Genomic DNA, 56,552 nt, shown 5'->3' on the forward strand with positions numbered 1-56,552 from the left:
TTGAACTCGCCGAAGTACTTCGTGATCGCTGCCGTCAGCGACGTCTTGCCATGGTCAACGTGGCCAATCGTGCCAATGTTAACGTGCGGCTTGTTGCGCTCAAATTTGCTCTTTGCCATGGGTACGTTTCCTGTGGTCAAGTATGATTGATCAGCCGGCGGGGCCGGTTTGTGGAGCCGTTTAAGGGTTTCAAGGGATTTGCGCAAGACTTAATTGCGTACGCCCGGACCAGCCACGGCGGCCTCTTCCTACCATCATGTAAGAACGGCGCATCAGAGATGCAAGTTGGACGGATTCCCGAATCATTTCGTCGAGCGACGAAAGAACAAACAACGGCTTACGAAGAGCAATTGAAGCGTAACGTTAAATAGCAGAAGAGGGTCGGCGCTGCTGGAGCGGGTAGCGGGAATCGAACCCGCGTATTCAGCTTGGAAGGCTGCTGCTCTACCATTGAGCTATACCCGCGGGCCTTCGATCCAGAAGCAGAATGGTGGAGGGAGTTGGATTTGAACCAACGTAGGCGAAGCCAACGGATTTACAGTCCGTCCCCTTTAACCACTCGGGCATCCCTCCATTATTCTGTCGGGATCAAGTCGACCAAGCATTTGAGATCGTGAGACATCCAGCGATTTGTCGTTGCCGCCTCTCGATCTGCGCCGGGTATATGACCGCCCGCCCTGCTCCTGTCAACACGCCAAAACCGAATTTTTGTGAAATTCTCCACAGGCCCGCTTTGTCCACTGCCATCGAATTCCGTTCCCAGGCCAAGCGAAGCGCTCTATAAGGCGGGCATGAGCAAAGATAACGCGGGCGACAAGAGCGCCAAGAACACCCATTACGCCACTCTCAGACGCGCGCATCGCGACGCCAAGCGCGAACGCGGGGAAATCCCGACGCCAAAGCAGGAGCGTTGGCGCAAACAGCCAGGCGACTGGAAGCCGCCGGCGCTCGCGCCCGAGCAGGTGCTTCTCTACGGCCTGCACACCGTGCGGGCCGCCCTCGACAATCCGACGCGCCAGATCGTTCGCCTGTGCGTGACGCAGAACGCTGCGGCGCGGCTCGAACTCGGCGAACTCTCGGAACTCCCCTTCCCGGTCGAGACCGTTGCGCCGCAGGATCTCGACAAGATTCTCGGTCCAGACGCGATCCACCAGGGCGTGATGCTCGAAACAAAGCCGCTGCCACTGCGCAAACTTGAAGCGCTCAGCGAATGCCGGCTGATCCTCGTGCTCGATCAGGTCACTGACCCGCATAATGTCGGCGCGATCATGCGATCGGCCGTGGCATTCGATGCGGGGGCGTTGATCACCACGATCCGCCATAGTCCGACCGAATCGGGCGTTCTTGCAAAATCGGCCTCCGGCGCTCTGGAAATGATCCCCTATATCCAGATCACCAACCTCGCCGACACGATCGAGGAGTTGCATCGGCTTGGCTTCCACACGATCGGGCTCGATTCGGAGGGACCGGCCCCGCTTGAAGGCAGCTTCGCGGGCGACAAGGTCGCGCTGGTGCTCGGATCCGAGGGCAAGGGCCTCCGGCAGAAAACACGATCGACCGTCAAGGCGCTCGCCCGCCTCGACATGCCCGGCGCGATCAAATCGCTCAATGTTTCGAATGCGGCTGCGATCGCCATGTATGCGGCGCGCCAGTTCCTGAACAAGTAAGTCCCGGTCGTTACAGCGCCGCGCGTCTATTTAGACGCGCAAAGGTCGCTGTAACACTTTGAGTTGATGCATAATTTTGTCCTTAAATCGATTCCGATTTAAGGAATTATGCAGTAAGGCCGCCGAACACCTGCAAATCTCTCCGGCTGCGCGCAACCGGAGAGATTGGGGCATCTGTCGTAACGGTTGATTGGGTGTGTTCGACCGATTTACGGGTCTCTGCACCGATGCAGCACGACGCAATCCTCGCCTCGCAGCCGATTGTCGTGCAAGCCGTCGCTGTCGTCAGAAACGCATCGCTATATCTTTATCCACGCGAAGCCATAGGGTCTGGCTGTTCGCCGTGGGGCAGCCGTCGCGAAGTTTCTTCCATGTGGTGACGTTGAGGTTCATCTCGCAGCGGGCGAGATAAGAGATGCCGCCGACGCGAAGGCAGGCGATCTGGCCGAGCTCGTATTTGGCGCCGTCCCGGTTGCGGCAGGTGCAACGCGTGTCAGGTGGCGACGCATAACCGACGTCGGCAGCCACCAGTGCGACCACCGCAGCGATGACAGCCAAGGGCCTTCTCCGCCGGTCTCTCATGAGCGCATCATAATACAAATCAGCCCATGCGAAAACGGACAATGCCGGCTGCATGTGCAACCGGCACCGTCCGCAATGGGGGCCAACGCCCCTTCACCGGACCACTGACGTGATCCGCTGAACCCTTGTTTTAGCTTGCCAGGCGAAGGACGGTGCCTTCGGCAATGGTCTTTTCGGCTTCGGCGATCGCGAACTGCTTGGAGTCGGCGCTGAGGTTCAGGCCTTCGGCGCGGACGAATTCAACATCGGTGATACCGAAGAAGCCGAAGACCGTCTTCAGGTAGGCTTCCTGGTGATCCATTGCAGAGGCGGGGCCGGCGGAATAGTGGCCGCCACGCGTCGAAGCGACGATTACCTTCTTGCCCTTGGCGAGGCCTTCCGGGCCGGATTCGGTATAACGGAAGGTCTTGCCGGAGACAGCCAGGCGATCGATCCAGGCCTTGAGCTGGCTCGGAATGGAGAAATTGTACATCGGTGCACCGACGACGACCGTATCGGCAGCAAGGAATTCTTCGAGCATCTCGCGGCCGATCTTGACTTCGGCAGCCAGGCCGGCGTCAACACCTGCGAGATCGGCAGGCGCCATGATCTGGGCGCCAGTCAGATGCGGGATCTGGCTGGTGGCGAGATCGCGATAGGTGACGTTGGCATCCGGGCGGTCTGCCTTGATCTGGGCGGTGATCGCCGCGGTCAGGCGACGGGAAACGGAGTGATCACCCAGGATACCGGAGTCGATGTGAAGGACGTTCATGTGGAGCACCTTTGTGTTGGCGTTGCGGTGCATCACATATGATTGGAAAACAATCGCGCGATAAGTCAGCGGTTGTTTGACATACTGTTTCCAAATGGAAACAGTGAGACCGGCGATCCGGCGATGGGAGACGAAAAACAGATGCAGGACCTGAACGACCTCGCCCTCTTCGCGGCTGTGGTGCGCAACAACGGCTTCAGTGCCGCCGCGCGCGATCTGAATATCCCTAAATCCAAGCTCAGCAAACACGTAGCACGCCTCGAAGAGCAGCTCGGCGTCCGGCTGCTGGAGCGCTCGACCCGCAAACTGCGCGTTACCGAGATCGGGCAGGTGTTCTACGAACATTGCCAGGGCCTGCTCGATGGCATCGCCATGGCGGAAGCCGAGATCGCCGCCGTCAAGGCCGAGCCGACCGGCACGGTCAGGCTCGCCTGCCCGCTCGGCTTCACGCCGATGCTTGCCGACATCCTGCCCGCCTTCCATCGCCGCTATCCCGGCGTCCGTCTGCTGATCACCGCCACCAACCGGCGGATTGATCTGATCGAGGAGCGGATCGACGTGGCGCTGCGCGCCCGCGATCAACTGGACACCGACAATCAGCTGATCATCCGCAGATTCGGAGAGGTGCGTCAGAGGCTGGCGGCAAGCCCCACCCTGCTCGCGCGCTTCGACGACGTCACGATCGACAATCTGAGCGAGATGCCGACGCTGTCGATGAACGAGCAGCACGCCGCCGATGTCTGGCGCCTGGTCGATGGCGAAGGAAATGCCACCGAAATTTCGCACCGGCCGATCATCGGCTGCAGTGATTTCCTCATCCTCGAACGCGCAGCGATCGAGGGCATGGGCGTGGCGTTGCTGCCCGACCACATCTGCGAGCGCGCCTTCCGCGCCGGCGTGCTTGCGCCCGTGCTGCCGGAATGGAGTTCCGGCGACGTCGTCGTCCATCTCGTCTTTCCGTCGCGTCACGGCATGCTGCCGGCGACGCGTGCCCTGATCGACTATCTCGCCGACAATCTTCTGAACGCTCTGCAAAAATGCCGGGAGATTACGCCGAGGAGCGCCGGATCGTTCGAGATCTGAGCAGGCACGTGGCGCCGCAGGCAGGCGCCGCGAAGCGCGTCGCCCAAGGTCAGAGCATCTTTGGTCAAGGCGCGGTCAAGATACGGCAAACGTTCGGCCAACTTCGCCCTGCCGGCGTCCGCCAAACACCACCTATGCGCCGGATCGAGGCGGCGCAAAGACAAATACTATCTTGGAAAAAAGTGGTGCCCCCAGAGAGACTCGAACTCCCGACCCTCTGATTACAAATCAGATGCTCTACCAACTGAGCTATAAGGGCACTTTCAGCGGTGGGAGTTATCACAATCTCACGGCGTGTAAAGCAAAATTGCGAATTCTCCCAATTTTTCAGATGCGTTTAGGGCCATGTCGTGCCAGAAACGAAGCCTAGGCTCGGCCACCGCGGCGATGCTCAACATGTTGAACGGACTGAAAATTCATGGCCCGCACGTTCACTTCTCTCGCGTTCCTGGCTTCGCCCGCCGAAGAGGCGCAAAAGGCGGCGGCCGATCTGAAGGCGATCTACGGCGATCATGATGTCGACAAGGCCGACGTCATCGTCGCGCTCGGCGGCGACGGCTTCATGTTGCAGACGCTGCACCAGACGATGAACTCGGGCAAACTAGTCTACGGCATGAACCGGGGATCGGTCGGGTTCCTGATGAACCGCTACAGCAGCGAAAACCTGACGACGCGCATCTGCAATGCCGTCGAGAACGCCTTTCACCCGCTGGAGATGCAGACCACCGACAGTGAAGGCTCGACATTCATGGCGCTTGCGATCAATGAAGTTTATCTTTTCCGGCAATCCTACCAGGCGGCCAAGCTGCGCGTCGTCATCGACGGCAAGACCCGGCTCGAAGAACTGACCTGCGACGGTCTGCTGCTCGCCACGCCCGCGGGCTCCACCGCCTACAACCTCTCCGCCCATGGGCCGATCCTGCCGCTGGAAGCGCCCCTTCTCGCGCTGACGCCCGTCAGCCCGTTCCGTCCGCGGCGGTGGCGCGGCGCCCTGCTGCCGAACCATGTCACCGTCGAGATCGAGATCCTCGAGGCCGACAAACGGCCGGTCAACGCCGTGGCCGACCACCAAGAGGTCAAGTCGGTGGCGAAGGTGCGCATCGCCGAATCGGAAAACATGACCGCCCGCATCCTCTCGGATCCCGATCATTCCTGGTCCGACCGCATCCTGGCCGAGCAATTTTCCAATTGAGCCGACGGTCTCAACGCGCGATATGGTATAATTTCTGCGATCGCCGGGCACTCGGCGAAGGATCAATCTTGGAACAAGCACCGCGTCGCGGTTCGAACAGGAAATCAAAGCGATGCACAAGCCTCTCCTCCTTGCGCTTCTTCTCGCCCTGGTCGGCGTGAACGCCAATTCGGAGGATGCGAATGTGGTTTCGCCCGAAGTGACCTTCGTCACCAGCACCGGCTATTGGGAAGAAAGCGGCGATCCACTTTCGGCACTGGACCCGAACGGCACGCAGGCGGAAACACCTGCCGAACCGGGGAGTGCCGAAGGTGCGCGGCGCGGCTACTACAAGCTGATCGCTGTTAGGCAACAGGACGGCACCGCACAGATCCATCTGCAGCAGATCGAGGCGACGCCCGCCGGACCGAAGGTCGTCTCCTCTGCGGAACTCGAGGAGTTCTCGTCGCTGAAGGCTTATGTCACGGACATACGGCCGGAAACGTCAACAGGTGTGACCGCACAACCCGGCATGTTCGCAACCGTCTATCTGAAGACCGACCCTGCCGCACGCGAGCCGGAGAGCTGGACCGTGCTGATCGACGATCTCGGCGACATCAAGGTCGAGCGGGCATCGAACTGATGTCACAAAAAAGGGCCGAATGAAAACACCCGGCCCTCTTCGTCTCGTACTCACTACGTCATGCCGGCGCGAACGCCGCCGCAGTGAGGTTAGTTTAGGTCATCCACGGCGGCGTCAGCACCGCCGCTGACGCGGTGAGCAAGTGCGGCTTCCATGAACTCGTTCAACTCGCCGTCCAGCACATCGCCCGGCGCCGTGCTTTCGACACCGGTCCGCAGGTCCTTGACCAGCTGGTAGGGCTGCAGCACGTAGGAGCGAATCTGATGGCCCCAGCCGATATCGGTCTTCGATGCCGCCTCGGCGTTGGCCGCGTCTTCGCGCTTCTTCAGTTCGGACTCGTAAAGACGGGCGCGCAGCATGTCCCAGGCCTTGGCCCGGTTCTTGTGCTGCGAACGTTCCTGCTGGCACTGCACGACAATACCGGACGGCATGTGGGTGATGCGCACGGCGGAGTCGGTGGTGTTGACGTGCTGGCCACCGGCGCCCGACGAGCGATAAGTGTCGATACGGCAGTCGCTCTCGTTGATGTCGATCTGGATCGAGTCATCGACGACCGGGTAGACCCAGATCGAAGAGAACGACGTATGGCGACGCGCGTTGCTGTCATAGGGCGAGATGCGCACCAGGCGGTGAACACCGGATTCCGTCTTCAGCCAGCCATAGGCATTGTGGCCCTTGACCAGCAGGGTGGCCGATTTGATGCCCGCCTCTTCGCCGTCCTGAATTTCCATCAGCTCGACCTTGTATCCCTGGCGCTCGGACCAACGGGTATACATGCGCAACAGCATGTTTGCCCAGTCCTGGCTCTCGGTGCCCCCGGCACCGGAATGCACTTCGAGATAGGTGTCGTTCTGATCGGCTTCGCCGGACAGCATCGCCTCGACCTGCTTCTTGGCCGCTTCGTTGCACAGTTCGCGCAGCGCCTGTTCGGCGTCGGCAACGATGGCTGCGTCGCCCTCTTCTTCGCCGAGCTCGATCAGTTCGATGTTGTCGCTCAGCTGCTGCTCGAAACGGCGCAGGCCGTTGATGCCATCGTCGAGCTGCTGGCGCTCGCGCATCAGCTTCTGCGCCTCGGCAGCATCATTCCACAGCGACGGATCTTCCGCCTTGTTGTTCAACCAGTCCAGTCGTCTTACCGCCTGATCCCAGTCAAAGATGCCTCCTCAGCAGGCTTATGGCCTGCTTGATCTCGTCGACAATATTCTCGATTTCGCTGCGCATGATCCTGCTTCTTGTGAACCCGATTTAACGTGAGCGTCAAATAGCGATGCCCGCCGCTGATGTAAAGGCGGCGGGCATCGCAAGACGGAGGATAGGTCTAGAACAGGCCGTTGGAACCGGAGGTAACGGCCTGGTTAGCCTGCGGGGAATTCTTCAAGATTTCCTCCGGCGGCACATACTGGTCGAGGCCGCCGATGACCGAGAAGGTGTCGGCCGGTCCGGTGCCGGGCTTGAAGGCCTCGATGATCGTGTCCGGCTCGCCTTCGTAGGCGGCCATGCCTGTCTTGCGGTTGACGGCGATCATGTTCATGCCTTCCGGAACCACGAACTTGCCTGGGCGCGTGCCCTTGACGGCTTCCTGCATGAAATTGTTGAAGATCGGCACCGCAAGGCTGCCGCCGGTCGCGCCGCGGCCGAGCGGAGCGGGGTTGTCGAAGCCGAGGTAGAGGCCGGCAACGAGATCGGGCGTGTAACCCACGAACCAGGCGTCCTTCTCGTCATTGGTGGTACCGGTCTTGCCTGCAACCGGACGATCGAGCGTGATCTTGCCGGCCGCCGTGCCCCTGAGAACCACGCCCTCCATCATCGAAGTGATCTGATAGGAGGTCATCGGATCGAGAACCTGCTCGCGGTTGTCGGTGAGCACAGGCTCTTCCTGGTTACCCCAGTCAGCCGCGTTACAGTTGTCGCAGGTCCGGTCTTCATGACGGAAGATCGTCTTGCCGTAGCGGTCCTGGATCCGGTCGATCAGCGACGGCTTGATCTGCTTGCCGCCATTGGCAAGAACCGAATAGGCCGACACCATGCGCAGAACGGTCGTTTCGCCCGAGCCCAGCGACATCGCCAGCAACGGCGGCATCTTGTCGTAGATGCCGAAGCGCTCGGCATATTCGGCAACGATGTTCATGCCCATGTCGTTGGCGAGGCGAACCGTCATCAAGTTACGCGATTTTTCGATGCCGAGGCGCAGCGTCGACGGGCCGGCCGAGCCGCCGCCATAGTTCTCCGGCCGCCAGACCTGGCCACCGGCGACGATTTCGATCGGCGCATCGAGAATAACGGATGCCGGCGTGTAGCCGTTGTCGAGCGCCGCGGCGTAGACGAACGGCTTGAACGAGGAACCCGGCTGGCGCATCGCCTGGGTCGCGCGGTTGAATTCCGACTGACCATAGGAGAAGCCGCCGACCATGGCCAGCACGCGGCCGGTCTGAGGGTCCATCGCGACGAGGCCACCCTGAACCTTCGGCGGCTGACGCAGGCGATATTCGCCCTTGTCCGCCAACGGCTCGACATACACGACGTCGCCCGGACCCAAGACACCTTCTGGCGACTTCGCCGATTTGCGTTCGCCGTTGGCCGAACGATAGGCCCACTGCATATTCTTTGCGGAGATATGGCCGGTCACGCGCTCGGCGATGATCTTGCCGGACGCTTCCTTGTCCGGCTGGATGCCGATCTCGACACCCCGGCCATCGGCCGAGAGGACGACGGCCAGCTTCCATTCCGGCACGTCGGCCAGGGCCACGACCTTGCCGAGCGGCTCGCCCCAGTCGCCGCCGATCTCGATCGACTTGACCGGACCGTGGAAACCGCGGCGCTCGTCATAGCTCAGCAGCCCTTCCTGCAGTGCCTTGCGCGCCGCGATCTGCATGCGCGGATCGAGCGAAGTGCGGACCGAAAGACCGCCCTCATAAAGGGCGTTGTCGCCGTATTTCTGGATGATCTGCCGACGCACTTCCTCTGCGAAGAAATCGGAAGCGAAGAGGTGCGCGCCACCGCGGCGCGGATTGACCCCGAGCGGCTGCTTCTTCGCGTCTTCGCCGTCCGTCTTCGTGACGTAGCCGTTTTCGACCATGCGGTCGATGACCCAGTTGCGCCGCTCGATCGCAGCATCGGCCTTGCGGAACGGATGGTAGTTGGCCGGGCCCTTTGGCAGAGCCGCCAGATAGGCGGTTTCGGCGATGGTCAGTTCGGTGACCGATTTGTCGAAATAGGTCAGCGCTGCGCCGGCGATGCCGTAGGAATTCAGGCCGAAGAAGATCTCGTTGAGGTAGAGCTCGAGAATACGGTCCTTGCTATAGGCCTGCTCAATGCGGAAGGAGAGGATCGCTTCCTTCACCTTACGATCAATCGTCTGGTCCGACGAGAGCAGGAAGTTCTTGGCGACCTGCTGGGTGATCGTCGATGCGCCGACGGGGCGGCGACCCGATCCGAAATTCTGAAGGTTGACGGTGATGGCGCGCGCGAGACCGGTGATGTCGACGCCCGGGTGCTGATAGAAGTTCTTGTCTTCAGCCGAAATGAACGCCGCCTTGACGCGGTCGGGGATCGCCTGGATCGGCAGATAGAGGCGCCGCTCGCGCGCGTACTCCGCCATCAGCGCGCCGTTACCGGCGTGGAAGCGCGTGGTGACCGGCGGTGAATACTTCGCCAATACCTCATAATCCGGCAAATCTTTGGTGACGCTGCCGAGATAGATGGCAACGGCCGCGGCGACACCGAGCAGCAAGAACGCACCAATGCCGAAGAAATATCCAATCAGTCTGATCATCAGTCAGATACCGGTACCTTATTATCGTCCAATCGCCAGGCCACATAAACCGATCGAGACGCTTCCCGTCCCAACGGTCCGCATTTCGTCGGCCTGGCCAAACGCTTCTATCAGAAATCGTCTGGCATTGCGGCTACACGCGCCCACCCAGTTCCTCATATGGCGAGGGGCACCGGGCATCAACACTGTTTCCCAACAAATCCGGGCGCAATTCGGGTTAGGTCCCGGATTGTGCGTAAAATAGGGCTTGTTTCCGATTATCGAGTGCGCATCCTGTTGAAAAGCATATCGCTGTTACCGGAGCGACACAAATCACTTCCTTCGCCGCGCCGTCAAGCAGATCGTCGCGATCAGACGTCAGCCGCCATTTGCGACCGCTTGTTCACGGTAGCGCTTGATGGCAACGGCAAGCAGACCGGACACTTTCTTGCGCCACTCCGGATCGAGCAACAGCTTCTCGTCGTCCTTGTTCGACATGAATCCGAGCTCGAGCAGGATCGACGGAACATCCGGCGCTTGTAGCACGCGGAAGCCCGCGTGACGGTGCGGATTGTTGATGAGATTGATCTGTCCCTCGAAAGACGACACCACGGTACGCGCCATGTTGACCGAGAAAGCCTGGGTCTCGCGACGCGTCAGATCGATCAGGATATCGGCGACTTCTGCCGGCTCGCTCTGGAGCGGTACACCGGCTATCTCGTCGGAGAGGTTTTCACGCTGCGCCAGGTCGGCGGCCAGATGGTCGGACGCCTTGTCGGAGATCGTATAGACCGTCGCGCCGCGGATGTCCTTCTGCCTGAGCGTGTCGGCATGGATCGAAATGAACAGATTGGCGCCCTTGTTGCGGGCGATCTGCACCCGCTGCGGCAGCGACAGGAACACATCCTTGTCACGCGTTAGAAAGGCTTCGGCGCCGCTTTCGCGGTTGAGGGTGGCGACAAGCTCCTGCGCGAAGGCAAGCGTGACGTGTTTTTCCTCAGTTTTCGTGCCGCTGCCGATCGCGCCGGTGTCGATACCGCCATGGCCGGCATCGATGGCGATCACGAAGGCGCCGGTCCTTTGCGCCGGGGCAATTGTCGGCCTGTCCGTCTTGGCGGCGACGACCGAGCCGGTCCACTGCTGGTCGCCGAGAAGCGCGTCGAACCGCGTCTGGTCCACCTTCTCAGCGTCGACGACGAGGCGATAACTTTTGCCGCCCTCCTCCTCGATGACTTCGGCACGGGTCACCGCGACCGGCCCTTTAGCCGATAGCACGAGGCGCGAGCTGCCGGCGCCCATGCCGCCATATCGAATGGCTTCGAACAGCCCACGGGGTTCGAGGCTCTCGGGCTTCAGGCCGAAGGCGGTTTCCGGCAGATCGACGACGACACGCACCGGGTTTGCCACATAATGAATGGAAAAGTCGGGTTTCCGATCGAACTCGACGACGACGCGCGTGCGTGCGTCGTCACCGGCAACCCGTGCACCGAATGCCAACAACGGCACGGGCTCGGCCGCGTATGCCATCGGCAAAGTCCCCAGCAAGGCGCCCGCAACGAACAGTGAAGCCACGACGCGCGCGCCGCCGCGCAGCAGTGCCGACAATAGTGAAGCGCGCATATGAATAGCCGAAGGCTTCACGCCGGTCTCTCCGTCAATCCACGAAATCCAAGCGGCAGATGCGTCGGGCGTCCGCCCGCGCACACCGCGACATCCCTTGATCAATGAACCCTTATGGTTAACCAAAGCTTGACAGCGCTCCTTCAGCAACGCGGCCAAGGCATGCGATTCGCCGTCCCCCGACCTACTCTACCGGGGCAAGCGAATCGATCATTATTGTGGCGGCACAGGCTTTTCCCTTGCCAATGTGACATAGAAAACATAAAAGCATCACAAGGAGAAAGTGTTGACGGGATAGAATCGTCGGCCGGGCAGCCGGAGCTTTCCAGAGCTTGGCGCCAGGGAGTGATCGAGCCGGAATTGCCGGTTGCAACCGTATCATCTTTCCGCGGCCGCAAGGTGTTCATCCGCCGTCGCTGCATTTCCTCCCTGTACACTGGATCGTAAATTTCCGGCGGTGGCCGGAGTTCTTAGCGGTGATTTTCACCGGCAAGCCCGCAAGCGGGCGCATTCATCGGGTCTTTATGAGACCTTTGACATTGGCATTCTTGTTTGGTCATTGATGTTGACTCAGCGGTATCGGTCAGAAGTAGAGAGGCCCCGGAACGTAACCGTTCCGGCTGCCATCCGGCTGCTGCACCATCACCTGCACCAGACAGGACCTTTCACATCCGGTGCAACCTCTGACGCGAGTGGCAGTCTTCCCATGGAAGAACGTCTGCCGCCCGTTCCGTTGTCGCGCCGAGGAGCACAACTTAGATGGCAGAGAAAATGCTTATCGATGCGTCTCACTCTGAAGAGACGCGCGTCGTTGTCGTTCGCGGGAACCGCATAGAAGAATTCGACTTCGAATCGGAACACAAGAAGCAGATCCGCGGCAATATCTACCTGGCAAAAGTGACGCGAGTGGAGCCTTCGCTCCAGGCGGCCTTCGTCGACTACGGCGGCAACCGCCACGGGTTCCTGGCCTTTGCCGAAATCCACCCCGACTACTACCAGATCCCGCTCGCCGACCGTCAGGCGCTGTTGAAGGCGGAAGCCGAAGAAGCGCGCCGCGACGACGATGTCGAGCACGTCGAAACGGCAACGCCGACCCAGAGCGCGCTCAGCGTGCCGGTTGATCTGGAGATTGCGGCCGAAACGGAAGTCGTCACCGAAGTCACCGAGGCGACAGCTGAAGCTGTCGTCGAGGCCGAGGTGCCCGCCGAGAAGCCCAAGGCAAAGCCAAAGCGCCCGCGCCGCACGAAGGCGAAGATCGCTGAAGAGGCCGCCGCAGCTGCGGCAACCGAAGAGGCGGAAGCAGGTGAAGAAGGCAGTGGCGGCGAGATGGCCGCCATGGTCGACACCGATTCGATCTCCGAGGACGTCGATAGCCGTCGTCGCCGCGATGACGACGACGATGATGACGACAGCCACGACGGCGAGAAGGAAATCATCGAATCCGTCGGCGCTGAAGACGCGATGGAAGAGGTTCCGGATCGTCAGGTTCGCAAGCCGCGCAAGCAGTACCGCATCCAGGAAGTCATCAAGCGCCGCCAGATCCTGCTCGTTCAGGTCGCCAAGGAAGAACGCGGCAACAAGGGCGCAGCGCTGACGACCTACCTGTCGCTTGCCGGTCGCTACTCGGTATTGATGCCGAACACGGCACGTGGCGGCGGCATTTCCCGCAAGATCACCAACCTGCAGGACCGCAAGCGCCTGAAGGAAATTGCGCGTGGCCTCGAAGTGCCGCAGGGCATGGGTGTTATTCTGCGCACGGCCGGTGCCAACCGCACCAAGGTCGAGATCAAGCGCGACTTCGAATATCTGATGCGCCTTTGGGAGAACGTCCGCACGCTGACGCTCAACTCCACGGCCCCCTGCCTGGTTTACGAGGAAGGCAGCCTGATCAAGCGCTCGATCCGCGACCTCTACAACAAGGACATCAGCGAGATCGTCGTTTCCGGCGAGGAAGGCTACAAGGAAGCCAAGGGCTTCATGAAGATGCTGATGCCGAGCCACGCCAAGGTGGTTCAGCCCTACCGTGACGTGCACCCGATCTTCTCGCGCTCCGGCATCGAAGCGCAACTTGATCGCATGCTGCAGCCGCAGGTAACGCTGAAGTCGGGCGGCTACATCATCATCAACCAGACGGAAGCTCTGGTTTCGATCGACGTCAACTCCGGTCGTTCGACCCGCGAGCATTCGATTGAGGACACGGCACTTCAGACCAACCTGGAAGCCGCGGAAGAAGTCGCCCGCCAGTTGCGGCTTCGCGACCTTGCCGGCCTCGTCGTCATCGACTTCATCGACATGGAAGAAAAGCGGAACAACCGCTCGGTCGAGAAGCGGCTGAAGGATTGCCTGAAGAACGATCGCGCCCGCATCCAGGTCGGCCGCATCTCGCATTTCGGTCTGCTCGAAATGTCGCGCCAGCGCATTCGCGCTTCGGTTCTCGAATCGACGATGCAGATCTGCCCGCATTGCAACGGCACGGGTCACGTCCGCTCGCAGTCTTCGGTTGCGTTGCATGTGCTGCGCGGTATCGAAGAGCATCTACTCAAGAACACCACCCACAACATCACCGTTCGCACGATCCCCGATATCGCGCTCTATCTGCTCAACCAGAAGCGCGGCACGATCATGGATTACGAACAACGCTTCGGCGTCTCGATCATCATCGAGGCTGACGCCCATGTCGGCGCGCAGCACTTTGCGATTGATCGCGGCGAGCCGGTCGAAAACCCCGTCAAGATCGAACAGATCCTGCACTTCGAGCCGGAGCCCGAAGACGACGACATCGTGATCGAAGAGGATCTCGATGAGGAAGAAGCAGAAGAAGTTGTCGCCGAACAGCGCCAGGAGCAGCCGAAGGCCGCCGCCCAGGCCGACGACCAGAACGGCCGCAAGCGCAAGCGCCGCCGCCGTCGGCGTGGCAAGGGCAGCCAGCAGGCCGAAGGCGCCACCGCGCAGGAAGCTGATGCTGCGGATGACGCCGATGACGCCGCCGAGACCGATGGTGATGAGGACGAAACCGATACGGATGCGCTGACCGCCGACGGCGAACAGAAGCGCAAGCGTCGCCGTCGCGGCAAGCGTGGCGGTCGCCGCAATCGCCCGGAACTGGGCGAAGGTGAAGTCGAGGGCGAAGAGCAGACTGCTGCATCCGGCGATGGCGAAGCCGGCGAGCAAGGCGACGTGGAAGCACCGGCGGCAGCCGAGGTTGAAGCAGTAGCCGTGGTTGCCGAAGCCGAGGTCATCGCGGAAACCGTAGAACCGGTCGTAGAGAAGGCCGCCAAGCCGAAGCGCACACGCAAGAAGGCCGTCAAGGCCGAGGAGGCTGTCATCAGTGTCGACGAGGCAGCGCAGACCGCGGTCGAAGCACAGCCGGAAGCGGCTGAGCCGGTGCCGGCAGCAATCGAAGACGCTGCCGCTGACCTCGAAGAAGGCAAGCCCGCCCGGGCAAACCGCGACCTTTCGACGATCGCATCGGAACCGGTGCTGACCTCGACGGTCACGAACAAGAACGAAGGCACCGAAGAAGACCAATCCAAGCCCAAGAAGGGCGGATGGTGGCAGCGCCGCGGCTTCTTCTAAGCCACGCCTGAACTTCGGACGAACAGAAAAGCCCGGACCTCGGTCCGGGCTTTTTCGTTTCCGTTTGGCGACAACCGCAAGCGCCCATTCAGCTGCGAGTTTGAATCAAGGGCTTCTCAAAAAGAGTCCGGCAACGGCCGCAAGTTCCTGAAACTGCAGAAGATCAGGCGATCCAGCGGGCGATCCTGTCCATCGCTTCGCTCATGTCGGCCATCGACCCGGCATAGGAGAAACGCATCGTGCGATGCCCTTCAAGCGGATCGAAATCGAAGCCGGGCGTCGCCGCGACGTTGATTTCCGCCAGCATCCGGCGGGCAAAGACCATGCTGTCGTTGGTGAAGCGACTGACATCCGCATAGGCGTAGAAAGCGCCATCCATCGGTGACGCGATCGAAAAGCCGATCTCCGGCAGGCGCTTCAGCAGCATGTCGCGATTGGCCGCGTAGGCCGCCTTGTAGCCGTCGAGTTCGATCGTTGCACCGAGCGCAGCCTCCGCCGCAATCTGCGACAATTCCGGCGGCGAGATGTAGAGGCTCTGGGCGATGCGCTCGAAGCCGCGAACCTGCGTCTCCGGCAGTACCATCCAGCCGATCCGCCAACCCGTCATGCAATAATATTTGGAGAAGGAGTTGATGACGAAGACGTCGTCGGTCACCTCCAGAGCGCTTGCCTCTTCGCCGGCGAAGGTCAACCCATGATAGATTTCGTCGGAGATGAAGGCGATGTTTTCGGCGCGACAATAGTCGGCCAGCGCCTTGAGACCCGCCCTGCCGGTGACCGTTCCCGTCGGGTTGGCCGGGCTTGCCAGAAGAACCCCCTTCAGCGGCCGCCCTGCCTTCGCGGCTGCACGCGCCAGATTTTCCGGCGTCAGCGTGAAGCCGCTCTCGGCATTGGCTTCCACCTCGACGACCGTCAGGCCGAGCGCTGCGAGGATATTGCGGTAGGCGGGATAGCCGGGCCGGGCGATCGCCACGCAATCGCCGGGATCGAAGAGCGCGAGGAAGGCAAGATTGAACCCGGCCGACGATCCGGTGGTCACGGCAATGCGCTGTGGGTCGAGCGCGATACCATGGCGCTTCTGATAGTGGTGGGCGATCGCGGTTCGCAGCGACAATGTGCCAAGCGCATCGGTGTAGCCGAGCCGACCATGCTCGAGCGCCTTGCGCGCCGCATCCAATGCGGCCTTCGGCGCAGGGTGCGCTGGTTGCCCGACCGCCATTGAGATCACCGGGTGCCCGGCGTCGCGTCGACGCGTCGCCTCTGCCAGTACGTCCATGGCATGAAAGGGTTCGACGGCGCTGCGGTTCGACAATTCTACCAAGGCAATATCCTCAAGAAGCGGCTCACATGTCGCCCCTTTGCCCGATCGCTTAGAGCTTCACAAGTGCGCGAGCACCGTATTTCCGCCGATTTTGCCGTTTCGTTTCACCGGGGCCCACCCTATGCTGCCCGCGTGTTGCGGTGTTGGAGATTCCTGTTGTCTTTTACAAGCGCGCATTGACGCCGTATCGCGACATGGACGACAGACAGGGCAGGCAGAGACAACGAGGTAAAAATGAATTTCAGCACGAAAATGATTGCCGCCGGAACGCTTGCCGCGTTCATGGCAGGGGTGAGCTTGCCGCAAAGCGCACTCGCGCTCGACCAGAAACAGAAGGAAGAGTTTGGCGCCTTCATCAAGGAGTACCTGCTCGCCAATCCGGAAATCATGCTTGATGTCCAGGAGGCGCTGGCCACAAAGCAGCGTGCCAAGCAGCAGGAAGCGGCTGAAGGTGCGATCACCGAAAACAAGAAGGCGATCTTCAACTCAGACTACGACATGGTGCTTGGCAATCCGGACGGCGACGTCACGGTCGTTGAGTTCTACGACTACAACTGCGGCTACTGCAAACGGGCACTGACGGACATGGACGAAATCCTGTCCAAGGACAAGAATGTCCGCTTTGTGCTGAAGGAACTGCCGATCCTCGGCCCGGATTCGCTCGCCGCCCACAAGGTCAGTGCCGCGTTCCGGCTGGTTGCACCCGAGAAGTACGGCGAGTTCCACCGCGCCCTGCTCGGCGGCGAGGACCGCGCAACCGAGGAAACGGCGATCGCCGTTGCGGGCAAGCTGGGCGTCACTGAAAAGCAGCTGCGTGCCAAGATGGAGAAGGAGCCGCATGACGCGGCCGTGCGCGAGGCCTACACCCTTGCCAACGATCTCGGCATCACCGGCACGCCGTCCTACGTGATCGGCAACGAGGCCGTGTTCGGCGCAGTCGGCGCCGAGGAAATCAGCACCAAGGTGTCCAATATGCGCAGCTGCGGCAAGACCGCCTGCTGACCGCCTGCATTGGACGACCAGTCCCAACTGTGGACAAATCCCGCGAGGACCCAAAGGGCTTTTCCTCGCGGGACCATCAGTCTATAGGTAACCCTCTATCACTGGACCGGAATCCCGCATGCCCACCAAAATTTTCGTGCTGAACGGCCCCAACCTGAATGCGCTCGGCAAGCGCGAACCGGGGATCTATGGCGGCCAGACGCTCGCCGACATCGAGGCGATGTGCACCGCGGAAGGCAAGGCATTGGGACTGGAAGTCGATTTCCGGCAATCCAACCATGAAGGCACGCTCGTGGACTGGCTGCATGAGGCCGGCGAAAAGGCGGCAGGCGTCGCGATCAATCCGGCTGCCTACGGCCATACGTCGATCGCGCTGCACGATGCCATCCGCGCGATCGGCATCCCGGTGGTCGAACTGCATCTTTCCAACATCCACGCGCGTGAAGAATTCCGCCACAAGTCGATGATCGCCCCGGCGGTCAAAGGCGTCATCTGCGGTTTCGGCGCGCAGAGTTACATTCTGGCGCTGCATGCGCTAAAGAACCTGACAGAAACGTCGAAATAAAAAGAACACGAGGCTCATATCCCATGGCTGACAAGAAACCCGGTATCGACCAGGCGCTGATCCGCGATCTCGCCAATATCCTGAATGACACCGACCTCACCGAGATCGAAGTGGAGCAGGAAGACCTTCGCATTCGCGTATCGCGCGCCGGCACGCCCGTCGCCGTCTCGATGCCGACCTACCAGGCCCAGCCGGCGGTCAACGCTGCGCATCCCGTCGCGGCTGCCGCTCCGGCCGAGACCAGCCGCAACTCCAAGAACGCCGTCACGGCCCCGATGGTCGGCACTGCCTACCTCGCACCGGCTCCAGGCGCCCGCCCGTTCATCGAGGTCGGTACCGTGGTCAAGGAAGGCCAGACAGTCCTGATCATCGAAGCGATGAAGACCATGAACCAGATCCCTGCCCCGCGTTCGGGCAAGGTGACAGAAATCTTCGTCCAGGACGCAGCCCCCGTCGAATATGGCGAGCCGCTGATCGTAATCGAATAAGGCGCCGCTGCGATGATCTCGAAAATTCTCATTGCCAATCGCGGCGAAATCGCCCTTCGCGTGCTGCGCGCCTGTAAAGAGCTCGGCATCGCGACGGTGGCCGTCCACTCCACGGCCGACAGCGACGCCATGCACGTGCGCCTCGCCGACGAAAGCGTCTGCATCGGTCCTCCGCCGTCGCGCGATAGCTATCTGAACATTCACCAGATCGTCGCCGCCTGCGAAATCACCGGCGCTGATGCCGTGCACCCGGGCTATGGCTTCCTGTCGGAAAACGCCAAGTTCGCCGAAATCCTCGACGCGCACGACATCACCTTCATCGGGCCGACGGCGGAACATATCCGCATCATGGGCGACAAGATCACCGCCAAGAAGACGGCGCAGGAACTTGGCATCCCCGTGGTTCCGGGCTCGGACGGCGAAGTGAGGCCGGAAAATGCGCTCGAAGTCGCGCGCAAGATCGGCTTCCCGGTTCTGATCAAGGCGACTGCTGGCGGCGGCGGCCGCGGCATGAAGGTCGCAAAGACCGAGGCTGACCTCGACGAGGCTGTGTCAACCGCTCGTTCCGAAGCGCTTGCCGCCTTCGGCAATGACGCGGTCTACATGGAGAAGTATCTCGGCAGGCCGCGCCACATCGAAATCCAGATCGTCGGCGACGGCGAAGGCAATGCCATCCATCTCGGCGAGCGTGACTGCTCCTTGCAGCGACGCCACCAGAAGGTCTGGGAAGAGGCAAACTCACCTGCCCTTAACGTCGAACAGCGCATGAAGATCGGCCAGGTTTGCGCCGATGCCATGAAGAAGCTGAAGTACCGCGGTGCAGGCACGATCGAGTTCCTCTACGAGAACGGCGAGTTCTATTTCATCGAAATGAACACCCGCCTTCAGGTAGAGCATCCCATCACCGAAGCAATCACCGGCATTGACCTTGTGCACGAACAGATCCGTGTCGCATCGGGCGGCGGGCTTTCGGTCAAGCAGGAAGACATCGTGTTTTCCGGCCACGCGATCGAGTGCCGCATCAATGCCGAAGATCCGCGTACCTTCGTCCCCTCGCCGGGCACGATCACGCATTTCCACGCACCGGGCGGTCTCGGCGTTCGTGTCGATTCGGGCGCCTATCAGGGCTACCGGATCCCGCCCTATTACGATAGCTTGATCGGCAAGCTTATCGTGCATGGCCGCACACGTGTCGAATGCATGATGCGCCTTCGTCGCGTTCTTGACGAGTTCGTCATCGACGGCATCAAGACGACGCTGCCGCTATTCCAGGACCTGATCAACAATCAGGATATCGCAAACGGCGAATATGACATCCATTGGCTGGAGCACCATCTGGCCATGTCGTCCGAATAGGACCGTGCATTGAAAGGGACGCGCAGCAAGCAACCCGACGTAACACCGGACATGCTGCTGCGCGCCTATTCCATAGGCCTGTTTCCAATGGCCGATTCGGCCGACGATCCGGAGCTTTTCTGGGTCGAGCCGGAAATTCGCGGCGTCATTCCGCTTGATGGCTTTCACGTCTCGCGCAGTCTCGCAAAGACAATCCGCAAGAGCCACTTCGACATCCGCTTCAACACGGCCTTCGAGGCCGTCATGGAAGGCTGCGCCGCGCCGGCGCCCGATCGTCCGACCACCTGGATCAACAACAAGATCCGCAGCCTCTACGCCACGCTTCACTCGATGGGCTACGCACACAGTGTCGAAGCCTGGGAGGACGACGTGCTGGTCGGCGGCCTCTACGGCGTCTCTCTGGGCTCGGCATTCTTCGGCGAAAGCATGTTTTCCCGGCGCACGAATGCCTCCAAGATTTGTCTCGTGCATCTGGTGGAACGCCTGCGCGCCAGGGGCTTTGAACTGCTGGACACCCAGTTCACCACAGAGCATCTCAAATCCTTCGGCGCGATCGATGTGCCAAAGGCCGAGTACGAGATCATGCTCGCCAACGCGATGAACTCGCCTGATCTATCGTTTTGAGCGCATAGCCGATATTGGACATCCCAACGGATAAGTCGTTTCGATTGCGAGCGCGCCCTATTCAGACATCCAGCAAGGAGATGCACGCCTCAGTGAACGCGCTCCTTGCTGCACGCACGAGCCCGCGTGCCGCAGGCGTTTCAGGACAGAGCGAGTGCAGGAAAATCGATGGAGGATATCGGTGCCGCTTTCGATCGCGGCGGGCAAGACAACGCTATTTCTTGGAGGCAGTGTCTGGTGGCGGCAGGTCCGACGTTGCCTTGCAGGACTGCAGCCAGACGTCATAGACCGGGTGCTCGACGGCGTTAAGGCCGGGGCTGTCGGCAAACATCCAGCCGGTGAAGATCCGCCTGATCTTGCGGTCGAGCGTGATCTCGTCGACTTCGACGAAGGTCGTGATCTTCTGGGCTTCGGTGTCGTCCCGGTTATAGCAGACGCGTGGCGTTACCTGCAGGGCGCCGAACTGGACGGTCTCGCCGATATAGACGTCAAACGTCGTGATGCGGCCGGTGATCTTGTCGATGCCGGAAAACACGGCGACGGCGTTGTTTATCCGCGCGGCCTCGGCCGTACCGGTCGCGGAAACCAACGGCAGCGCGGCAAGCGCGGCGACACAGAGCCGGCTCGACATCTGGCCGATTGTTTTCCGCAGATAAGAACCCGCCATTCCCGCCTGTCTCCCGCGCGCTTTTCATTCACCGTTGATGGATATCAGGCGCTAAACATGAAATGTGGCCGCCCCGTGGTCACTGGACCTTTTCACGGGCGGCGCACCTTCTCCGACGACAAGCGTCTCAGGAACCCGGCGTCCAGGCGTCGTAGTCGCCCGTCACGCGCGGGCGTGCTCCAGCACCTGCAATCGAGCCCTGCGGCCGGTAGGCGTTGGCCGTACCGGTCGGGTTCGGGCGATGCGGCTTCTGCCACTCGCGAGCGACGTATTTTTCGTCTGCAGGCGAAATGTCGGTGCGGTGATGCATCCAGCCGTGCCAGCCGGCCGGAATGGCAGAGGCTTCGGCATAACCGTTGTAAATCACCCAGCGGCGCGTACGGCCCTCGGAGTCCTTGCCGCCCTGATAATAGACGTTGCCGAGCTCGTCTTCGCCGACACGTTGACCGTTACGCCAGGTATGAAACCGCGTTCCGATCGTCTGTTGGTTCCACCAGGTGAAAATCTGCAGCAGGAGCTTCATGGATGCCGTCCTCAACCGACCGTTGGGAAGGCGGCCGGATACCAAAACTATGTCCCCGCTTATGCCCCGCCACTCCAGGCTTGTCCAGTGATTCCGAGGCAACCGCGGTCATTTCAACGGCATGTGAAAGCCGAAATGGCTGCGCACAAAACCGAGACGCTCGTAGAAGCGATGCGCAGCCGTTCGCGTCGCATTCGAGGAGAGTTGCACCTTTCCTGCCCCCTCCTCACGTGCACGCTCGATCGCGTGGCGCATCATGCACGCGCCAATGCCGCGGCCGCGCATGTCTTCTCGGGTTTGCACCGCCTCGATCACCAGTCTTGGCTGGCCGCGCCCAGGAAGAGACGTCAACAATGCCGTCTGGAAAGTACCGACCACTTCTTCGCCGAGGCGGGCAACATAAAGCGTCTGAAGCGGCGATGCTTCGATCCGCGCGAAAGCGGCGAGATAGTCAGCGAAAGCCTCAAGCTCGGTCGTATCTCCGTGTCCACCAACCTCGTCGGCGGCAAAGAGCGAGATGATGGCAGGAAGATCCGCTAGTTCGGCCTTGCGGATCTCGAAGTCGGTTGTCGCGTCCATGTGTCCTCTCGAGGCTTGGCAATGAGCGCCAAGCGTCAATCATCACAAGGCTACAGGTTCGTGACAGCGACATTGTTCCGCGCTTTTTTTTTCCACAGAACAAGGCCACGGCCGTAAATCTGCAGCCCAGAGTCAGAAGGAATGGCGCGTCAGACCAGCGGCTTTTCGAGAATGAGTGCCGGAAGTCCCGACTGATCGTCACCGCAATTGCTCGTTTGACCAACTTCAGAGAAGCCGTGCGCCCGATAGAATGCGAGCGCATGGAGGTTCTGCGGCTCGACTTCGACCCGCATGCGTTCGGCATCGGGGAAGCAGGTTTCGAGTTCGGCGAAAATGTCGCGTCCGATGCCCTGCCTCTGGAGTTTCGGCAGAACGTAAAGCTGGTGGAGTACAATGGTCTTCTTCAACGTATCGGACATGGACGCATAGCCCATGCCACCGATGCTTCGACCATTGTCGGCGACGAGGAACTCCGCGTTCTTGCGCTCCAGGCGAGCCTTCAGCGCCGGCAGAGAATGCCAGCGCCCTGTCAGTTCGTTGACCTTCTCGACACCATAGAAGGTGTCATAGGTCGCGTGCCACGTTTCGACCAGCAGCGCGCGAACCTTTTCCAGATCGCGCTCGCTCGCTGTGCGGACGAAGAACATCGCTTATTCCTCGATGCCGAGCTTGGCCTTGACCAGAGCCTGGACGGCCTGCGGATTGGCCTTGCCACCGGTCGACTTCATCACCTGACCGACGAACCAGCCGGCCAGCGACGGCTTTGCCTGCACCTTTGCGACCTGATCCGGGTTGGCGGCGATGATCTCGTCGACTGCCTTCTCGATGGCGCCGGTGTCCGTCACCTGCTTCATGCCGCGCGCTTCGACGATCTCCGCGGGATTTCCGCCTTCGTTCCAGACGATTTCGAAGAGATCCTTGGCGATTTTGCCGGAAATCGTCTCTGCCTTGATGAGATCGATGATGCCGCCGAGCTGAGCGGGGGAAACCGGAGTCTCTTCAATGGCTTTGCCGGCTTTGTTCAAGGCACCGAGCAGGTCGTTGATGACCCAGTTTGCGGCAATCTTGCCGTCACGGCCTTCGGCCACGGCCTCGAAATAATCGGCAATCGACTTTTCGGATACGAGTACCGAGGCGTCATAGACCGACAGGCCCATGTCGCTGACAAAGCGTTCCTTCTTGTCGTCAGGCAGTTCCGGCAGGTCGGCCTTTAGCGCATCGACGAAGGCCTGGTCGAACTCGAGCGGCAGCAGATCCGGATCCGGGAAGTAGCGGTAGTCGTGCGCATCTTCCTTGGAGCGCATCGAGCGCGTCTCGCCCTTGTTCGGGTCAAACAGGCGCGTTTCCTGGTCGATGGAACCACCATCTTCGAGAATGCCGATCTGGCGACGCGCTTCGTACTCGATCGCCTGACCGATGAAGCGGATAGAGTTGACGTTCTTGATTTCGCAGCGCGTGCCGAAGCCTTCACCGGGGCGGCGGACCGAGACGTTGACGTCGGCGCGCATCGAGCCTTCGTCCATGTTGCCGTCGCAGGTGCCGAGATAGCGCACGATCGAACGCAGCTTGGTCATATAGGCCTTGGCCTCGTCGGACGACCGCATGTCGGGCTTGGAGACGATTTCCATCAGCGCGACGCCAGAGCGGTTGAGGTCGACATAGGACATCGACGGATGCTGGTCGTGCATGGACTTGCCCGCGTCCTGCTCGAGATGCAGGCGCTCGATGCCGATCTCGACGTCTTCGAACTGCCCCTGGCGATCGGGCCCGACGGAAATGATGATCTTGCCTTCGCCGACGATCGGATCCTTAAACTGCGAGATCTGATAGCCCTGCGGCAGGTCGGGGTAGAAATAGTTCTTCCGGTCGAAGATCGAGCGGTTGTTGATTGCGGCCTTGAGGCCGAGGCCGGTGCGCACCGCCTGCTTGACGCATTCCTCGTTGATGACGGGCAACATGCCAGGCATGGCCGCATCGACCAGCGACACGTTGGCGTTCGCCGGCTTGCCGAATTCGGTCGACGCACCCGAGAAGAGCTTCGAATTGGAAAGCACCTGGGCATGGACCTCCATGCCGATGATGACTTCCCAGTCGCCGGTGGCGCCAGGAATGAAGCGTTTGGAATCGGGAGTGCGGACGTCGACAATGCTCATATCATGCTCTTCTTTGAAGCCTGAATTCTTGGTTTCTCGGTAGAGCAATTGCCGCAATGGTGCAAGTTGTTAGGCGCGATCAGCCATCCCACGATGACAGGGCGCACGGTTTAACCGCCGCTTAGCGCCTCCCATGGTAAAAGGCGAATATGCCCGTCACCACGGCCACGCTCGTGTGCTTCCTTGTCGCGATCAACGCCACAACCTTCTGTCTCTTTTGGTACGACAAGCATGCGGCGCGATCAGGCTGGCGCCGCATCCGTGAGCGGACATTGCTGTCGTCGGCATTTTTCGGCGGCAGCATAGGTGCGATGGCCGGCCGCCAGATCTTCAGGCACAAGACGCGCAAGGAGCCGTTTCGAACACGGCTCATTCTGATCGGCCTGTTTCAGACGATCGCGGTCATCGCCTGCACATTCGCTGCCGGCGGATATCTTGACGCCTTCGCCGGTCTCTTCTAGGAAGCGTTCGTTCGAATGGAGTTTTGATGTTCTCTTCTTCTGAGTCCCGGTAAGGGCCCTTGCCCGCTTTCTCCCAGAGATTGCGCGCACGGGCCGGAAACGTAACCCCGCTTTTCCCAAGATTTGCGGAACGTTTTTTTGCGTTCTCACGAACGCTATTCCGGAACATTCAGAAATGGATATCTCACGCGCTGAGCAGCGCATTCTTCATCATTTGGCCCAAGGCGGCCGTATCGAAATCATCCGTGACGGCAAGGCGATCAGCGAAATCCGATGCTTCACACGCGACGGATGGGTCTATCCAGGCTTCGACCTCGAGCTCTTCCGCAAACTGAAGCGCAAGAAAGCCATCTCATCATCGGCCGGCAAGCCCTATCGCATCACCGAGCGGGGCCTGCATCTGGTCCGATCGGAACTCAACAATCGCTGATCGGGGAAGCCCATGGAGATGCCGGGCGCATGCTCGGCATCTCGTCCGAGACCTCCAGTGAATTTCGAGAATGTTCGCGGTTCCATCACAAAGAGAAAATCGACAAAGGCATTCTCCGCCAGGCGCCTTCATCCGGCCGACATCGGCAGCGCCGACGATCGCCCCTTCCCTGGCGCAAAGACCTATGCCGGCAAGCACACCCACCTCATCCAGACGAGCATGACGGATCAAAGGCAAAGGACGGCTCTCGTCTCCGCATCACTACAGCGCCGCGCGTCATGCGTGACGCTCGGCGCTGTAACGCTTCAAGGCGGCGTAGCACGCGTGTAGTGCTACGCCCTCAGTGCTTTACCACCACTTGGTGGGCGTGAAACGACCAGCCGCCTGTTCGATCACATGGGCGGTCTTGAAGAGGGTTTCTTCCTCGAACGGCTTGCCGATCAGTTGCAGACCAAGCGGCAGGCCCTTGTGGTCGACGCCGCCGGGAACGGCGATGCCCGGCAGGCCGGCCATGTTGACCGTCACCGTGAAGATGTCGTTCAGGTACATCTTGACCGGATCGGATGCGAGATCCTCGTCGGCGATACCGAAGGCGGAGGACGGCGTGGCGGGCGTCAGGATCGCGTCGACACCGGCGTGGAAGGCCAGTTCAAAGTCGCGCTTGATCAGCGTGCGAACCTTCTGGGCGCGCAGGTAGTAGGCGTCGTAGTAGCCGGCCGAAAGCACATAAGTGCCGATCATGATGCGGCGCTTGACCTCCTGGCCGAAGCCGGCGGCACGGGTCTTTTCGTACATATCAACGATATCCTTACCGTCGACACGCAGGCCGTAGCGGACGCCATCGTAGCGGGCAAGGTTCGAAGACGCTTCGGCCGGAGCGACGATGTAATAGGCCGGCAGCGCATATTTGGTGTGCGGAAGCGTGATGTCGACGATTTCGGCACCGGCGTCCTTGAGCCAGGCGATGCCCTGCTGCCACAGGGCTTCGATCTCTTCCGGCATGCCGTCGACCCGGTACTCCCGGGGAATGCCGATCTTCATGCCCTTGATCGACTGGCCGATCGAGGCTTCGTAGTTCGGCACCGGCAGATCGACGGAGGTCGTGTCCCTGGCATCGACGCTTGCCATCGACTTCAAAAGGATCGCGGCGTCGCGCACATCGCGGGCAATCGGCCCGGCCTGGTCCAGCGACGAAGCGAAGGCGACGACGCCCCAGCGCGAGCAGCGGCCATAGGTCGGCTTGATGCCGACGGTGCCAGTGAATGCAGCCGGCTGACGGATGGAGCCACCGGTGTCGGTTGCTGTCGCGCCGGCGCACAGATGCGCGGCCACCGCAGCGGCCGAACCGCCCGACGATCCGCCCGGGACCAGATCGAGGTTGGAGCCCTTGGCCCGCCAGGGGTTCTTCACGACGCCATAGTAGGACGTCTCGTTGGAGGAGCCCATGGCGAACTCGTCCATGTTGAGCTTGCCGAGCATCACGGCACCGTCGTTCCACAGGTTCTGGGTCACGGTCGATTCGTAACGCGGGGCGAAACCATCGAGAATGTGGCTGCAGGCCTGCGTGTGCACGCCTTCGGTGCCGAAGAGATCCTTGATGCCGAGCGGGATGCCTTCGAGCGCGCCGGCCTTGCCTGCTGCGATGCGCGCATCCGATGCCTTGGCCATTTCGCGCGCCTTGTCGGGCGTGACGGCGATATAGGCATTGATCGCTTCGTTGGCGGAATCGATCGCCGCGATATAGGCGTCGGTCAGTTCAACGGCGGTGATCTCCTTGGCGGCAAGCTTGGTGCGGGCTTCGGCGATCGTAAGGCTGGTGAGTTCGGTCATGATGAAATCGGACTTTCGCAATCAGGGACGTCGGGGCGGCAGGCGGTCGGATTATTCGACGACCTTCGGGACGAGGAAGAAGTTGCGATCGGTATTGGGCGCGTTGGCGACGATATCGTCGGCCTTGCTGCCGTCTGACACGACGTCCAGGCGCTTCTTCATCTCCATCGGCGTCACCGACGTCATGGGCTCGACGCCATCGACATTCACTTCGGAGAGCTGCTCGACAAAACCAAGGATGCCGTTGATTTCGCCCACCATCCGCGTGGCTTCATCTTCACTGACGGCGATGCGGGCGAGGCGCGCAACGCGCTTCACGGTGGCAAGGTCTACGGACATGGTCGTCTCCGGTATCTGGAACTTTCCCCCGCTATAATGGTGCGCGGCGAGGCGCGCAACGGGGGAATCACCCGATCGCTCGCCTGCCGCGGTGCTGACGGCCTTCGCCGTCAGACGCTTACGACGCCGCCGACGGCCGGTGTCGCGACCTTGGTCGAGGCGCTATCCATGCCCACAACGAAGTTTTCCGGCGTCTGGTCGATGATCGGGAAGGATCCGTAGTGGCAGGGAATGGCGGTCGAGAACTTGAAGTAGCGCTGGCAGGCGAGCGCGGCCACGGCGCCCCCCATGGTGAAGCGGTCGCCGATCGGAATAAGGCCGATCTCGGGCTGGTGCAGCTCTTCGATCAGAGCCATGTCCGAGAAGATGTCCGTGTCGCCCATATGGTAGAGCGTCGGTTCGTCCTCGAAATGCAGGACCAGGCCGTTGGCATTGCCGAGCGAATGCGAAACGCCGTCTTCGGTAATCTGCGCCGAAGAATGCAGCGCGTTGACGAAGGTGGCGGAAAAGCCGGAGAGGTGGATGGTGCCGCCGGTATTGCCCGGCTCCATCGCCGAAACGCCCTGGCGACCGAGCCACATGCAGAGATCGAAGTTGGCAACGACCACCGCTCCCGTTTCCTTGGCGATGGCGACGGTGTCGCCAACATGGTCACCATGACCGTGCGTCAGGAGAATATGGGTAAGCCCGGCAGTCACCTCCTTGCGTTCGCTGTCAAGGAAGGCCGGGTTGCCGGTAAAGAAGGGATCGATCAGGATCTTCGACGTTGCCGTTTCGATGTGAAAGGCGGAATGGCCGAGCCATTTGATCTTCATGACGTTCTCCCAGATGATTTGTGCCTTGGAGCAGCTATATGGAACGAGACGAACACCTGCAAAGATCGAATCGGCAAATCAAATGACAATTCTGACCATCGAAGAGCTCGCGAGCCAGCTTCAGCCCAATCAGGCCATCGCTGGCCTCGATCTTGGCACCAAGACGATCGGCCTCTCGGTATCCGACCTTGGACGCCGGATCGCGACACCGCGCGAAGTGATCCGACGCGTCAAGTTCGGCATCGATGCGGTGGCGCTTCTGGCGGCAGCCGAGAAGGAAAGGGTCGCCGCCTTCGTCATCGGCCTGCCGGTTAACATGGACGGCACCGAGGGACCGCGGTGTCAGGCGACCCGTGCTTTCGTGCGAAACATGGTCGAGAAGACGCCCCTGCCCTTCGTTTACTGGGATGAACGGCTTTCGACGGTCGCGGCCGAGCGGGTGTTGATCGAGATGGACGTGTCACGCAAGAAGCGGGCCGAGCGCATCGACTCGGCCGCCGCATCCTTCATTCTTCAAGGCGCGCTCGACAGGCTGGCGTCTCTTGCCAGGGACGGCGCACCAGCCGACTGAACGGCGCCTGCACCGAAACGGCGGCGATACCAGGCAGCAAGCTCGCGACGCTTGCGGAAGGCGACGATGCCGAGAACGATGAAGCTGTCGACAATGATGGCCCGCGCGACGAGCGGTGGAATGCTTTCCGGCGGAATGCCGAGCACGTTGCCATAGATCTGGAAGACCAGGTCATGGGTCTCGCGCGTCAGCATGAAGAAGCCGAAGCTCATGTCGTAATAGGAAAGGCCGTACCAGGCGGCCAAAAGCATGACGGGGCATGCCCACAGGATCAGAAACCACTTCATGCGGCCCCCCTTTCCGATATGCGTCGATAGAACAATGGATAGATCGCGCGATCTGCCAATACCAAGGCAAGCAGCACGATCGCGGGGACCACGATATCGAGCGCCAGTCCGGCGAAAAACATCATCATGATGATCAAAAGACCAGTTCTCACCGAACCGCTCCGTTCCGGATTTCTTTGCGTTGCCCAGCCACTGTCCACGCTCGCCGGCGACCGCGCAATGTAAACCATTCGTTAAGGTTAATTTTCACAGGCTCCTGCCCGGCTGCGGTCAGCGCGGCCTCCCTCCAATGCGCCGTCCGTCAAACCTGATGGGCGAAGGACGCTGCAAAGCTTGAAACTCGCGGCATGATTTCGTCTTAAATCGATTCCGGTTTGACGGATTATGCAGTAACGGTGGGCCCTCTTCCCGCGCAGGCCCTGCCATGATCATCGTCTTTGAAAGTATCCTTCCCATCTTTCTTCTGGTGCTGCTCGGCGCATGGCTGAAACGCACGACGCTCGTCGATCAGAAGCTCTGGTTGGGCTTCGAACAGTTCGGCTATTACATCCTCTTCCCCGCCCTCTTGTTTTCGACGCTGGCCCAGGCCGATTTTTCCGGCATGAAGGCGGACGCCACGGCGATCGCCACGATCGGCAGCGTCAGCCTGATGTCGATCTTCGTCCTTTTCCTCTGGCCGCTGTTTCGCAACAGAGAGGTTTCGGGCGCCTCCTTCACCTCCGTCTTCCAGACGGCGACACGGTGGAACGGATTCATGGCACTGGCGATCGCCCAAAAGCTCTACGGACCGATCGGACTGACGCTGACGGCACTGGTGATGACGCTCGTGATCATCCCGATCAATCTCTACAACGTCGGCGTGCTGGTTTGGTTCGGAGGCGGTAACCGCGATTTCCGGCGTTTCTTTGCCAAGATCGTCACCAATCCGTTAATCGTCGCATCAGTGCTGGGCATACTGTTCAACCTGACCGGCATAACCGTCTACGGGCCGGTGATGACGACCATCGACATGCTTGCGAGCGCCTCGCTCAGCCTCGGGCTGGTGATGGTCGGAGCAGGACTGCGGGTGTCCGACGCGTTGAAGCCGAGCGGGTCGGCGCTGCTGGCCGTCTTCCTGAAGCTGATCGTCATGCCGGTGTTCATGGTGGGCGCCAGCTTCCTGCTCGGCATCCGCGGCGACGCGCTGTGCGTCATCGCGCTCGGCGCGGCCGTGCCCACCGCGATGAACGGCTATCTGCTGGCCAAACAGATGGGCGGCGACGCCGAGCTTTATGCGGCGGTGGCGACGGTCCAGACCGTCGTCTCCTTCTTCACGATACCGCTGGTGCTATCGGTGACCGCTTACGTGGCAGCCGGGTAGAGCAGATCGAGGATGTAGGCCGAATCGAAGCGCGAATCGAGCATGCCGTAAGTCGACCGCCATCCGGCGGCAAGGCGCGATTCGAGAAAGGCATCGGCGATGCGGCCGGCGCCAAGGCGATAGAGTTCGGCGGCAGCGGCAGCCAGCGCCAGTTGCTCGACGAGCATGCGGGCGGCCCCCTCGTCGCGCTCGCAGAGCGACATCGCCGCGCGCAGCACGTCGATGGTCTTGCGCCCCGCAGGCCCGAGATCGCGGCTGAGGACGGCAAACAGTTGCTCGAAAAGATCCTTGCGCTTGAGCAGCACACGCAAGACATCCAGCGCCATGACGTTGCCGGAGCCTTCCCAGATGGCATTGACCGGCGCCTCGCGATAGTGCCGGGCCAGCGCCCGCTCTTCGACATAGCCGTTGCCGCCGAGGCATTCCATCGCTTCATAGATCAGTGCCGGGGCGATCTTGCAGCACCAGTATTTCGCAACCGGCGTCATGATGCGGGCATAGGCGGCCTCTTCGGCACTGCCGTGGGCCTTGTCGAAGGCATCGGCGAGGCGGAACGACAAGGCACTGGCAGCAGCAACGTCGAGCGCCATGTCGGCGAGAACCCGGGTCATCATCGGCTGGCCGACGAGCGGCTTGCCGAAGACCTTGCGGCCACGCGTATGGTGGACGGCCTCGGCGAGCGAGGCCCGCATGATGCCGGCGGACGCCAGCGCGCAATCGAGACGGGTCAGCGTCACCATGTCGAGAATGGTGCGGATGCCGGCATCAGGCGCGCCGAGCACGAAACCGAACGTGTCGGAAAACTCGACTTCGGAGGATGCATTGGAGCGGTTGCCGAGCTTGTCCTTCAGACGTTGGAAGCGCAGGCCGTTGGCGGCACCGTCTTCCAGAAGCCGCGGCACGAGGAAGCAGCCGAGCCCGTCGCGGGTCTGCGCCAGCATGACGAAAGCATCGCTCATCGGCGCCGACATGAACCACTTGTGGCCGTTCAGACGGTAGATGCCCTCGCCCACCCGCTCGGCGGTCGAGGTGTTGGCGCGCACATCGGTACCGCCCTGCTTTTCCGTCATGCCCATGCCGACGGTGACCGCAGACTTCTGCATCCACGGCTTGTTCGACGAATCATATTTACGCGAGAGGATCTTCGGCGCCCATTCCTTCTGTACGGCTGGCGAAGCAGTGATCGCGGCCAGCGAGGCGCTGGTCATCGTCAGCGGGCAAAGATGGCCGCATTCCAGCTGAGCCGTCAGGTAGAAACGGATCGCTCTTGTCTTGTGCGACTGATTGCGTTCGTCAGGCAGGTTTTCCCAGGCGGATGCATGCAGGCCCGAGGTCATGGAGCGGCGCATCAGGGCATGCCAGGCCGGATGGAACTCGACGACATCGAGGCGCTCGCCGCGCGGTCCATGCGTCTTCAGCTTCGGCACGCCTTCGTTGGCCATGCGCGCCAGTTCCTGCGCCTCCGGCGAGGTCACATAACGCCCGAGCGTATCGAACTCGTCGCGCAGGGCCTTCGTCATGCCCGACGTGATGTCCACGATCAGCGGATCGGAACGATAGGCATTGATGCCGGACCAGGGCTTGGGCTGGTTCAGCTCGGCGAGTTTCTGTTCGGTCCGGTTCATCTGATTCATGGGCCGGTTCTAGCGCAAGTTTGCCGACCACGAAACGGGGCCAGGGAAAGATAGGATGCCGCACCCAAGTTTTCCGCGGAAGGGCTCGCGCACCGCTTGCCGTACCGGGGGGCAAGTCTTATAGAGCGAGCCACATTCCAGAGCGCAAGGGCGGCCCATGACCACTTTCCCGCATCGCCACCTGCTCGGCATCAAAGGTCTCACGGAGCAGGACATCACCTACCTGCTCGATCGCGCCGATGAAGCCGTCAAGATCTCCCGTCAGAGGGAGAAGAAGACGTCCACCCTTCGAGGGCTGACGCAGATCAATCTCTTCTTTGAAGCGTCCACGAGGACACAATCCTCCTTCGAACTTGCCGGCAAACGGCTTGGCGCCGACGTGATGAACATGTCGGTCGGCAACTCGTCGGTGAAGAAGGGCGAAACGCTGATCGATACGGCAATGACGCTGAACGCCATGCACCCCGACGTGCTGGTCGTGCGCCATTCCTCGGCGGGTGCCGCCGCACTTCTGGCGCAGAAGGTTTCCTGCTCGGTGGTCAATGCCGGCGATGGCCAGCACGAGCATCCGACCCAGGCCCTGCTCGACGCGCTGACGATCCGCCGCATCAAGGGCAAGCTCTCGCGCATCATCGTGGCGATCTGTGGCGACGTGCTGCATTCGCGCGTCGCGCGGTCCAACATCCTCCTGCTCAACCAGATGGGCGCACGGGTGCGCGTCGTCGCACCGGCGACGTTGCTTCCCTCAGGGATCGCCGACATGGGCGTCGAGGTCTACCACTCGATGGCCGAGGGACTGAAGGATGCTGACGTGGTGATGATGCTGCGCCTGCAGCGCGAGCGCATGGCCGGCTCCTTCGTGCCGTCGGTGCGCGAGTACTTCCACTACTACGGCCTTGATGCCGAAAAACTGAAAGCCGCCAAGGACGACGCGCTCGTCATGCATCCGGGACCGATGAACCGCGGCGTCGAAATCGCGTCCGAAATCGCCGACGGGCCTCAGAGCGTGATCGAGCAGCAGGTCGAGATGGGTGTCGCCGTGCGGATGGCGGTAATGGAAACGCTTCTTCTTTCCCAGAACCAGGGGCCGCGCGTATGACCAGACCGCTCGTTCTTAGAAACCTTCGCATCGTCGATCCGTCCCGCAACCTCGACGAAACAGGCACGATCATCGTCGGCGACGATGGCCGCATCCTGGCAGCAGGCAAGGATGCGCTCAATCAGGGCACGCCGGATGGCGCCTTCGTCAAGGACTGCGATGGGCTGACAGCCGTCCCGGGCCTCGTCGACGCGCGTGTGTTTGTCGGCGAGCCAGGTGCCGAGCACCGCGAAACGATCGAATCGGCATCGCGCGCAGCAGCCGTCGGCGGCGTCACCTCCTTCATTTCGATGCCGGACACGGATCCTGTGATCGACGACATCGCGCTTGTCGAGTTCATGCAGAAGACCGCACGCGACAAGGCACTCGTCAACGTCTATCCGGCAGCGGCGATGACCAAGGGTCTTGCCGGCGAAGAGATGACCGAGTTCGGCCTGCTGCGCGAGGCTGGCGCCGTCTGCTTTACCAACGGTCGCAAGGCGATCCACGATACGCTGATGCTGCGCCGCGCCATGACCTATGCCCGCGAGTTCGGCGCGGTGATCGCGCTTGAAACGCGTGACAAATATCTCGGCGCCAACGGCGTGATGAACGAGGGGCTGCTTGCAAGCTGGCTCGGCCTTGCCGGTGTGCCGCGCGAAGCGGAAATCGTCCCGCTCGAGCGCGACCTGCGTATCGCCGGCCTGACCAAGGCTGCCTACCACGCTGCCAACATCTCGGTTCCCGAATCCGCCGAGGCCGTTCAGACCGCCCGCGACCGCGGCGCCAACGTCACCTGCGGCATCTCGATCAATCATCTGACGCTCAACGAGAACGACATCGGCGAGTACCGGACCTTCTTCAAGCTCTCGCCGCCGCTGCGCCGCGAGGACGACCGCGTCGCGATGGCGGAAGCTCTAGCCAACGGCACCATCGACATCATCGTTTCCTCGCATGATCCGCAGGACGTCGACACCAAGCGCCTGCCCTTCTCAGATGCGGAGAACGGCGCGATCGGGCTCGAGACAATGCTTGCCGCAGCGCTTCGCTTGCATAACAGCGGCCAGGTTCCGCTGATGCGACTTATCGATGCGATGTCGACGCGCCCGGCGACGATCTTCGGCCTGGATGCGGGCACCTTGAAGCCCGGCGCCAAGGCCGACATCACGGTCATCGATCTCGAAGAGCCCTGGGTCCTCTACAAGGAAGCGATCGTTTCGCGGTCGAAGAACACGCCATTCGAAAATGCGCGCTTTACCGGACGGGTTGTGCAAACCTATGTTGCCGGCGAGCTTGTGCATTCGGCATAGGCGACAGCGGTCGCGCGGGAGGAATCGGTGGATCTTTTTTCCTGGCAGCTCGGACTGCCCTCAACAGTCTTGAGCCTTGCTTTCGGCTACCTGCTCGGCTCGATCCCCTTTGGGCTGATCCTCACGCGCATGGCCGGCCTCGGTGACGTCCGCAAGATCGGCTCGGGCAACATCGGCGCCACCAACGTTCTGCGGACCGGCAACAAGAAGCTTGCCGCCGCCACCCTGCTGCTTGACGCCTTGAAGGGCACGGCCGCAGCCGCGATCGCCTCTCTCTGGGGTATCGAAGCGGGCATCGCCGCGGGCCTTGCCGCCTTCCTCGGCCACCTCTTCCCCGTCTGGCTCGGTTTCAAGGGCGGCAAGGGCGTCGCCACCTATATCGGCGTGCTGCTCGGCCTCGTGCCGCTGATGGTTCTCGCCTTTGGGGCGATCTGGCTGGCGATGGCGAAAATCAGCCGCTACTCCTCGCTGTCGGCACTGGTTGCAACCGCAGTCATTCCGGTTGTACTCTATGTCACGGGACACGAGAAAGTCGCCCTGCTGTTTGCGGTCATGACCCTGATCACGTGGGTGAAACATCGCGCCAACATCCAGCGGCTGCTTGCAGGCACCGAAAGCAAGATCGGAGACAAGCGATAATGTTGGACGTCAGTGCACGACGAACCGGAGTTGCGCTGACCGAACGACAGAAGATTTCCTGGCTGCGACTGATCCGCAGCGACAATGTCGGCCCCGCCACGTTCCGCGACCTCATCAATCACTTCGGCACCGCCGAGGCAGCGCTCGACGCTTTGCCCGAACTGTCCCGGCGCGGCGCTGGAGCGCGGACGTTCCGCGTCGCCACCATGGCGGAGGCGGAGCGAGAACTCGAAATCGCTCATCGTCTTGGCGCGACCTTCGTCGGCATCGGCGAACCAAACTACCCTTTCGCCCTTCGTCAGATCGATGGTGCTCCTCCTCTTCTCGCCGTCAAAGGCAACCTTAACGCCCCGACGCGATCCTCCCTCGGCATCGTCGGCTCGCGCAACGCCTCGGTCAGTGGCGCCAAGTTCGCAGCGATGATCGCGCGCGATGCCGGGCGAGCCGGCTATGTGATCACTTCAGGACTTGCGCGCGGCATCGACACCGCCGCCCACAGGGCAAGCCTGGAGAGCGGAACGATCGCGGTGCTTGCCGGCGGTATCGACCGGCCATATCCGCCGGAGAATGTCGGACTGCTCAACGATATCATGGCGGGCCAAGGCCTGGCGGTCAGCGAGATGCCGTTCGGCTGGGAGCCGCGCGCTCGCGATTTTCCCAGGCGCAACCGACTGATTGCCGGCATCAGTCTCGGCGTGACGATCGTCGAGGCGGCCACCCGGTCCGGTTCCTTGATCACGGCCCGCTATGCCGCCGATTTCGGTCGCCTGGTGTTTGCCGTTCCCGGCTCTCCACTCGATCCGCGCTGTCATGGAACCAACGACCTGCTCAAACAGGGCGCCATCGTCACGACGACATCGGACGACGTAATCGACGCGCTTGCGCCTCTCAGCCAATACAAGCTGCCGTTGTCGGCAGGAGCCGAGGAGCCGGGCTTTGAAACCCCGTCGAGACAGGCGGTGCCGCTCGGTGACGGCGACCGCGCGGCGATCATCGACGCACTCGGCCCGACACCGGCCGAGGTCGACGATGTCATTCGCCACACCGGATTGCCTGCAGCTGAAGTCTATCTCGTGCTGCTTGAACTTGACCTTGGCGGACGCCTTAGCCGCCACGCAGGCGGACTCGTGTCGCTCAATACGGACCAATAAAACTTCTTGTTTGTGCGCTGTCGAGTCAGCAACCGACGACACAAAAGCACATTCGCAGATACGAAGGAAACACGGCCGACTCAATCGGAAAGCGACATAATTATCTATTCTCGCAATGGCTGCATAACGCAGCGCTGTCGCTATTTTGAATGAAACCCCTTGACCCCGCTCGAATCCCTGTCCATTTCGGGGCATCGATATTCGGCGACGCTCGGTGCGAACAGCGCTGACGCAAGACCAAACCCGGTTGTCTCAGAAAAATGACGATGAATGTTGTAGTGGTGGAATCGCCTTCGAAGGCAAAGACGATCAACAAGTACCTCGGCCCCGGCTACAAGGTTCTTGCCTCGTTCGGCCATGTGCGGGATCTGCCTGCCAAGGACGGCTCGGTCCGTCCTGACGAAGATTTTGAGATGTCCTGGGAGGTCGACGCCGCGTCGGCCAAACGCATGAAGGATATTGCCGATGCCGTGAAGGCATCGGATGGCCTCATCCTCGCGACCGACCCGGATCGCGAAGGCGAAGCGATCTCGTGGCATGTGCTCGATCTTCTCAGGAAGAAGAAAGTGCTGGGCGACAAGCCGGTCAAGCGTGTGGCCTTCAACGCCATCACCAAGAAGGCTGTGCTTGACGCAATCGCCCATCCGCGCGACCTCGACATTCCCCTGGTCGATGCCTATCTCGCCCGCCGCGCACTCGACTATCTCGTCGGCTTCAACCTGTCGCCGGTGCTTTGGCGCAAGCTGCCCGGCGCCCGCTCCGCCGGCCGCGTCCAGTCGGTCACGCTGCGGCTCGTCTGCGACCGCGAAGCAGAAATCGAACGCTTCATCTCCGAAGAATACTGGAACCTGTCTGCGCTTTTGAAGACGCCCCGCGGCGATGAATTCGAGGCGCGCCTTGTTTCGGCGGATGGAAAACGGCTGGCACCGCGCGCCGTCGGCAACGGCGAAGAAGCCAACCGGCTGAAGACCCTGCTCGACGGCGCCACCTATGTCGTCGACAGCATCGAAGCAAAGCCGGTCAAGCGGAACCCTTCGCCGCCGTTCACGACATCGACGCTGCAGCAGGCTGCGTCGTCGAAGCTCGGCTTCTCTGCTTCGCGCACCATGCAGGTCGCACAGAAGCTCTATGAAGGTGTCGACATCGGCGGCGAAACCGTCGGTCTCATCACCTATATGCGTACCGACGGCGTGCAGATGGCGCCGGAATCGATCGAAGCCGCACGTTCGGCGATCGGCAGCCAGTTCGGCGACCGCTACCTGCCGGAAAAGCCGCGCTTCTATTCCACCAAGGCGAAAAACGCCCAGGAAGCGCACGAAGCCATTCGCCCGACTGATTTCAACCGCACGCCGGACCAGGTCCGCCGTTTCCTCGACGGCGACATGCTGAAGCTTTATGACCTTGTCTGGAAGCGCGGCATCGCCAGCCAGATGGCCTCCGCCGAGATCAAGCGCACGACTGCCGAGATTACCGCCGACAATGCTGGTAACAAGGCCGGCCTGCGCGCCACTGGTTCCGTCATTCGTTTCGATGGCTTCATTGCAGCCTATACCGACGCCAAGGAAGACGGCGAACAGACCGACGACGGCGACGAAGATGGCCGCCTGCCGGAGATCAATGCGCGCGAAAGCCTGGCGAAGCAGAAGATCAATGCCTCGCAGCATTTCACCGAGCCGCCGCCGCGCTACTCGGAAGCAACATTGATCAAGAAGATGGAAGAGCTCGGCATCGGCCGGCCTTCCACCTATGCCGCTACGGTAACGACGCTGCTCGACCGCGACTACATCACCAACGACAAGCGCAAGCTCGTGCCCCAGGCCAAGGGGCGGCTCGTCACGGCGTTTCTGGAAAGCTTCTTCACCCGTTATGTCGGCTACGACTTCACGGCATCGCTCGAAGAAAAGCTCGACCAGGTCTCGGCGGGCGAGGTCAACTGGAAGGACGTTCTTCGCGACTTCTGGAAGGATTTCTTCGCACAGATCGAGGAAACCAAGGAGCTGCGCGTTACCAACGTGCTCGACGCGCTGAACGAGGAACTGGCACCGCTGGTCTTCCCCAAGCGCGAAGACGGCAGCGATCCCCGCATCTGCCAAGTCTGCGGCACCGGCAAGCTGTCACTGAAACTCGGCAAGTACGGCGCCTTTGTCGGCTGCTCGAACTACCCCGAATGCAACTTCACCCGCCAGCTTTCCTCTGACGGCAATAACGACGCCGAAGCTTCGGTCTCGAACGAACCTCAGGCACTGGGCAAGGATCCGCATACCGGCGAAGAAATCACGCTGCGCAGCGGCCGCTTCGGCCCCTATGTCCAGCGCGGCGACGGCAAGGAAGCCAAGCGCTCGAGCCTGCCCAAGGGCTGGACGCCATCGTCGATCGACCACGAGAAGGCTGTCGCCCTGCTCTCGCTGCCGCGCGATATCGGCGCGCATCCCGAATCAGGCAAAATGATCTCGTCCGGTCTTGGCCGGTACGGCCCCTTCGTGCTGCATGACGGCACCTATGCGAACCTCGAATCGATCGAGGACGTCTTCTCGATCGGCCTGAACCGTGCCGTTTCGGTGATTGCCGACAAGCAATCCAAGGCCGGTGCCGGCCGTGGCCGCGCCGCGGCGGTTGCGCTGAAGGAGCTGGGCGATCACCCCGAAGGTGGCGCAATTACCGTTCGCGACGGACGCTACGGCCCCTATGTCAACTGGGGCAAGGTCAACGCGACCTTGCCGCAGGGCAAGGATCCGCAGTCCGTCACAGTCGAAGAGGCGCTCGCACTCGTTGCCGAGCGCGCCGCCAAGAGCGGCACGGGCAAGGGCAAGGCGACGAAGGCAAAGGTGACGAAGTCGTCCAAGGCTGCCGCCGACGGTGCGGCCAAGGCCAAGAAGACGACAAAGGCAAAGGCGCCCGCCAAACCAAAACCAAAGACGGCCGCGAAGGCCAAGAAGGACTGACCTTGACCAGAATACCGCGCGACCCGACCGAACGATCCGGAAAAGGTTCCGGCAGGAAAGAGGGCCGCGCGGCAAGGGTCGCGCCGGCACCGGAGAAAACCTCGATCATCCACGGCGCGGTTCCCCCGCGCGACGTGCTGATGCGCTTCATCGCCGAGAACCCGGACCGCGCCTCCAAGCGTGAAATTGCCAAGGCCTTCGGCCTCAAGGGCGACACGCGCGTGGAACTCAAAGCCTTGCTGCGTTCGCTGGAAGCAGACGGTCTGGTCGAGAAGAAGCGCAAGTCACTCGTGCGTCCGGGCGCCCTTCCCCCGGTTACCGTGCTCGATATCACCGTGCGCGACGTCGACGGCGAACTGATCGGCCGCCCGGCCGAGTGGCTCGACGATGACGGCGTCGCACCGGCGGTGCTGATCAAGCAGTCGTCTGTCGGCAAGGACAAGGGCAAGGTGCCGGTCGGCGGCCTCGGCGACCGTGTGCTTGCCAAGATCTTCCCGGCCAAGGACCGTGGCGGTCCGGCCTATACCGCACGCATCATCAAGGTTCTCGACAAGCGCAGGGACGCCGTCCTCGGCGTCTTCCGCGCCACGCCGGGCGGTGGCGGGCGCCTGATGCCGATCGAAAAGCGCGGCGAGGAAATTCTGGTCGATCCGGACTTCGTCGGCGACGCCAAGGATGGAGATCTCATCGAGGTCCAACTGACGCGCCTTGGCCGCTACGGCCTGCCGCGCGCTCAGGTTCAAAACGTCGTCGGTTCGGTCGCCTCGGAAAAGGCGATCTCGATGATCGCCATCTATGCCCACGGCATACCGCACGTCTTTCCGGAACGCGTGCTGAAGGAAGCGGAAGACGCCGGCCCGGCTACCATGGCGCACAGGGAAGACTGGCGCTCGCTGCCGCTGATCACCATCGATCCGGCCGATGCGAAGGACCACGACGACGCGGTCCACGCTGAGCCGGACCCAGCGGAAGACAACCCCGGCGGCGTGATCGTCACCGTCGCGATTGCCGACGTCTCCTGGTATGTCCGGCCGAAGTCGGCCCTCGATCTTGAAGCGTTGAAGCGCGGCAACTCGGTCTATTTCCCGGATCGTGTCGTGCCGATGCTGCCGGAACGGATCTCCAACGACCTCTGCTCTCTCAAGGAAGGGGTCGATCGGCCGGCACTCGCCGTGCGCATGCGCTTTTCCAAAGAGGGCCGCAAGGCGGGCCATACCTTCCATCGCATCATGATGAAGAGCGCGGCCAAGCTTTCCTACCAGCAGGCACAGGCGGCCATCGACGGCAATCCGGATGACAAGACCGGCCCGATCCTCGACACGATCCTGAAGCCGCTATGGGAGGGATATCGCATCTTGACGCGCGGCCGTGACCGCCGCCAGCCGCTAGAGCTGAACATGCCCGAGCGCAAGATCATCCTGAAGCCCGACGGCACGGTCGATCGCGTCTTCGTTCCGGACCGTCTCGACGCACACAAGCTGATCGAAGAAATGATGATCCAGGCGAACGTCGCGGCCGCCGAGACGCTCGAGCAGAAGCGCCAGGTGCTGATCTACCGCGTCCACGACCAACCGTCTCTGGCCAAGCAGGAGAGCCTGCGCGAATTCCTCGCCACACTCGACCTCTCGCTGGTCAAGGGCGGCAGCATGCGCTCGAACCACTTCAACGGCATCCTGGCCAAGGCCGAAGGCAAGCCCTTCGAAACGATGGTCAACGAGATGGTGCTGCGCTCCCAGAGCCAGGCGATCTACAGCCCCGAGAATATCGGCCATTTCGGCCTCAACCTCATGAAATACGCGCACTTCACCTCGCCGATCCGGCGTTACGCCGACTTGATCGTCCACCGGGCGCTGGTCGGCTCGCTCGGGTTTGGCGAAGGCGGGCTCACGCCGCAGGAAGAAGGCGTGCTCGACGATATCGCCGCGGAAATCTCGACCTTCGAGCGCCGGGCGATGGCCGCCGAGCGCGATACCGTCGACCGGCTGATCGCCCATCACCTGAACGGCCGCATCGGCGAAGAATTCGAAGGCCGCGTTGCCGGCGTCACCAAGGCGGGACTTTTTGTCACCCTGCCGGCCTATGGCGCCAACGGCTTCGTGCCTATATCTACGCTCGGACGAGACTACTTCATCTTTGATGAGGCGCATCAGGCCCTTTCCGGCGAAAAGACTGGCCTCGGCTTTCGTCTCGGCGATTCGGTGCAGGTCAAATTGGTCGAAGCCGTGCCGCTTGCCGGCGCGCTTCGCTTCGAGATGATCAGCGACGGGCGTAAGATGCCGACCGCTACGCGCTCCTTCCACAAGTCGGGGCGTCGTGATCGCTCGGGCCCGCGCAAGAAGCCGGGAACACGACCGCCGCGCGGAAAGCGCTAGGCCACAAGCAGCGGCCGGCGGCTTCGACAAGGAGAGAATGCACATGACGGCAACGGACAAGGAAACGCTTCACCTCGGTGGTCATGCCGCCGACGAACGTCCGGTCGGTCGGTCCATGCGCCGCGGCTTTCTCGGCACCTGCCCGGCCTGCGGCAGCGGCAAGCTGTTCCGCAGCTACGTCAAATCCGTCGATGCCTGCGCGGCCTGCGGCGAGCGCATGGACCATCAGCGTGCCGATGACTTCCCGCCCTATATCGTCGTCACCATCGTCGGCCATTTGGTGCTCGGCGGCTACATGATGACCGATATGATCCTGCCCTTGACGACCTGGCAGCACCTCGCCGTCTGGACGCCGATCACGCTGGTGAGCTCGCTCGGCTTGCTGCAGCCAATCAAGGGTGCGGTCATCGGCCTGCAATGGGCGCTGAAGATGCACGGTTTCGGCGGCCATGAGGACACGCCCGAGGACGTTCTGCCTGCGCGAGACCCCTCCGCATGACGTCAGGGCGCGAGAGCGTCGCCCGGGCCTCCGGCATCCCCGTAGGACGTACTAGACCGCGTGACGCAGCGTCGATCATGCTGCTTGACCGTTCCGGAGGCCACGTGCGCGTGCTGATGGGCCGGCGCAGCAGCGCGCATATCTTCATGCCCGATCTCTACGTCTTTCCCGGTGGGCGCCGGGATCCGACGGACCATCGCCTCGCCTTCTCCAGCGACCTCAACCCCGCCGTTCTCCAGGCGCTGAAGAGCGTCGATGGCCAACCCGTCAGCGATGCTCGCGCCAGGGCGCTGGCCCTGGCGGCACTGAGGGAGCTCTATGAGGAAGCGGGCGTTCTGCTGGGCACGCCCCGCGCCGAGACGGAAGCGCCGCTACCCTTTCTTCCAGATCTCGCAAACTTGCGCTATATGGCTCGGGCCATTACTCCTCCGGGACACTCGAGGCGGTTCGATACGCGCTTCTTCGCGATCTTCGCGGACGAAGCCGAAGTCGATACATCGCGGGTTCTGGAAAGCCGGGAGCTCCAGGATTTGCAGTGGATCGATGTCAACGACCTCCCCTCGCTCCGGATACCGGAGATAACCGCCATCATCCTTTCGGATCTGAGAAGCGGCCTTAACGCGGACCCATCGCTCCCCTACGAGCGCTCCGTGCCTTTCTATTTCACGCGCCGTGGGCGGTTCATCCGCACGCTTCTCTAAGGACCACAGTCGCATGTCACAGCCGACGCCCGAGTGCCCCGCACCGGTTGAGGAAATTCACTGGCCGTCGTTGATCGCGGCGGTCTCCGCCATCAGCGCCGTCGGCATCGCGATCGGCCTCGGCCTGCCGCTGCTTTCGAGCATCATGGAGAAGCGCGGCATCTCGTCGACGCTGATTGGTCTCAATTCGGCCATGGCCGGCGTGGCCTCCATGGTCGCAGCTTCCTTCACGACCAAGTTCGCACATCGCCACGGTGTAGCGCCGACGATGCTCTGGGCCGTCCTGCTCGCCGCAATCAGCGCTTTCGGCTTCTACTACATTACCAACTTCTGGCTCTGGTTTCCGCTGCGCGTGGTCTTCCATGGTGCCATTACCGTACTCTTCATCCTCTCCGAGTTCTGGATCAATGCCACCGCGCCGCCAGCGAAACGGGGCTTCGTGCTCGGCATCTACGGCACGGTTCTATCCCTCGGCTTCCTGAGCGGGCCGCTGCTCTTCTCGATCCTCGGCAGTGAGGGCGTCTTGCCCTTCGTGGTCGGTGCCGGCGTCATTCTGCTCGCCGCCGTGCCGATCTTCATCGCACGGGACGAGAGCCCGGTGATCGACGAAAAGCCCGACCGCCACTTCGTGCGCTATATCTTCCTGGTGCCGACGGCGACGGCCGCCGTCTTCATCTTCGGCGCGGTCGAATCGGGCGGGTTGTCGCTCTTTACCGTCTACGGGACACGATCGGGCTTCACCGAATCACAGGCGGCGCTGCTGCTGACCGTGATGGGTGTCGGCAATTTCATCTTCCAGATTCCGCTCGGCATGTTGTCAGACCAGATCAAGGACAAGCGCACATTGCTGTCCGCCATGACCGTCATCGGCCTTATCGGTGCCCTTTGTCTGCCGATGCTGGTGGAAAGCTGGTTCCTGATGGCGATCGTGCTGTTGTTCTGGGGCGGCTGCGTCTCCGGCCTCTATACCGTCGGCCTCAGTCATCTCGGCTCGCGCCTTCAAGGCTCCGATCTTGCCGCCGCCAATGCCGCGTTCGTCTTCTCCTATGCGGTCGGCACTGTCGCCGGGCCACAGGTGATCGGCGCATCGATGGATGTGGCCGGCAACAACGGTTTTGCCTGGGCGATTGCCGGGTTTTTCGGTCTATACGTCGCGCTTTCGGTTGTAAGGATCGTTTTGAATCCAAAACGGCCTTGACTTTTCGGCCGCGATTTGTAGTTTCGCGCCAACCTTGCCCGTGGCCCGCAACCGGTTGTCCACGGCTTTCAATTTCATAAAGGCAGGACGACCATGGCAAAAGCCACCACCATCAAGATCAAGTTGCTGTCGACAGCCGACACGGGTTTCTTCTACGTCACGACCAAGAACAGCCGCACGATGACGGACAAGATGACCAAGACCAAGTACGATCCGGTCGCTAAGAAGCACGTCGAGTTCAAGGAAACCAAGATCAAGTAAGATCTGACGTTTCTCGGGATCAAGGGGCGCCAACCGCAAGGTTTGGCGCCCCTTTCCGTTACTGCATGTTTCCTTAAATCGCATGCGATTTAAGGAAACATGCAGCAGCTTAAAGCGCTATGGTGACCTTTGCGCGCCTGATAAGACGCGCGGCGCTGTAGTGCGCCGTGAAGCGGGCCGAAGACAGGTCGGCGACCCGCCCCTTTTCATGCCTCCCGCGACTGTGCATGCGCACAGGCACGAATCAAAAAGCGCCGCCCCTTCCGGAACAGCGCTTTGAATGGGGGTCGGCTGGCTTCTAACCGCGGCACGAGGATTCCGCAGGTGTCAAAAGCCAACCGACCGACCCCACGACCCAGGAGATGCGGCGGACCTGAGCATCATGGGGTAACCGAAACTGGTGGAGGCTATCTCCCCGTGTTTATCAGCATCACCTGAAAATAGAAAAAAATCAACGAATTCTTAATGCGCGAAGCGGTGTTGCTCGGCACATGGTTAATTCTGTATCGTCCTAGGACATGGAAATACATGGCCATCGCGGCCACCAACCCCCTCGGTAGCATCGACGCGACGAAGAATACAACTTTAAAGGCATGCCGCAAGAGGGGCCTGGATTTTCGTCAAGCCGCCAGCGGATGACGTGGCTCAGATCCCCCCGTCAGGCAGCAGCCGCCACCACTCTGTTACGACCTTCGTTCTTAGCCTGGTAGAGCGCCATATCTGCGCGCTTCAACAGAGCTTCCGCCATGTCGCCTTCCAGCTTCATGCCGGCAATACCCATCGACGCGGTGATGACCAGCGCGCCGTCCGCATGCGGTATGGAAAACGGCTGACTCTCGATGATGTGGCGCAACCGCTCCGCAACGGCAGCCGCCATCTCCGGCGGCGTGTCGGGCATGACCACGACGAACTCTTCACCGCCGAAGCGGCAGGCAAGATCGGCGCCGCGCACGGTCGAGCGGATGCGGCTGGCAAACTCGCGCAGCACCTCATCGCCGACGTCATGGCCGTAGGTATCGTTAACCTGCTTGAACCGGTCGATGTCGGTCATGCAGATCGACAACGGGCGTCCGCGCGCTGCGGCGCGATCCATCAGCAGCTTCAGGTGATTGTCGAGGTAGCGGCGATTGTGCAGGCCTGTGAGGCCATCTGTGACCGCCAACTCGATCGTCTGCTGCACGCTCTTCCTCAGCATGTCGTTGCAGTGCTTACGCCTGATCTGCGTCAACGAGCGGGCAACAAGCTCATTAGGATCGACCGGCCGGATGATATAGTCGGTAACGCCCAGATCGAGGGCGCGCACGATCATCTCGTCATTGCCCTGCTCGGTGATCAGCAGGATCGGAATGAAGCGCGTGCGCTCCAGCGACCGCAGCTGCGAGCAAAGCCGCAACGGATCGTAGTCGTCGAAATTGGCGTTGACGATGACGAGATCGAAATTGTTCTCGGCCGCTTCGAACAGCGCCGCCTGCGGGTCGGAGATAACAGAGACATCGGCAATCGGCTTGAGCGTGCGCTGCAGCCGCTCCTGGGAGGAGCCGCGGCCATCGACCAAGAGGACGTTGCCCGGCTCGTCCGGACGATCCTGGCGGGCCAGTTCCTGAAGGCCGATGGTCTGCGCCGTCTGGGCACGCAGCCGCAACTCGTCGCTGACATTCTTCAAGCGCACGAGGCTTTTCACCCGCGACATCAACTGCAGATCGTTGACCGGTTTTGTCAGGAAATCGTCGGCACCGGCCTTCAATCCGCGGACCCGGTCGGAAGGCTGGTCAAGTGCGGTCACCATGACCACGGGAATATGTGCGGTGCGGGGATTGGCCTTCAGCCGCTCGCAGACCTCGAAGCCGTCGATGCCGGGCATCATGATGTCGAGAAGCACCAGGTCGACCGGCGTCGTCTCACAGAGCGACAGGGCCGTATGGCCATCGCCCGCAGTCAGCACATCGAAATACTCGGCGAGCAGACGCGCTTCGAGAAGCTTAACGTTGGCAGGCACGTCATCGACAACAAGAATGCGCGCAGTCATATCAATTTTCCCGCCGTTCAGGCATCGCCAAGGTAGGTTTTGATCGTCTCAATGAACTTTGGCACAGAAATCGGTTTTGAAACATAGGCTTCGCATCCACCCTGGCGGATGCGTTCCTCGTCGCCCTTCATCGCGAAAGCGGTCACCGCAATGACCGGGATGACGTGTAATTCATCGTCTTCCTTCAGCCACTTCGTGACCTCGAGCCCGGAAACCTCCGGCAGCTGAATGTCCATCAAAATGAGATCGGGACGATACTTGCGCGCCAGCTCCAGCGCCTCCATACCGTTGCGCGTCTGGATCGTCGCGTAGCCGGAAGCCTCAATCAGGTCTCGGAAGAGCTTCATGTTCAGCTCGTTATCCTCAACAATCATTACCTGTTTGGGCATGTCGATCCCTTGCTGTCCGTCGTCTTCTTGCAAGTCTTCTCAAGACATCTAAGTTGCAAAGCCAACGACTCGACCCATTTCCTCGAGTTCAACGATAATCCTATTTGGTTGAAAAATAGGTAATTCCGGGCGTAAAAACAGTAGGAGGCCAAGACATTGAAGAGCGCCGACGAAATCGCCATCGACATTCTTTCCTGGCTTGCCGGCGAGCCGGACCTGCTGTCCCGATTTCTGGCGCTGACGGGGACGGATCCGTCCTCCCTGCGCAATGCGATCGGCGAGCCGGGCTTCATGGGCGGGCTCGTCGCCTTTCTCATGGACCACGAACCGACGCTGATAGCTTTCTGCGAGGCGACCGGGACGCCCCCCCAGGATGTCGTGCGCGCGCACGAGAAGCTTTCCGGCGCCGCCGACCTGCAGGACAGCTGAACTTGAACAATACTGTCCGCGACGATGAAATCCGCCTCAGCAACCGTCCGCTGATCGTCAGCGACGTCGACGAAGTCGTGCTCGAATTCCTGGGCCCCTTCCGGGCCTTTCTCGAAAGCCGCGACCATGTCCTCCTGCCGCGCTCCTTCCGGCTGACCGGCAACATCATCCATCGCGCAACGGAACAGCCGGCGACCGAGGCCGACGTCAAAGACATGCTCGACGCTTTCTACGCCGCGCAGGATCGCTGGCAAACGCCGGCTGTCGGCGTTGTCGAGGCTCTTCACGAACTGTCCGCTCTGGCAGACATCGTCTTCCTGACGGCCATGCCGCCACGGCATGCGGCCGCGCGTCGCGCTCTGCTCGACCGGCTCGATCTTCCCTATCCGCTGCTCGCTTCCGAGGACCCCAAAGGGCCTATCGTTCAACGCCTGCATGCCGGACGGGCACTTCCCGTTGTTTTCATCGACGACATCGCGCGCAACCTGCAATCGGTGCAGGCGCACGCGCCGTCCTGCCTGCTGATCAATCTGATGGCGAACGCCGAGTTTCGCGCGCTCGCGCCTGCGCCGGATGGGTGTGTTCACATTGCCGCCGACTGGACCGATGCCGCCAGCGCCATTCGCGCGCATTTCCAACGGTAGCACCGCCCGATCCGACGGGGCGAGAGCCGCGCGGAGTAGCTCAAAATCCGACCTGCGGTTTGGCGTCGGCAATCTGACGTGCAAGGCAATTTCCAACGCAGCCTCCCTTGAGACTCGCTAGCGTAGAGCGTAAAGTCGCGATGTTCAACATTTGTTCCAGATATGCTCGACAGTGGTTCCCAAACTCCAAGCTTCTGCCGTGATTGCCTTAGGGAACAGACCGCGACGGCGCGACGCTGCCTTGGCTGCGGCAGTCCGCGCCTCCTGCGTCATGCCGAGCTTTACGATCTGACCCTCGCCCATATCGATTGCGACGCGTTTTATGCTTCCGTCGAGAAGCGGGACAATCCGGAGCTTGCCGACAAGCCGGTGATTATCGGCGGCGGCAAGCGCGGCGTCGTTTCGACAGCATGCTACATCGCCCGCATCCACGGCGTACGCTCGGCCATGCCGATGTTCAAGGCGCTCGAAGCCTGCCCGCAAGCGGTCGTCATCAAGCCCAATATGGAAAAATACGTGCACGTCGGCCGCGAAGTTCGCGCGCTGATGCAGGAGTTGACACCGCTGGTGCAACCTCTCTCGATCGACGAAGCCTTCCTGGAACTGAACGGTACCCAGCGGCTGCACCACGATCCCCCTGCCCGCACGCTCGCCCGCTTTGCCCGCCGCGTCGAACAGGAGATCGGCATCACGGTCTCCGTCGGGCTTTCCTACTGCAAGTTCCTGGCCAAGGTCGCATCAGACCTGCAGAAGCCTCGCGGCTTCTCGGTGATCGGCCAGGCCGAGGCGCTCGAATTCCTAAGAGAAAGGCCGGTGACCTTGATCTGGGGCGTCGGCAAGGCGTTCGCGGCCACGCTGGAGCGCGACGGCATTCGCACGATCGGCCAGCTTCAGACGATGGAGGAAGCCGACCTCATGCGCCGCTACGGCACCATGGGCCAGAGGCTCTACCGCCTGTCGCGTGGCCTCGACGAGAGAACCGTCGAAATCGACGGCGAGGCGAAGAGCGTGTCGTCCGAGACGACGTTCAACGACGATCTCGCCCGCTACGACGATCTCGTCACACATCTGCGCCGGCTGAGCGAACAGGTCGCGCACCGCCTGCGCAAATCCGAACTCGCCGGCCAGACGGTGGTTTTGAAGCTGAAGACTGCCGACTTCAAGATCAGGACCCGCAACCGCCGCCTCGACAGCCCAACGCGGCTCGCCGACCGGATCTTCCGCGCAGGACTGCAGCTGCTTGAGAAGGAAGTCGACGGCACGAAATATCGACTGATCGGCATCGGCGTCAGCGATCTTTCCAGCCCCGATCTCGCCGATCCCCCTGATCTTGTCGACCCAGCAGCGACCCGTCGCGCTGCTGCCGAAGATGCCATCAACAAGCTGCGCGACAAGTTCGGCAAGGCAAGCGTCGAAACCGGCTACACTTTCGGCAGCCGCAAGCGCGATCACTAAAGCGCGTCGCGATCTTTCAGATTCGCTCGCTGCGCTTTTAAGCTCTTGTCTTTGCGCATGTCGTCATCGCAAAACCGTTAACCACTTTTGCGCGACATGCTTTGGCGCGTTATCGGCAGCGGCTTGACGTTTCCTCGGTCCGATCCGGACGAATTCTTTAAAGATTACAGTCTAGTCTCGTCGGCCAGTTTACGTGTTGGGATGAGTGTATGGTATCGCGTTTCGCTCTCACGGCCAGCGTCGTCGTCTTGCTGTTTTCGCCCTCAGCCGGTTTTGCCGGCAGCAGCGCACCGCTGCAGATCATCGTCTCAAAGGACCAGCAATCCCTCGTCGTCTATGACGGCGACGCGGTGATCGCAACGTCGGCGGTCTCCACCGGCAAGGCCGGTCATTCGACACCGACGGGCATCTTCTCGATCCTCGAAAAGCGGCGTCATCACAAATCCAACATCTATTCGAATGCGCCGATGCCGTTCATGCAGCGGCTGACCTGGTCCGGCATCGCGCTGCACGGGTCCAATCATGTGCCGGCCTACCCCGCCTCGCACGGATGTGTGCGCCTGCCGAGCAAGTTCGCCGCCAGTCTCTTCAAGATGACGTCGCGCGGCATGCATGTCCTGATAACGGACCGGCAGGTCAGCCCCACCGAAGTGTCGAGCGCCATGCTCTTTCAGCGCGAGCCGGCGCCAGGCGAGAACCCCGCGCCACTGTCGGATGTTCCGCTTCGTCCGGCGATCAGCCAGGCCGAGAACGTGCCGGTCGAAGTGGCGATGACAGAGGCCTCGACCGCGACGGCCGCCATCGTCGCAGAAGACCGCGAGCCGATCCGCATGCTGATCACCAGACGCGGCGAACGTGATATCAGGCGTGAAGTACAGTCCGCGCTGAACCAACTCGGCTATGTCGCCGGCGTGCCGGACGGCCACATCGGCCCGGACACAATCGCCGCCATCAACGCGTTCCAGACCGCCGAGGGATCGACCGTCGACGGCAAGCTGACGCCGGAACTAACCGACGCCATTTTCAAGAAGGCGGGCCGCGACACTCTCACCAATGGGGTGATCCTTGTCCGCCAGGGTTTCAAGGCGATTTTCGAGGCAGGCATCACAATCGACAGGCCGGAGCAGGCGCTCGGTACCCATTTCCTGCAATTTCAGGAGATTGACAGCGAAAAGACGGAAGGAAAATGGTTCGGCGTTTCGCTCGAAAACCATTTGCCGTCATCGGCGAAAAAGCGCCTCAGCATCACCACCGACGCCGACCCATCCGCCTTCAACGCCGTGCAGCGCACGCTTGGCCGCCTGACGGTCCCCGACGATGTCCGCAAGCGGATTGGCGGCCTGCTTGCCGACGGCTCGTCGCTGTCGATTTCCGATATGGAAAGCGGACTTGAAACCGGCGACGGTACCGATTTCATCACCATCACCCGCGCATCACCACGGGGCTGACGCCAGTTCAAGCAATCATGCGGCGCGGTCAGACGAGTTCGACGTCGACCACACCCGGGGCCGAACGAAGTGCTGCGGCGATCTCCGGCGAAATCCGGAACTTCTCGCTGAGCTCGACCTCGATCTCGCGCTGACCGTTGTCCTTGATGACGATGAAGGAGACGAGGCCCTCACCCCGCGCATTCAAATGTGCGGCGATGGACTTCAGCGGCCCGGCATCGCGCACATAGACGCGCAGCGCCTTCTGCATCTGCAGCGATTCTTCCTCAAGCGAGCGCAGGGTCTGGATGCGAAGGCCGATACCTTCCGGGCGTTCCTCCGCCTGCACGGTCATCACCAGCGATTTGCCGGGCTCGAGCAGGTCACGATACTGGTGCAGCATCTCAGAAAACAGCACGGCCTCGAACTGGCCGGATGAATCGGAGAAGGCGATGATGCCCATCTTGTTGCCGGTTCGGGTCTTGCGCTCCTGCTTGGAGGTAACGGTGCCGGCGAGGCGGCCCGCCGTTGCCCCCTTCTTCACCGCACCGGCGAAATCGCCGAAGGTCTGGACGCGCATCTTGGCGAGCAGCGGATTGTAGGTATCGAGTGGGTGGGCCGAGAGATAGAAGCCCAGCACCTGGAATTCGCGGTGCAGCTTTTCCGAGGCGAGCCAAGGCGTGTAGGTGGGAAGCGCGATCCGTTCCGGTCCGGTCGCTGCCCCTGCCCCGAACATATCGCTCTGTCCGCTTGTCTTGTTTTCCTGCGCGCGCTGGGCAAAGCCGAGGATGCGATCGAGACCGCCGACCAGTTCGGCCCGATCGTAGCCGAAGCAATCGAAGGCGCCGGCGGCGATCAAGCTTTCGAACACACGCCGGTTGAGCAGCTTCGGATCGATCCTCAGGCAGAAATCCTCAAGGCTTGCAAACTCGCGGTCGCCGCGAACGGCAACGATGTGCTCGACCGCCGATTCGCCGACGCCCTTGATGGCCGCCAATGAATAATAGATGCGCTTGTCGCCGGTCTGGAAGTGCCGGAAGGACGACTGGACCGATGGCGCGATCACCTGGATCCTCAAGCGCCCAGCATCCTGACGGAAGTCGTTGACCTTTTCCGTGTTGGCCATGTCGAGCGTCATCGACGCCGCCAGGAACTCGACCGGATAGTGCGCCTTCATATAGGCCGTCTGGTAGGAGACGATGGCGTAGGCAGCAGCGTGCGACTTGTTGAAGCCGTAGTTGGCGAACTTGGCAAGAAGATCGAAGATCAGGTCCGCCTGCGGCTTCGACACCTCGTTCTTGACCGCGCCGTCGACGAAACGGGCGCGCTGCTTGTCCATCTCCTCCTTGATCTTCTTACCCATGGCGCGACGCAGAAGGTCGGCTTCGCCGAGCGAGTAGCCCGAAAGAACCTGGGCGATCTGCATCACCTGTTCCTGGTAGACGATAACACCCTGGGTTTCCTTGAGCAGATGGTCGATCTTGGGATGGATCGATTCGATCTCTTCTTCGCCGTGCTTGCGGGCGTTGTAGACCGGGATGTTTTCCATCGGGCCCGGGCGATAAAGCGCCACCAGCGCGATGATGTCCTCGATGCAGTCGGGCCGCATGCCGATCAGTGCCTTGCGCATGCCGGCACTTTCCACCTGGAACACGCCGACCGTTTCGCCCCGCGACAGCATCTCGTAGGTCTTCTCGTCGTCGAGCGGAATGCTGGCGAGATCGACCTCGATGCCGCGCGTCTTGACGAAATCGACGGCCACCTTCAGCACCGTCAACGTCTTCAGGCCGAGGAAGTCGAACTTCACCAGGCCAGCCTGCTCGACCCACTTCATGTTGAACTGGGTCACCGGCATGTCGGAGCGCGGGTCTCGGTACATCGGCACCAGCTTCGACAGCGGCCGATCGCCGATCACGATACCGGCGGCGTGGGTCGAGGCGTGGCGATAGAGGCCTTCGATCTTCTGCGCGATATCAAGAAGACGGGCGACGACCGGCTCCTTTTCCGCCTCCTCCTGCAGGCGCGGTTCTTCCTCGATCGCCTTCGACAGTGGCGTCGGGTTGGCCGGGTTGTTGGGTACGAGTTTGCAGATCTTGTCGACCTGGCCGTAGGGCATCTCAAGCACGCGGCCGACGTCGCGCAGCGCCGCGCGCGCCTGCAGCGAACCGAAGGTGATGATCTGGGCGACCTGCTCGCGGCCGTATTTCGCCTGGACGTAACGAATGACTTCTTCGCGCCGGTCCTGGCAGAAGTCGATATCGAAGTCGGGCATCGACACGCGTTCAGGATTGAGGAAGCGTTCGAACAGCAGCGAGAACCGCATCGGATCGACGTCGGTGATCGTCAGCGCATAGGCGACGAGCGAACCTGCGCCGGAACCGCGGCCCGGGCCGACGGGAATGTCGTGCTGCTTGGCCCATTTGATGAAGTCGGCAACGATCAGGAAGTAGCCGGGGAACTTCATGCGCTCGATGACACTGAGTTCGAACGCCAACCGTTCGCGGTACTCTTCCTCGGTATAGCCGGGGGCCATGCCAAGCTTGCGCAAACGATCGTCGAGCCCCTCTTCCGCCTGTCGGCGCAGTTCGCTGGACTCGGCGCGCTCGGCCTCCTCCGGATCGTCGGAGGCGCCGGTGAAGCGCGGCAGAATGGGCCCGCGCGTCTTCAGCATGAACGAGCAGCGCCGCGCGATCTCGATGGTGTTTTCAAGCGCTTCGGGCAGATCGGCGAAAAGCGCCGCCATCTCCTTCCGGCTCTTGAGGTAATGATCCGGCGTCAAGCGGAAGCGGCTGTCGTCGGAAACCATGGCGTTATGGGCAACAGCCATCAACGCGTCGTGCGCTTCGTAGTCGGATGGCGAGGGAAAGAACGCCTCGTTCGTCGCCACCAGCGGCACATCGAACTTGTACGCCAGGTCGATCATCCGGCTTTCATGCCGGCGGTCGAAGTTGCCATGCCGCTGCAGCTCGATATAGAGCCGATCGCCGAAGAGATCCTTCAAGGCCTCAAGACGCGCCTCGGCCAGGGCCGTCGAGCCGGACTTCACCGCCATGTCGATCGGGCCGCCGCCGGCACCTGAAAGCGCGATCAACCCATCGGTACCAGCCTCTGCAAGCCACGACCGCGTGATCCTCGTGACCTGACTGCCTTCCCCGCCGAGATAGGCGCGGCTCACCAGATCGACCAATCGCGTGTAGCCGTCGTCGGTCGCTGCGATCAGGACGATGGCCGGCAGCTTGGCAAGCTGCTGGGCGTGGCCGCGACGATCACTGTCGACCTCGTCTTCCATGTCGATCGACAGTTGACAACCGGTAAGAGGCTGCAAGCCGTCTTCGGCCGCCTTCTGGGAGAATTCGAGAGCCGCGAAAAGATTGTTGGTGTCGGCGATGCCGATCGCCGGCTGGGCGTCAGCTACAGCCTTGCCGATCACCTTCTTCAGAGGCAGTGCCCCTTCGAGCAACGAAAAAGCCGAGTGAACACGCAGATGCACGAACTGCGGATCCGCAGCCGTCTGATCGTTCCGTTCCACGCTGCCTTGATCCGCCATTTCGACACCCTGATTCCTGCCAGTGTGTCAGGATATCCCGCTTATCACCCGCCATGTCCAGTTTTGCATCGTGGGCCGGCGTTCTTTTCAACGGTGCGCTGCCGGGATGGTATCGAGCGACCCCGAATCGGGATCGCGCCGCTTCGAAAATAGGCCCTCAGATCAAAGCCCGAGAGCGATGAAGGCAACGCTGGCGACGAACAGGCCCATCGATGTGAAGGCGGCGAGGTCACGAACAAAATCAGTCATAACATGGCTCCTTTTCCGTTATGTTTTTACTTTGTTCTATTTTTGTTCTCTCGTCAACCGCCGTCGGGCACAGCGCCCGCTTTCCACCGCGCATGGTTAACTGCGTCGGCCATGACCGCTCGAGACCATTAACCGAAACCTTGAGTGCTCCGTGCATTGCGCCTATGACGAGAGCAACCACACGGAGCACCAGCGACATGAATGCACGCCTGACCCTGCCCCTCGTTTTCCTGCTTCCTTCGCTGGCCATTGCCGCCGAGGCGATCGACCCCGGCCGCATCGTTTCGGCGGCGACCGGCGACTGGGACAAAGACGGTGCAAGCGACCTGGCGCTGCTGGTGAAACCTGGCGACGGGACTGACGAGGACAACGCCGTCTATATCTATCTCGCCGGGGAAGACGGCCCGCTGGCTCTCAAGTCAGCCATTCCGAACAAGGTCTGGGGTCAATACGGCCTTGTCGGCCAGGCCCCGTCCATCACCGCGCTCCCGAATGGCTCTCTGCTGATTACCACGCACAACGATTCGGTCAGCCGCGACCGCTGGGAGCAGAAGCTGACGGTCGCCTACCGTAATTTCGACTTCGTCGTCGCCGGTTACACCTATTCGTCCTACGACACGCTCGATCCCAACAACACCTCGCAATGCGATCTGAATGTCCTGACCGGCAAGGGCAAATCGAATGACAAGCCCGTCAGCGTCAAAGGCGAACTTGTGCTTCTCAAGGATTGGACCGACAACCGCGGGCAACACGCCTGCGGCATCTACTGATCGAGCCGTATGTTCCCTTTTTGTTCTTTACATCGATGCGATGTCGCGCCATGCTGCCACCGAACAAACAGGGTGTTCTCATGGCCAGCATCGAGCAGCTCAAAGACTTCATCGTGGAAGCCAAATCGAAGACATATGTCGGCGGTGGCATAGCGCGTGCTCCGTCGCGCGCGGGATCCCGCGATATCGGCTATCAGCGCGATCAGTGGCGGTATCTCGACAGTTACTTCGGTGGAACCGACTTTGCCGGACAGGAGACGGTGTGGCTCGAGGACGATACCCGTTGGGCCATGAATTACTTCGGCCGCGTCATCCGGCCCGACCTGATCGATGCGGAAAGAGCTGGCATCGTCATCAAGGCCGCGCTCGAAACCATGTATCGTGAGAAGCAGCACTTCCTCGGCGGAATGGAATATCGGCACGCCTATGGCTATTACATCGACAGCAGCCGTGGCGACACAGGGCACTTTTCCGGACGCGAGGTCATTTTTGTCGACGGCGACGAAGCCTACGAGCTCGACTATCGCGGCGGCCTCATCGTGCCGTAAGCCAAGGGACCGAGCGTGATGGCGCCGTTTCGTCGAAACTGGGCGTTGCCGCGAGCGTTACTTCAGCTCGACAACCTTGCCATCTTCGATCGTCACCCGTCGGTCCATCAGCGACGCCAGTTCGTGATTGTGCGTAGCGATCAGCGCTGCGAGGCCTGACTGGCGAGCCAATGCCTCGAGCGCCTCGAAGACGTAGCCGGCGGTTTCCGGATCAAGATTGCCGGTCGGCTCGTCGGCCAGCAACACCAGCGGGGCATTGGCAACCGCACGGGCGATCGCCACGCGCTGCTGCTCGCCGCCCGATAGCTCCGACGGGCGGTGGTCGGCTCGGTGGCCGATGCGCATATAGTCGAGCAGCGCCCTCGCCCGTTCAGCGGCCTCGGCCTTGCCGAGACCGGCGATCAGCTGCGGCATCATGATGTTTTCGAGAGCGGTGAACTCCGGAAGCAGATGATGGAACTGGTAGACGAAGCCGATCTCGTTGCGACGGATCGCGGTGCGCCTGTCGTCGTTGAGACCGTCGCAGGTCACGCCGTTGACCACGACCTTTCCGCCATCAGGGCGCTCGAGCAGGCCGGCGACGTGCAGCAGCGTCGACTTGCCGGTGCCCGACGGCGCCACAAGCGCAACGGTCTCGCCGCTTTTCAGCGTGAAGTCCGCCCCCTTGAGGATCGAGAGAAAAGTGTCCCCCTGCCCGTAATTACGCTCGATGCCCGAAAGCTGCAGTGCCACGCGCGCATTCATTCAGATGATGTCCTTGTCATTCGTACCGCAGGGCCTGCACGGGATCGAGACGCGAGGCGCGCCATGCCGGAAAGATCGTGGCGAGGAACGACAGGCTGAGGGCCATGACGACGACGAGGATCGTCTCGTCGGCGTTCATGTCTGCCGGCAGCTGGCTCAGGAAATAGAGCTCGGGGCTGAACAGCGTCGTACCTGATATCCAGGAGAAGAACTGGCGAATGGACTCGATGTTCAGGCAAACGACGACACCAAGCAGTACGCCGGCAACGGTTCCGGCCACGCCGATCGCGGCCCCGGTCATGAAGAAGATGCGCATGACCGATC

At 61.5% G+C, this 56,552-nt stretch carries 53 protein-coding genes and 3 tRNA genes (1 of these 56 running past the window's edge); 30 read left to right on the top strand and 26 right to left on the bottom strand.

The features are described from left to right. From BC360_RS30680 to BC360_RS09880, 3 genes are all read right to left on the bottom strand, one after another. On the bottom strand, positions 1 to 119 hold a 119-nt coding region (locus BC360_RS30680; RefSeq protein WP_139108845.1), incomplete at its 3' end, for a GTP-binding protein. 272 nt (positions 120 to 391) lie between these two features. After that, positions 392 to 465, bottom strand: a tRNA-Gly gene (locus BC360_RS09875). A gap of 23 nt (positions 466 to 488) precedes the next feature. Next, a tRNA-Tyr gene (locus BC360_RS09880) sits at positions 489 to 573 on the bottom strand. 218 nt (positions 574 to 791) lie between these two features. Here BC360_RS09880 and BC360_RS09885 point away from each other — a divergent pair. After that, entirely contained in the window at positions 792 to 1,667 is an 876-nt protein-coding gene (locus BC360_RS09885) for a TrmH family RNA methyltransferase (protein WP_065795104.1), read from the top strand. Positions 1,668 to 1,952: 285 nt separating this feature from the next. Here the strand turns inward: BC360_RS09885 and BC360_RS09890 are convergent, their stop codons facing one another. Together BC360_RS09890 and BC360_RS09895 are read right to left on the bottom strand one after the other, a co-directional pair. Beyond that, the gene (locus BC360_RS09890; protein ID WP_065787326.1) at positions 1,953 to 2,249 is read right to left on the bottom strand and encodes a hypothetical protein; all 297 of its coding nucleotides are present in this window, start codon (positions 2,247 to 2,249) and stop codon (positions 1,953 to 1,955) included. Positions 2,250 to 2,379: 130 nt separating this feature from the next. Further along, positions 2,380 to 3,000 (bottom strand): FMN-dependent NADH-azoreductase, encoded by a 621-nt coding sequence (locus BC360_RS09895; protein ID WP_065787327.1) that lies wholly within the window; start codon positions 2,998 to 3,000, stop codon positions 2,380 to 2,382. Between the two features lie 141 nt (positions 3,001 to 3,141). On the opposite strand from BC360_RS09895, the gene BC360_RS09900 reads away from it, so the two are divergent. Continuing rightward, positions 3,142 to 4,083 (top strand): LysR family transcriptional regulator, encoded by a 942-nt coding sequence (locus BC360_RS09900; RefSeq protein ID WP_065787328.1) that lies wholly within the window; start codon positions 3,142 to 3,144, stop codon positions 4,081 to 4,083. A gap of 183 nt (positions 4,084 to 4,266) precedes the next feature. On the opposite strand, the gene BC360_RS09905 is transcribed toward BC360_RS09900, so the two are convergent. Further along, positions 4,267 to 4,342: transfer RNA gene (locus BC360_RS09905), tRNA-Thr, on the bottom strand. Between the two features lie 159 nt (positions 4,343 to 4,501). On the opposite strand from BC360_RS09905, the gene BC360_RS09910 reads away from it, so the two are divergent. After that, positions 4,502 to 5,275, top strand: coding sequence for an NAD kinase (locus tag BC360_RS09910; RefSeq protein WP_065795105.1), 774 nt, complete (start codon positions 4,502 to 4,504; stop codon positions 5,273 to 5,275). Positions 5,276 to 5,387: 112 nt separating this feature from the next. Next, complete coding sequence (locus BC360_RS09915) at positions 5,388 to 5,897, top strand: hypothetical protein (protein ID WP_065795106.1); 510 nt, start codon at positions 5,388 to 5,390, stop codon at positions 5,895 to 5,897. Between the two features lie 89 nt (positions 5,898 to 5,986). On the opposite strand, the gene prfB is transcribed toward BC360_RS09915, so the two are convergent. The 3 genes from prfB to BC360_RS09930 all read right to left on the bottom strand — a co-directional run bounded on the left by prfB (position 5,987) and on the right by BC360_RS09930 (position 11,268). Continuing rightward, positions 5,987 to 7,118 (bottom strand): peptide chain release factor 2 gene (prfB, locus tag BC360_RS09920; RefSeq protein ID WP_139109984.1). Its coding sequence is split into 2 segments (ribosomal slippage): positions 5,987 to 7,048 and positions 7,050 to 7,118, totalling 1,131 coding nucleotides; the frame shifts between segments, so codons are not numbered across the junction. Positions 7,119 to 7,215: 97 nt separating this feature from the next. Further along, positions 7,216 to 9,669 carry a penicillin-binding protein 1A gene (locus tag BC360_RS09925; RefSeq protein ID WP_065795107.1) on the bottom strand — a complete coding sequence of 818 codons (2,454 nt, stop codon included), beginning with the start codon at positions 9,667 to 9,669 and terminating at the stop codon, positions 7,216 to 7,218. Between the two features lie 357 nt (positions 9,670 to 10,026). Beyond that, a complete protein-coding gene (locus tag BC360_RS09930; protein ID WP_083222506.1) occupies positions 10,027 to 11,268 on the bottom strand; it encodes an N-acetylmuramoyl-L-alanine amidase in 1,242 nt (413 codons plus the stop codon). Positions 11,269 to 12,027: 759 nt separating this feature from the next. Between BC360_RS09930 and BC360_RS09935 the strand changes: the two genes are divergently transcribed. After that, positions 12,028 to 14,844: an Rne/Rng family ribonuclease gene (locus BC360_RS09935; RefSeq protein WP_065795108.1), complete on the top strand. Its 2,817-nt coding sequence runs from the start codon at positions 12,028 to 12,030 to the stop codon at positions 14,842 to 14,844. Positions 14,845 to 15,007: 163 nt separating this feature from the next. Here BC360_RS09935 and BC360_RS09940 read toward each other — a convergent pair whose 3' ends face one another. Next, positions 15,008 to 16,120: a pyridoxal phosphate-dependent aminotransferase gene (locus BC360_RS09940; protein ID WP_065795546.1), complete on the bottom strand. Its 1,113-nt coding sequence runs from the start codon at positions 16,118 to 16,120 to the stop codon at positions 15,008 to 15,010. Between the two features lie 279 nt (positions 16,121 to 16,399). On the opposite strand from BC360_RS09940, the gene BC360_RS09945 reads away from it, so the two are divergent. The 5 genes from BC360_RS09945 to aat all read left to right on the top strand — a co-directional run bounded on the left by BC360_RS09945 (position 16,400) and on the right by aat (position 20,200). After that, positions 16,400 to 17,167, top strand: a complete 768-nt coding sequence (locus BC360_RS09945) for a DsbA family protein (RefSeq protein WP_065787088.1) — start codon at positions 16,400 to 16,402, stop codon at positions 17,165 to 17,167. A 118-nt stretch (positions 17,168 to 17,285) separates the two neighbouring features. Further along, on the top strand, positions 17,286 to 17,732 hold the full coding sequence (aroQ, locus tag BC360_RS09950) for a type II 3-dehydroquinate dehydratase (protein ID WP_065787089.1): 447 nt from the start codon (positions 17,286 to 17,288) through the stop codon (positions 17,730 to 17,732). A gap of 23 nt (positions 17,733 to 17,755) precedes the next feature. Beyond that, complete coding sequence (gene accB / locus BC360_RS09955; protein WP_065787090.1) at positions 17,756 to 18,220, top strand: acetyl-CoA carboxylase biotin carboxyl carrier protein; 465 nt, start codon at positions 17,756 to 17,758, stop codon at positions 18,218 to 18,220. 12 nt (positions 18,221 to 18,232) lie between these two features. Continuing rightward, entirely contained in the window at positions 18,233 to 19,576 is a 1,344-nt protein-coding gene (gene accC, locus BC360_RS09960; protein WP_065787091.1) for an acetyl-CoA carboxylase biotin carboxylase subunit, read from the top strand. Positions 19,577 to 19,585: 9 nt separating this feature from the next. Beyond that, the gene (gene aat, locus BC360_RS09965) at positions 19,586 to 20,200 is read left to right on the top strand and encodes a leucyl/phenylalanyl-tRNA--protein transferase (protein WP_065787092.1); all 615 of its coding nucleotides are present in this window, start codon (positions 19,586 to 19,588) and stop codon (positions 20,198 to 20,200) included. Positions 20,201 to 20,414: 214 nt separating this feature from the next. On the opposite strand, the gene BC360_RS09970 is transcribed toward aat, so the two are convergent. The 5 genes from BC360_RS09970 to gatB all read right to left on the bottom strand — a co-directional run bounded on the left by BC360_RS09970 (position 20,415) and on the right by gatB (position 24,122). Continuing rightward, positions 20,415 to 20,867 (bottom strand): DUF2155 domain-containing protein, encoded by a 453-nt coding sequence (locus BC360_RS09970; RefSeq protein WP_065787093.1) that lies wholly within the window; start codon positions 20,865 to 20,867, stop codon positions 20,415 to 20,417. Positions 20,868 to 20,994: 127 nt separating this feature from the next. Then, complete coding sequence (locus BC360_RS09975; protein WP_065787094.1) at positions 20,995 to 21,390, bottom strand: NADH:ubiquinone oxidoreductase subunit NDUFA12; 396 nt, start codon at positions 21,388 to 21,390, stop codon at positions 20,995 to 20,997. A 108-nt stretch (positions 21,391 to 21,498) separates the two neighbouring features. Beyond that, positions 21,499 to 21,969 (bottom strand): GNAT family N-acetyltransferase, encoded by a 471-nt coding sequence (locus BC360_RS09980; RefSeq protein ID WP_065795109.1) that lies wholly within the window; start codon positions 21,967 to 21,969, stop codon positions 21,499 to 21,501. Between the two features lie 149 nt (positions 21,970 to 22,118). After that, a complete protein-coding gene (locus BC360_RS09985) occupies positions 22,119 to 22,616 on the bottom strand; it encodes a GNAT family N-acetyltransferase (protein ID WP_065795110.1) in 498 nt (165 codons plus the stop codon). Positions 22,617 to 22,619: 3 nt separating this feature from the next. Further along, on the bottom strand, positions 22,620 to 24,122 hold the full coding sequence (gene gatB / locus BC360_RS09990; protein WP_065795111.1) for an Asp-tRNA(Asn)/Glu-tRNA(Gln) amidotransferase subunit GatB: 1,503 nt from the start codon (positions 24,120 to 24,122) through the stop codon (positions 22,620 to 22,622). A gap of 149 nt (positions 24,123 to 24,271) precedes the next feature. On the opposite strand from gatB, the gene BC360_RS09995 reads away from it, so the two are divergent. Continuing rightward, positions 24,272 to 24,583, top strand: coding sequence for a DUF1294 domain-containing protein (locus tag BC360_RS09995; protein ID WP_065795112.1), 312 nt, complete (start codon positions 24,272 to 24,274; stop codon positions 24,581 to 24,583). Between the two features lie 175 nt (positions 24,584 to 24,758). Next, complete coding sequence (locus BC360_RS10000) at positions 24,759 to 25,013, top strand: YjhX family toxin (RefSeq protein WP_065795113.1); 255 nt, start codon at positions 24,759 to 24,761, stop codon at positions 25,011 to 25,013. Positions 25,014 to 25,361: 348 nt separating this feature from the next. Here the strand turns inward: BC360_RS10000 and gatA are convergent, their stop codons facing one another. From gatA to BC360_RS10020, 3 genes are all read right to left on the bottom strand, one after another. Next, positions 25,362 to 26,843 carry an Asp-tRNA(Asn)/Glu-tRNA(Gln) amidotransferase subunit GatA gene (gatA, locus tag BC360_RS10010; protein ID WP_065787100.1) on the bottom strand — a complete coding sequence of 494 codons (1,482 nt, stop codon included), beginning with the start codon at positions 26,841 to 26,843 and terminating at the stop codon, positions 25,362 to 25,364. A 51-nt stretch (positions 26,844 to 26,894) separates the two neighbouring features. Next, positions 26,895 to 27,182, bottom strand: a complete 288-nt coding sequence (gatC, locus tag BC360_RS10015; protein WP_053247080.1) for an Asp-tRNA(Asn)/Glu-tRNA(Gln) amidotransferase subunit GatC — start codon at positions 27,180 to 27,182, stop codon at positions 26,895 to 26,897. A 110-nt stretch (positions 27,183 to 27,292) separates the two neighbouring features. Beyond that, on the bottom strand, positions 27,293 to 27,997 hold the full coding sequence (locus BC360_RS10020; RefSeq protein ID WP_065795115.1) for a metal-dependent hydrolase: 705 nt from the start codon (positions 27,995 to 27,997) through the stop codon (positions 27,293 to 27,295). A gap of 82 nt (positions 27,998 to 28,079) precedes the next feature. On the opposite strand from BC360_RS10020, the gene ruvX reads away from it, so the two are divergent. Then, complete coding sequence (gene ruvX / locus BC360_RS10025; protein ID WP_065795116.1) at positions 28,080 to 28,568, top strand: Holliday junction resolvase RuvX; 489 nt, start codon at positions 28,080 to 28,082, stop codon at positions 28,566 to 28,568. On the opposite strand, the gene BC360_RS10030 is transcribed toward ruvX, so the two are convergent. After that, the gene (locus BC360_RS10030; RefSeq protein ID WP_065795117.1) at positions 28,511 to 28,855 is read right to left on the bottom strand and encodes a DUF6105 family protein; all 345 of its coding nucleotides are present in this window, start codon (positions 28,853 to 28,855) and stop codon (positions 28,511 to 28,513) included. The two genes, ruvX and BC360_RS10030, sit on opposite strands and share 58 nt — an antisense overlap. Continuing rightward, entirely contained in the window at positions 28,852 to 29,007 is a 156-nt protein-coding gene (locus tag BC360_RS32130) for a hypothetical protein (RefSeq protein ID WP_161491372.1), read from the bottom strand. The genes BC360_RS10030 and BC360_RS32130 overlap by 4 nt, the downstream gene beginning before the upstream one ends. 272 nt (positions 29,008 to 29,279) lie before the next feature. Between BC360_RS32130 and BC360_RS10040 the strand changes: the two genes are divergently transcribed. Continuing rightward, the gene (locus BC360_RS10040) at positions 29,280 to 30,215 is read left to right on the top strand and encodes an AEC family transporter (RefSeq protein ID WP_065795119.1); all 936 of its coding nucleotides are present in this window, start codon (positions 29,280 to 29,282) and stop codon (positions 30,213 to 30,215) included. On the opposite strand, the gene BC360_RS10045 is transcribed toward BC360_RS10040, so the two are convergent. Beyond that, positions 30,197 to 31,849, bottom strand: coding sequence for an acyl-CoA dehydrogenase family protein (locus BC360_RS10045; RefSeq protein ID WP_065795120.1), 1,653 nt, complete (start codon positions 31,847 to 31,849; stop codon positions 30,197 to 30,199). The two genes, BC360_RS10040 and BC360_RS10045, sit on opposite strands and share 19 nt — an antisense overlap. A gap of 157 nt (positions 31,850 to 32,006) precedes the next feature. Here BC360_RS10045 and BC360_RS10050 point away from each other — a divergent pair, with 157 nt between their 5' ends. The 10 genes from BC360_RS10050 (at position 32,007) to rpmG (ending at position 44,000) form a co-directional block, all read left to right on the top strand. Beyond that, entirely contained in the window at positions 32,007 to 32,948 is a 942-nt protein-coding gene (locus BC360_RS10050) for an aspartate carbamoyltransferase catalytic subunit (RefSeq protein ID WP_065787107.1), read from the top strand. Further along, on the top strand, positions 32,945 to 34,237 hold the full coding sequence (locus BC360_RS10055; RefSeq protein ID WP_065795121.1) for a dihydroorotase: 1,293 nt from the start codon (positions 32,945 to 32,947) through the stop codon (positions 34,235 to 34,237). Before BC360_RS10050 ends, BC360_RS10055 begins: the two co-directional genes overlap by 4 nt. A gap of 27 nt (positions 34,238 to 34,264) precedes the next feature. Next, a complete protein-coding gene (gene plsY, locus BC360_RS10060; RefSeq protein ID WP_065787109.1) occupies positions 34,265 to 34,876 on the top strand; it encodes a glycerol-3-phosphate 1-O-acyltransferase PlsY in 612 nt (203 codons plus the stop codon). Next, the gene (gene dprA, locus BC360_RS10065; protein ID WP_065795122.1) at positions 34,876 to 36,027 is read left to right on the top strand and encodes a DNA-processing protein DprA; all 1,152 of its coding nucleotides are present in this window, start codon (positions 34,876 to 34,878) and stop codon (positions 36,025 to 36,027) included. Before plsY ends, dprA begins: the two co-directional genes overlap by 1 nt. Before the next feature lie 266 nt (positions 36,028 to 36,293). Then, positions 36,294 to 38,969, top strand: a complete 2,676-nt coding sequence (topA, locus tag BC360_RS10070; RefSeq protein ID WP_065795123.1) for a type I DNA topoisomerase — start codon at positions 36,294 to 36,296, stop codon at positions 38,967 to 38,969. Between the two features lie 2 nt (positions 38,970 to 38,971). Beyond that, positions 38,972 to 41,341 carry a ribonuclease R gene (gene rnr, locus BC360_RS10075; protein WP_065795124.1) on the top strand — a complete coding sequence of 790 codons (2,370 nt, stop codon included), beginning with the start codon at positions 38,972 to 38,974 and terminating at the stop codon, positions 41,339 to 41,341. Positions 41,342 to 41,378: 37 nt separating this feature from the next. Beyond that, entirely contained in the window at positions 41,379 to 41,840 is a 462-nt protein-coding gene (locus BC360_RS10080) for a DUF983 domain-containing protein (RefSeq protein ID WP_139109987.1), read from the top strand. Beyond that, a complete protein-coding gene (locus BC360_RS10085) occupies positions 41,837 to 42,541 on the top strand; it encodes an NUDIX hydrolase (RefSeq protein ID WP_065795125.1) in 705 nt (234 codons plus the stop codon). Before BC360_RS10080 ends, BC360_RS10085 begins: the two co-directional genes overlap by 4 nt. A gap of 13 nt (positions 42,542 to 42,554) precedes the next feature. Continuing rightward, the gene (locus tag BC360_RS10090; protein WP_065795126.1) at positions 42,555 to 43,739 is read left to right on the top strand and encodes an MFS transporter; all 1,185 of its coding nucleotides are present in this window, start codon (positions 42,555 to 42,557) and stop codon (positions 43,737 to 43,739) included. A 93-nt stretch (positions 43,740 to 43,832) separates the two neighbouring features. Then, complete coding sequence (rpmG, locus tag BC360_RS10095) at positions 43,833 to 44,000, top strand: 50S ribosomal protein L33 (protein ID WP_003547442.1); 168 nt, start codon at positions 43,833 to 43,835, stop codon at positions 43,998 to 44,000. A gap of 658 nt (positions 44,001 to 44,658) precedes the next feature. On the opposite strand, the gene BC360_RS10105 is transcribed toward rpmG, so the two are convergent. Beyond that, positions 44,659 to 46,026, bottom strand: a complete 1,368-nt coding sequence (locus BC360_RS10105; RefSeq protein ID WP_065795127.1) for a PleD family two-component system response regulator — start codon at positions 46,024 to 46,026, stop codon at positions 44,659 to 44,661. 17 nt (positions 46,027 to 46,043) lie between these two features. Next, positions 46,044 to 46,415 carry a response regulator gene (locus BC360_RS10110; protein ID WP_025426610.1) on the bottom strand — a complete coding sequence of 124 codons (372 nt, stop codon included), beginning with the start codon at positions 46,413 to 46,415 and terminating at the stop codon, positions 46,044 to 46,046. 156 nt (positions 46,416 to 46,571) lie between these two features. Between BC360_RS10110 and BC360_RS10115 the strand changes: the two genes are divergently transcribed. The 4 genes from BC360_RS10115 (at position 46,572) to BC360_RS10130 (ending at position 50,391) form a co-directional block, all read left to right on the top strand. Then, entirely contained in the window at positions 46,572 to 46,844 is a 273-nt protein-coding gene (locus tag BC360_RS10115; protein WP_065787118.1) for a DUF3572 domain-containing protein, read from the top strand. Positions 46,845 to 46,846: 2 nt separating this feature from the next. Next, positions 46,847 to 47,488, top strand: coding sequence for a hypothetical protein (locus tag BC360_RS10120; protein ID WP_139109988.1), 642 nt, complete (start codon positions 46,847 to 46,849; stop codon positions 47,486 to 47,488). A 162-nt stretch (positions 47,489 to 47,650) separates the two neighbouring features. Further along, positions 47,651 to 48,943: a DNA polymerase IV gene (locus BC360_RS10125; RefSeq protein WP_065795129.1), complete on the top strand. Its 1,293-nt coding sequence runs from the start codon at positions 47,651 to 47,653 to the stop codon at positions 48,941 to 48,943. Positions 48,944 to 49,152: 209 nt separating this feature from the next. Further along, entirely contained in the window at positions 49,153 to 50,391 is a 1,239-nt protein-coding gene (locus BC360_RS10130) for a L,D-transpeptidase family protein (protein ID WP_065795130.1), read from the top strand. A gap of 28 nt (positions 50,392 to 50,419) precedes the next feature. Here the strand turns inward: BC360_RS10130 and dnaE are convergent, their stop codons facing one another. After that, the gene (gene dnaE / locus BC360_RS10135; RefSeq protein ID WP_065795131.1) at positions 50,420 to 53,917 is read right to left on the bottom strand and encodes a DNA polymerase III subunit alpha; all 3,498 of its coding nucleotides are present in this window, start codon (positions 53,915 to 53,917) and stop codon (positions 50,420 to 50,422) included. Between the two features lie 446 nt (positions 53,918 to 54,363). Between dnaE and BC360_RS10145 the strand changes: the two genes are divergently transcribed. Together BC360_RS10145 and BC360_RS10150 are read left to right on the top strand one after the other, a co-directional pair. Beyond that, positions 54,364 to 54,936 carry a hypothetical protein gene (locus BC360_RS10145; RefSeq protein WP_065795133.1) on the top strand — a complete coding sequence of 191 codons (573 nt, stop codon included), beginning with the start codon at positions 54,364 to 54,366 and terminating at the stop codon, positions 54,934 to 54,936. A gap of 80 nt (positions 54,937 to 55,016) precedes the next feature. Then, a complete protein-coding gene (locus BC360_RS10150; RefSeq protein ID WP_065787330.1) occupies positions 55,017 to 55,484 on the top strand; it encodes a DUF5680 domain-containing protein in 468 nt (155 codons plus the stop codon). A 57-nt stretch (positions 55,485 to 55,541) separates the two neighbouring features. Here BC360_RS10150 and BC360_RS10155 read toward each other — a convergent pair whose 3' ends face one another. Both BC360_RS10155 and BC360_RS10160 read right to left on the bottom strand, forming a co-directional pair. Continuing rightward, a complete protein-coding gene (locus BC360_RS10155; RefSeq protein ID WP_025426602.1) occupies positions 55,542 to 56,228 on the bottom strand; it encodes an ABC transporter ATP-binding protein in 687 nt (228 codons plus the stop codon). A gap of 16 nt (positions 56,229 to 56,244) precedes the next feature. Beyond that, positions 56,245 to 56,552, bottom strand: partial view of a lipoprotein-releasing ABC transporter permease subunit gene (locus BC360_RS10160; RefSeq protein ID WP_065787125.1) — the final stretch only. It continues 1,003 nt past the right edge of the window; 308 of the gene's 1,311 nt are visible here — the last part of the coding sequence; its start codon lies off the right edge, out of view; its stop codon occupies positions 56,245 to 56,247.

It is taken from the genome of Ensifer sp. LC163, from assembly GCF_001695855.1.
In the GTDB taxonomy this organism is placed as follows: Bacteria; Pseudomonadota; Alphaproteobacteria; order Rhizobiales; family Rhizobiaceae; genus Ensifer.

What these genes read in the sequence shown, in the direction of transcription:
- BC360_RS09885 (WP_065795104.1), top strand. Translation starts at nt 792, where the DNA reads ATGAGCAAAGATAACGCGGGCGACAAGAGCGCCAAGAACACCCATTAC.
- BC360_RS09890 (WP_065787326.1), bottom strand. Translation starts at nt 2,249, where the DNA reads ATGAGAGACCGGCGGAGAAGGCCCTTGGCTGTCATCGCTGCGGTGGTC.
- BC360_RS09895 (WP_065787327.1), bottom strand. Translation starts at nt 3,000, where the DNA reads ATGAACGTCCTTCACATCGACTCCGGTATCCTGGGTGATCACTCCGTT.
- BC360_RS09900 (WP_065787328.1), top strand. Translation starts at nt 3,142, where the DNA reads ATGCAGGACCTGAACGACCTCGCCCTCTTCGCGGCTGTGGTGCGCAAC.
- BC360_RS09910 (WP_065795105.1), top strand. Translation starts at nt 4,502, where the DNA reads ATGGCCCGCACGTTCACTTCTCTCGCGTTCCTGGCTTCGCCCGCCGAA.
- BC360_RS09915 (WP_065795106.1), top strand. Translation starts at nt 5,388, where the DNA reads ATGCACAAGCCTCTCCTCCTTGCGCTTCTTCTCGCCCTGGTCGGCGTG.
- BC360_RS09925 (WP_065795107.1), bottom strand. Translation starts at nt 9,669, where the DNA reads ATGATCAGACTGATTGGATATTTCTTCGGCATTGGTGCGTTCTTGCTG.
- BC360_RS09930 (WP_083222506.1), bottom strand. Translation starts at nt 11,268, where the DNA reads ATGCGCGCTTCACTATTGTCGGCACTGCTGCGCGGCGGCGCGCGCGTC.
- BC360_RS09935 (WP_065795108.1), top strand. Translation starts at nt 12,028, where the DNA reads ATGGCAGAGAAAATGCTTATCGATGCGTCTCACTCTGAAGAGACGCGC.
- BC360_RS09940 (WP_065795546.1), bottom strand. Translation starts at nt 16,120, where the DNA reads ATGGACGTACTGGCAGAGGCGACGCGTCGACGCGACGCCGGGCACCCG.
- BC360_RS09945 (WP_065787088.1), top strand. Translation starts at nt 16,400, where the DNA reads ATGAATTTCAGCACGAAAATGATTGCCGCCGGAACGCTTGCCGCGTTC.
- aroQ (WP_065787089.1), top strand. Translation starts at nt 17,286, where the DNA reads ATGCCCACCAAAATTTTCGTGCTGAACGGCCCCAACCTGAATGCGCTC.
- accB (WP_065787090.1), top strand. Translation starts at nt 17,756, where the DNA reads ATGGCTGACAAGAAACCCGGTATCGACCAGGCGCTGATCCGCGATCTC.
- accC (WP_065787091.1), top strand. Translation starts at nt 18,233, where the DNA reads ATGATCTCGAAAATTCTCATTGCCAATCGCGGCGAAATCGCCCTTCGC.
- BC360_RS09970 (WP_065787093.1), bottom strand. Translation starts at nt 20,867, where the DNA reads ATGGCGGGTTCTTATCTGCGGAAAACAATCGGCCAGATGTCGAGCCGG.
- BC360_RS09975 (WP_065787094.1), bottom strand. Translation starts at nt 21,390, where the DNA reads ATGAAGCTCCTGCTGCAGATTTTCACCTGGTGGAACCAACAGACGATC.
- BC360_RS09980 (WP_065795109.1), bottom strand. Translation starts at nt 21,969, where the DNA reads ATGGACGCGACAACCGACTTCGAGATCCGCAAGGCCGAACTAGCGGAT.
- BC360_RS09985 (WP_065795110.1), bottom strand. Translation starts at nt 22,616, where the DNA reads ATGTTCTTCGTCCGCACAGCGAGCGAGCGCGATCTGGAAAAGGTTCGC.
- gatB (WP_065795111.1), bottom strand. Translation starts at nt 24,122, where the DNA reads ATGAGCATTGTCGACGTCCGCACTCCCGATTCCAAACGCTTCATTCCT.
- BC360_RS09995 (WP_065795112.1), top strand. Translation starts at nt 24,272, where the DNA reads ATGCCCGTCACCACGGCCACGCTCGTGTGCTTCCTTGTCGCGATCAAC.
- BC360_RS10000 (WP_065795113.1), top strand. Translation starts at nt 24,759, where the DNA reads ATGGATATCTCACGCGCTGAGCAGCGCATTCTTCATCATTTGGCCCAA.
- gatA (WP_065787100.1), bottom strand. Translation starts at nt 26,843, where the DNA reads ATGACCGAACTCACCAGCCTTACGATCGCCGAAGCCCGCACCAAGCTT.
- gatC (WP_053247080.1), bottom strand. Translation starts at nt 27,182, where the DNA reads ATGTCCGTAGACCTTGCCACCGTGAAGCGCGTTGCGCGCCTCGCCCGC.
- BC360_RS10020 (WP_065795115.1), bottom strand. Translation starts at nt 27,997, where the DNA reads ATGAAGATCAAATGGCTCGGCCATTCCGCCTTTCACATCGAAACGGCA.
- ruvX (WP_065795116.1), top strand. Translation starts at nt 28,080, where the DNA reads ATGACAATTCTGACCATCGAAGAGCTCGCGAGCCAGCTTCAGCCCAAT.
- BC360_RS10030 (WP_065795117.1), bottom strand. Translation starts at nt 28,855, where the DNA reads ATGAAGTGGTTTCTGATCCTGTGGGCATGCCCCGTCATGCTTTTGGCC.
- BC360_RS10040 (WP_065795119.1), top strand. Translation starts at nt 29,280, where the DNA reads ATGATCATCGTCTTTGAAAGTATCCTTCCCATCTTTCTTCTGGTGCTG.
- BC360_RS10045 (WP_065795120.1), bottom strand. Translation starts at nt 31,849, where the DNA reads ATGAATCAGATGAACCGGACCGAACAGAAACTCGCCGAGCTGAACCAG.
- BC360_RS10050 (WP_065787107.1), top strand. Translation starts at nt 32,007, where the DNA reads ATGACCACTTTCCCGCATCGCCACCTGCTCGGCATCAAAGGTCTCACG.
- BC360_RS10055 (WP_065795121.1), top strand. Translation starts at nt 32,945, where the DNA reads ATGACCAGACCGCTCGTTCTTAGAAACCTTCGCATCGTCGATCCGTCC.
- dprA (WP_065795122.1), top strand. Translation starts at nt 34,876, where the DNA reads ATGTTGGACGTCAGTGCACGACGAACCGGAGTTGCGCTGACCGAACGA.
- topA (WP_065795123.1), top strand. Translation starts at nt 36,294, where the DNA reads ATGAATGTTGTAGTGGTGGAATCGCCTTCGAAGGCAAAGACGATCAAC.
- BC360_RS10080 (WP_139109987.1), top strand. Translation starts at nt 41,379, where the DNA reads ATGCACATGACGGCAACGGACAAGGAAACGCTTCACCTCGGTGGTCAT.
- BC360_RS10085 (WP_065795125.1), top strand. Translation starts at nt 41,837, where the DNA reads ATGACGTCAGGGCGCGAGAGCGTCGCCCGGGCCTCCGGCATCCCCGTA.
- BC360_RS10090 (WP_065795126.1), top strand. Translation starts at nt 42,555, where the DNA reads ATGTCACAGCCGACGCCCGAGTGCCCCGCACCGGTTGAGGAAATTCAC.
- rpmG (WP_003547442.1), top strand. Translation starts at nt 43,833, where the DNA reads ATGGCAAAAGCCACCACCATCAAGATCAAGTTGCTGTCGACAGCCGAC.
- BC360_RS10105 (WP_065795127.1), bottom strand. Translation starts at nt 46,026, where the DNA reads ATGACTGCGCGCATTCTTGTTGTCGATGACGTGCCTGCCAACGTTAAG.
- BC360_RS10110 (WP_025426610.1), bottom strand. Translation starts at nt 46,415, where the DNA reads ATGCCCAAACAGGTAATGATTGTTGAGGATAACGAGCTGAACATGAAG.
- BC360_RS10125 (WP_065795129.1), top strand. Translation starts at nt 47,651, where the DNA reads ATGCTCGACAGTGGTTCCCAAACTCCAAGCTTCTGCCGTGATTGCCTT.
- BC360_RS10130 (WP_065795130.1), top strand. Translation starts at nt 49,153, where the DNA reads ATGGTATCGCGTTTCGCTCTCACGGCCAGCGTCGTCGTCTTGCTGTTT.
- dnaE (WP_065795131.1), bottom strand. Translation starts at nt 53,917, where the DNA reads ATGGCGGATCAAGGCAGCGTGGAACGGAACGATCAGACGGCTGCGGAT.
- BC360_RS10145 (WP_065795133.1), top strand. Translation starts at nt 54,364, where the DNA reads ATGAATGCACGCCTGACCCTGCCCCTCGTTTTCCTGCTTCCTTCGCTG.
- BC360_RS10150 (WP_065787330.1), top strand. Translation starts at nt 55,017, where the DNA reads ATGGCCAGCATCGAGCAGCTCAAAGACTTCATCGTGGAAGCCAAATCG.
- BC360_RS10155 (WP_025426602.1), bottom strand. Translation starts at nt 56,228, where the DNA reads ATGAATGCGCGCGTGGCACTGCAGCTTTCGGGCATCGAGCGTAATTAC.